The 56,497-nt window shown below is 67.0% G+C and carries 50 protein-coding genes (1 of these 50 running past the window's edge); 32 read left to right on the plus strand and 18 right to left on the minus strand.

Translation table 11 applies throughout. The features are described from left to right. Positions 1–152 precede the first annotated feature (152 nt). The 3 genes from ELEN_RS04730 (at position 153) to ELEN_RS04740 (ending at position 5,502) form a co-directional block, all read left to right on the plus strand. Positions 153–1,916 (plus strand): Na/Pi cotransporter family protein, encoded by a 1,764-nt coding sequence (locus ELEN_RS04730; RefSeq protein ID WP_015760300.1) that lies wholly within the window; start codon positions 153–155, stop codon positions 1,914–1,916. Positions 1,917–2,023: 107 nt separating this feature from the next. Beyond that, on the plus strand, positions 2,024–4,465 hold the full coding sequence (locus ELEN_RS04735) for an ATP-dependent helicase (RefSeq protein WP_015760301.1): 2,442 nt from the start codon (positions 2,024–2,026) through the stop codon (positions 4,463–4,465). Positions 4,466–4,647: 182 nt separating this feature from the next. Continuing rightward, positions 4,648–5,502 (plus strand): DegV family protein, encoded by an 855-nt coding sequence (locus ELEN_RS04740; protein WP_015760302.1) that lies wholly within the window; start codon positions 4,648–4,650, stop codon positions 5,500–5,502. Positions 5,503–5,579: 77 nt separating this feature from the next. Here ELEN_RS04740 and sdaAA read toward each other — a convergent pair whose 3' ends face one another. Beyond that, entirely contained in the window at positions 5,580–7,190 is a 1,611-nt protein-coding gene (gene sdaAA / locus ELEN_RS04745; RefSeq protein WP_015760303.1) for an L-serine ammonia-lyase, iron-sulfur-dependent, subunit alpha, read from the minus strand. A 278-nt stretch (positions 7,191–7,468) separates the two neighbouring features. Here sdaAA and ELEN_RS04750 point away from each other — a divergent pair, with 278 nt between their 5' ends. Next, positions 7,469–8,836, plus strand: a complete 1,368-nt coding sequence (locus ELEN_RS04750; protein WP_015760304.1) for a putative manganese-dependent inorganic diphosphatase — start codon at positions 7,469–7,471, stop codon at positions 8,834–8,836. Here ELEN_RS04750 and ELEN_RS04755 read toward each other — a convergent pair. Next, a complete protein-coding gene (locus tag ELEN_RS04755) occupies positions 8,825–9,697 on the minus strand; it encodes a LysR family transcriptional regulator (protein ID WP_015760305.1) in 873 nt (290 codons plus the stop codon). The two genes, ELEN_RS04750 and ELEN_RS04755, sit on opposite strands and share 12 nt — an antisense overlap. A gap of 168 nt (positions 9,698–9,865) precedes the next feature. On the opposite strand from ELEN_RS04755, the gene ELEN_RS04760 reads away from it, so the two are divergent. Then, the gene (locus tag ELEN_RS04760; protein WP_009304905.1) at positions 9,866–10,162 is read left to right on the plus strand and encodes a hypothetical protein; all 297 of its coding nucleotides are present in this window, start codon (positions 9,866–9,868) and stop codon (positions 10,160–10,162) included. Between the two features lie 36 nt (positions 10,163–10,198). On the opposite strand, the gene ELEN_RS04765 is transcribed toward ELEN_RS04760, so the two are convergent. After that, entirely contained in the window at positions 10,199–10,774 is a 576-nt protein-coding gene (locus ELEN_RS04765; RefSeq protein WP_009304904.1) for a nitroreductase family protein, read from the minus strand. Between the two features lie 163 nt (positions 10,775–10,937). On the opposite strand from ELEN_RS04765, the gene ELEN_RS04770 reads away from it, so the two are divergent. The 8 genes from ELEN_RS04770 to rplW all read left to right on the plus strand — a co-directional run bounded on the left by ELEN_RS04770 (position 10,938) and on the right by rplW (position 17,694). Next, positions 10,938–12,050: a M20/M25/M40 family metallo-hydrolase gene (locus tag ELEN_RS04770; RefSeq protein ID WP_015760306.1), complete on the plus strand. Its 1,113-nt coding sequence runs from the start codon at positions 10,938–10,940 to the stop codon at positions 12,048–12,050. A 639-nt stretch (positions 12,051–12,689) separates the two neighbouring features. Beyond that, positions 12,690–13,061: a 30S ribosomal protein S12 gene (gene rpsL, locus ELEN_RS04775; protein ID WP_015760307.1), complete on the plus strand. Its 372-nt coding sequence runs from the start codon at positions 12,690–12,692 to the stop codon at positions 13,059–13,061. Positions 13,062–13,177: 116 nt separating this feature from the next. Further along, the gene (rpsG, locus tag ELEN_RS04780; protein WP_009304901.1) at positions 13,178–13,648 is read left to right on the plus strand and encodes a 30S ribosomal protein S7; all 471 of its coding nucleotides are present in this window, start codon (positions 13,178–13,180) and stop codon (positions 13,646–13,648) included. 15 nt (positions 13,649–13,663) lie between these two features. Further along, complete coding sequence (gene fusA / locus ELEN_RS04785) at positions 13,664–15,781, plus strand: elongation factor G (protein ID WP_009304900.1); 2,118 nt, start codon at positions 13,664–13,666, stop codon at positions 15,779–15,781. A gap of 33 nt (positions 15,782–15,814) precedes the next feature. Next, a complete protein-coding gene (rpsJ, locus tag ELEN_RS04790; protein WP_009304899.1) occupies positions 15,815–16,123 on the plus strand; it encodes a 30S ribosomal protein S10 in 309 nt (102 codons plus the stop codon). A 15-nt stretch (positions 16,124–16,138) separates the two neighbouring features. Continuing rightward, positions 16,139–16,759 (plus strand): 50S ribosomal protein L3, encoded by a 621-nt coding sequence (rplC, locus tag ELEN_RS04795; protein WP_009304898.1) that lies wholly within the window; start codon positions 16,139–16,141, stop codon positions 16,757–16,759. A 30-nt stretch (positions 16,760–16,789) separates the two neighbouring features. Beyond that, complete coding sequence (gene rplD, locus ELEN_RS04800; protein ID WP_009304897.1) at positions 16,790–17,413, plus strand: 50S ribosomal protein L4; 624 nt, start codon at positions 16,790–16,792, stop codon at positions 17,411–17,413. Beyond that, positions 17,413–17,694, plus strand: coding sequence for a 50S ribosomal protein L23 (gene rplW / locus ELEN_RS04805; RefSeq protein WP_009304896.1), 282 nt, complete (start codon positions 17,413–17,415; stop codon positions 17,692–17,694). Before rplD ends, rplW begins: the two co-directional genes overlap by 1 nt. Before the next feature lie 121 nt (positions 17,695–17,815). Here rplW and ELEN_RS04810 read toward each other — a convergent pair whose 3' ends face one another. Continuing rightward, positions 17,816–18,991: a phosphoglycerate dehydrogenase gene (locus tag ELEN_RS04810; protein WP_015760308.1), complete on the minus strand. Its 1,176-nt coding sequence runs from the start codon at positions 18,989–18,991 to the stop codon at positions 17,816–17,818. Positions 18,992–19,188: 197 nt separating this feature from the next. Next, positions 19,189–19,653 (minus strand): bacterioferritin, encoded by a 465-nt coding sequence (bfr, locus tag ELEN_RS04815; RefSeq protein WP_015760309.1) that lies wholly within the window; start codon positions 19,651–19,653, stop codon positions 19,189–19,191. Positions 19,654–19,892: 239 nt separating this feature from the next. Here bfr and ELEN_RS04820 point away from each other — a divergent pair, with 239 nt between their 5' ends. Continuing rightward, complete coding sequence (locus ELEN_RS04820; protein WP_015760310.1) at positions 19,893–20,693, plus strand: YebC/PmpR family DNA-binding transcriptional regulator; 801 nt, start codon at positions 19,893–19,895, stop codon at positions 20,691–20,693. A gap of 94 nt (positions 20,694–20,787) precedes the next feature. Here the strand turns inward: ELEN_RS04820 and ELEN_RS04825 are convergent, their stop codons facing one another. The 3 genes from ELEN_RS04825 to ELEN_RS04835 form a co-directional block, all read right to left on the minus strand. Further along, a complete protein-coding gene (locus tag ELEN_RS04825; protein WP_015760311.1) occupies positions 20,788–22,620 on the minus strand; it encodes an FAD-binding protein in 1,833 nt (610 codons plus the stop codon). A gap of 158 nt (positions 22,621–22,778) precedes the next feature. Beyond that, positions 22,779–23,423 (minus strand): TetR/AcrR family transcriptional regulator, encoded by a 645-nt coding sequence (locus ELEN_RS04830; RefSeq protein ID WP_015760312.1) that lies wholly within the window; start codon positions 23,421–23,423, stop codon positions 22,779–22,781. A 111-nt stretch (positions 23,424–23,534) separates the two neighbouring features. Then, a complete protein-coding gene (locus ELEN_RS04835; RefSeq protein WP_015760313.1) occupies positions 23,535–25,385 on the minus strand; it encodes an amidohydrolase family protein in 1,851 nt (616 codons plus the stop codon). Between the two features lie 277 nt (positions 25,386–25,662). On the opposite strand from ELEN_RS04835, the gene ELEN_RS04840 reads away from it, so the two are divergent. The 9 genes from ELEN_RS04840 to ELEN_RS04880 all read left to right on the plus strand — a co-directional run bounded on the left by ELEN_RS04840 (position 25,663) and on the right by ELEN_RS04880 (position 33,910). Then, positions 25,663–26,604, plus strand: coding sequence for a helix-turn-helix transcriptional regulator (locus tag ELEN_RS04840; protein ID WP_015760314.1), 942 nt, complete (start codon positions 25,663–25,665; stop codon positions 26,602–26,604). A 140-nt stretch (positions 26,605–26,744) separates the two neighbouring features. After that, complete coding sequence (gene ruvC / locus ELEN_RS04845; protein WP_015760315.1) at positions 26,745–27,323, plus strand: crossover junction endodeoxyribonuclease RuvC; 579 nt, start codon at positions 26,745–26,747, stop codon at positions 27,321–27,323. Continuing rightward, positions 27,320–27,913 carry a Holliday junction branch migration protein RuvA gene (gene ruvA, locus ELEN_RS04850; protein ID WP_015760316.1) on the plus strand — a complete coding sequence of 198 codons (594 nt, stop codon included), beginning with the start codon at positions 27,320–27,322 and terminating at the stop codon, positions 27,911–27,913. The genes ruvC and ruvA overlap by 4 nt, the downstream gene beginning before the upstream one ends. 47 nt (positions 27,914–27,960) lie before the next feature. Beyond that, positions 27,961–29,049: a Holliday junction branch migration DNA helicase RuvB gene (ruvB, locus tag ELEN_RS04855; protein ID WP_041691623.1), complete on the plus strand. Its 1,089-nt coding sequence runs from the start codon at positions 27,961–27,963 to the stop codon at positions 29,047–29,049. Positions 29,050–29,092: 43 nt separating this feature from the next. Next, entirely contained in the window at positions 29,093–29,593 is a 501-nt protein-coding gene (locus ELEN_RS04860; RefSeq protein WP_015760318.1) for a hypothetical protein, read from the plus strand. Positions 29,594–29,691: 98 nt separating this feature from the next. Continuing rightward, complete coding sequence (locus ELEN_RS04865; protein WP_233946793.1) at positions 29,692–31,188, plus strand: helix-turn-helix transcriptional regulator; 1,497 nt, start codon at positions 29,692–29,694, stop codon at positions 31,186–31,188. 172 nt (positions 31,189–31,360) lie between these two features. Beyond that, on the plus strand, positions 31,361–33,046 hold the full coding sequence (locus tag ELEN_RS04870) for an FAD-dependent oxidoreductase (protein WP_015760320.1): 1,686 nt from the start codon (positions 31,361–31,363) through the stop codon (positions 33,044–33,046). Between the two features lie 20 nt (positions 33,047–33,066). Then, positions 33,067–33,525 (plus strand): hypothetical protein, encoded by a 459-nt coding sequence (locus ELEN_RS04875; RefSeq protein ID WP_015760321.1) that lies wholly within the window; start codon positions 33,067–33,069, stop codon positions 33,523–33,525. A gap of 181 nt (positions 33,526–33,706) precedes the next feature. Next, entirely contained in the window at positions 33,707–33,910 is a 204-nt protein-coding gene (locus tag ELEN_RS04880) for a cold-shock protein (RefSeq protein WP_015760322.1), read from the plus strand. Positions 33,911–34,000: 90 nt separating this feature from the next. Here the strand turns inward: ELEN_RS04880 and queA are convergent, their stop codons facing one another. Continuing rightward, positions 34,001–35,086: a tRNA preQ1(34) S-adenosylmethionine ribosyltransferase-isomerase QueA gene (queA, locus tag ELEN_RS04885; protein ID WP_015760323.1), complete on the minus strand. Its 1,086-nt coding sequence runs from the start codon at positions 35,084–35,086 to the stop codon at positions 34,001–34,003. 128 nt (positions 35,087–35,214) lie between these two features. Continuing rightward, entirely contained in the window at positions 35,215–35,952 is a 738-nt protein-coding gene (locus ELEN_RS04890) for an epoxyqueuosine reductase QueH (protein ID WP_015760324.1), read from the minus strand. A gap of 79 nt (positions 35,953–36,031) precedes the next feature. Here ELEN_RS04890 and ELEN_RS04895 point away from each other — a divergent pair, with 79 nt between their 5' ends. The 3 genes from ELEN_RS04895 (at position 36,032) to ELEN_RS04905 (ending at position 40,881) form a co-directional block, all read left to right on the plus strand. Next, entirely contained in the window at positions 36,032–36,841 is an 810-nt protein-coding gene (locus ELEN_RS04895) for an HAD family hydrolase (RefSeq protein ID WP_015760325.1), read from the plus strand. 1 nt (position 36,842) lies between these two features. Continuing rightward, a complete protein-coding gene (tgt, locus tag ELEN_RS04900; protein ID WP_015760326.1) occupies positions 36,843–37,988 on the plus strand; it encodes a tRNA guanosine(34) transglycosylase Tgt in 1,146 nt (381 codons plus the stop codon). 190 nt (positions 37,989–38,178) lie between these two features. Next, positions 38,179–40,881: a protein translocase subunit SecDF gene (locus ELEN_RS04905; protein WP_015760327.1), complete on the plus strand. Its 2,703-nt coding sequence runs from the start codon at positions 38,179–38,181 to the stop codon at positions 40,879–40,881. Positions 40,882–40,916: 35 nt separating this feature from the next. Here ELEN_RS04905 and ELEN_RS04910 read toward each other — a convergent pair whose 3' ends face one another. Next, entirely contained in the window at positions 40,917–42,347 is a 1,431-nt protein-coding gene (locus tag ELEN_RS04910) for a LuxR family transcriptional regulator (RefSeq protein ID WP_009304877.1), read from the minus strand. A 241-nt stretch (positions 42,348–42,588) separates the two neighbouring features. Between ELEN_RS04910 and ELEN_RS04915 the strand changes: the two genes are divergently transcribed. Both ELEN_RS04915 and ELEN_RS04920 read left to right on the plus strand, forming a co-directional pair. Further along, on the plus strand, positions 42,589–44,358 hold the full coding sequence (locus tag ELEN_RS04915) for an FAD-dependent oxidoreductase (RefSeq protein WP_009304876.1): 1,770 nt from the start codon (positions 42,589–42,591) through the stop codon (positions 44,356–44,358). A gap of 19 nt (positions 44,359–44,377) precedes the next feature. Then, a complete protein-coding gene (locus ELEN_RS04920; protein WP_227100913.1) occupies positions 44,378–44,815 on the plus strand; it encodes a cytochrome c3 family protein in 438 nt (145 codons plus the stop codon). Between the two features lie 139 nt (positions 44,816–44,954). Here the strand turns inward: ELEN_RS04920 and ELEN_RS04925 are convergent, their stop codons facing one another. Continuing rightward, entirely contained in the window at positions 44,955–46,577 is a 1,623-nt protein-coding gene (locus tag ELEN_RS04925) for an FAD-binding protein (protein WP_009304874.1), read from the minus strand. 243 nt (positions 46,578–46,820) lie between these two features. Here ELEN_RS04925 and ELEN_RS04930 point away from each other — a divergent pair, with 243 nt between their 5' ends. Next, on the plus strand, positions 46,821–48,320 hold the full coding sequence (locus tag ELEN_RS04930) for a helix-turn-helix transcriptional regulator (protein WP_009304873.1): 1,500 nt from the start codon (positions 46,821–46,823) through the stop codon (positions 48,318–48,320). A 607-nt stretch (positions 48,321–48,927) separates the two neighbouring features. Here ELEN_RS04930 and ELEN_RS04935 read toward each other — a convergent pair. Beyond that, the gene (locus ELEN_RS04935) at positions 48,928–50,466 is read right to left on the minus strand and encodes a YfcC family protein (protein WP_009304872.1); all 1,539 of its coding nucleotides are present in this window, start codon (positions 50,464–50,466) and stop codon (positions 48,928–48,930) included. Beyond that, positions 50,463–51,680 carry a M20 metallopeptidase family protein gene (locus ELEN_RS04940; RefSeq protein ID WP_009304871.1) on the minus strand — a complete coding sequence of 406 codons (1,218 nt, stop codon included), beginning with the start codon at positions 51,678–51,680 and terminating at the stop codon, positions 50,463–50,465. Before ELEN_RS04940 ends, ELEN_RS04935 begins: the two co-directional genes overlap by 4 nt. Before the next feature lie 199 nt (positions 51,681–51,879). Here ELEN_RS04940 and ELEN_RS04945 point away from each other — a divergent pair, with 199 nt between their 5' ends. Both ELEN_RS04945 and ELEN_RS04950 read left to right on the plus strand, forming a co-directional pair. Beyond that, positions 51,880–53,361 (plus strand): response regulator transcription factor, encoded by a 1,482-nt coding sequence (locus ELEN_RS04945; RefSeq protein ID WP_015760329.1) that lies wholly within the window; start codon positions 51,880–51,882, stop codon positions 53,359–53,361. Between the two features lie 93 nt (positions 53,362–53,454). Next, positions 53,455–53,775: a DUF1292 domain-containing protein gene (locus ELEN_RS04950; RefSeq protein ID WP_009304869.1), complete on the plus strand. Its 321-nt coding sequence runs from the start codon at positions 53,455–53,457 to the stop codon at positions 53,773–53,775. 22 nt (positions 53,776–53,797) lie between these two features. Here ELEN_RS04950 and ELEN_RS04955 read toward each other — a convergent pair whose 3' ends face one another. Continuing rightward, positions 53,798–53,992: a hypothetical protein gene (locus ELEN_RS04955; RefSeq protein ID WP_009304868.1), complete on the minus strand. Its 195-nt coding sequence runs from the start codon at positions 53,990–53,992 to the stop codon at positions 53,798–53,800. 135 nt (positions 53,993–54,127) lie between these two features. Here ELEN_RS04955 and ELEN_RS04960 point away from each other — a divergent pair, with 135 nt between their 5' ends. Next, positions 54,128–54,346 (plus strand): helix-turn-helix domain-containing protein, encoded by a 219-nt coding sequence (locus tag ELEN_RS04960; RefSeq protein WP_009304867.1) that lies wholly within the window; start codon positions 54,128–54,130, stop codon positions 54,344–54,346. Between the two features lie 10 nt (positions 54,347–54,356). On the opposite strand, the gene ELEN_RS04965 is transcribed toward ELEN_RS04960, so the two are convergent. The 3 genes in view from ELEN_RS04965 to ELEN_RS04975 are tightly spaced (at most 42 nt apart) and all read right to left on the minus strand, a layout consistent with a single transcriptional unit that may run on beyond the window. Further along, on the minus strand, positions 54,357–54,770 hold the full coding sequence (locus tag ELEN_RS04965) for a pyridoxamine 5'-phosphate oxidase family protein (protein ID WP_009304866.1): 414 nt from the start codon (positions 54,768–54,770) through the stop codon (positions 54,357–54,359). A 42-nt stretch (positions 54,771–54,812) separates the two neighbouring features. Further along, a complete protein-coding gene (locus ELEN_RS04970; RefSeq protein WP_009304865.1) occupies positions 54,813–55,607 on the minus strand; it encodes an energy-coupling factor transporter transmembrane component T family protein in 795 nt (264 codons plus the stop codon). Next, positions 55,600–56,497, minus strand: the 3' portion of a protein-coding gene (locus ELEN_RS04975) for an energy-coupling factor transporter ATPase (RefSeq protein WP_009304864.1). The gene runs 80 nt beyond the window's last position; only the last 898 of its 978 coding nucleotides appear in the window; its start codon lies off the right edge, out of view; it ends in the stop codon at positions 55,600–55,602. The genes ELEN_RS04970 and ELEN_RS04975 overlap by 8 nt, the downstream gene beginning before the upstream one ends.

Below are 56,497 nucleotides of genomic sequence, written 5' to 3' on the forward strand. Positions count from 1 at the left end.
TCCGACGGCTCGGAAACCGTCGGACGCGCCCCGTTTGTAAAAACTTTACCCGAACTTTACCTTCCCTTGACCGGGGCCTTACCGTCTGCCCGGTATCCTTTCGACTCGCGTGCATGAGCGCTTGCAACCGACGATGCGAAGGGGAGTCCCGCGTGAACGCTCCGATGGAAACCGTGTTCGGCCTGCTCGGCGGACTGGCCGTGTTCCTGTTCGGCATGAACATGATGTCCGAGAGCCTGCAGAAGGCCGCCGGCGCCAAGATGAAGTCGATCCTGTCCATGCTCACCTCGAACCCGGTGCTGGGCGTGCTGGCGGGCGCGGTGGCCACCGCCGTGCTGCAAAGCTCCAGCGCCACCACGGTCATGGCCATCGGCTTCGTCAGCGCGCGCCTCATGACGCTGCGCCAGGCCATCGCCGTCATATTCGGCGCCAACATCGGCACCACCATGACCGCGCAGCTCATGGCGTTCAAGCTCAGCGACTACATCTGGCTCATCGTGTTCGTCGGCTTCATCGTGTGGTTCGCGGCGAAGGACGAGCGCGTCAAGAACATCGGCCAGACCGTGTTCGCGTTCGGCCTGCTGTTCGTGGGCATCGACACCATGGGCGCGGTCATGAAGCCGCTCGCGCAAAGCGAGGTGTTCCTGGCGATGATCGACCAGGTGAAGGATATCCCCGCGCTCGGCGTTGCGGCGGGCACCGTGATGACGCTGGTCGTGCAAAGCTCCAGCGCCACCATCGCGGTGCTGCAGAGCTTCGCCTCGCAGCCCGGCCCCGACGGCGTGACCAGCGTGCTGGGCCTCCAGGGATCCATCCCCATCCTGCTCGGCGACAACATCGGCACCACCATCACGGCGCTCCTGGCCTGTATCGGGCAGTCTCGCGACGCGAAGCGCACCGCCGTGGCGCATAGCGTGTTCAACGTCACGGGCGCGTTCGTGTTCATCTGGTTCGTGCCGCTTATCGCGCAGTTCGTGCAGCTTCTCACGCCCGGCCCCGAGCTGGACGTCATCGCGCGCCAGATCGCGAACGCGCACACCACGTTCAACATCGTCTGCACGCTTCTATGGCTGCCGTTCATCGGGGCTATGGTGAAGATCGTGACGTTTCTCGTGCCGGGCAAGGCCGGCGAGGCGGCGCCGGGCGCGCTCGTCGTCCTTGACGACAAGATCCTCGGTCAGCCGGTGTTCGCCATCAGGATGTTCGGCGAGGAGCTGCAGAAGTACTGCGACAAGGTGCGCGCCATGCTGGCTGCGCTGCCCGAGGCCATCGCGAACCGGGACGCCGCCGCGCTCAAGGCGCTCCAAGCCGATTGCGCGCAGGTGGAAGCCGCGGAAAGCGAGCTTGCGAATTACGCGGTGGAGCTGCTGAGCGCCGGCGCGACGTCCGAGCGGCAGGCTGCGGAGATATCCGACCTCATGTTCATCGTGGACGCGGCGGGCCGCATCGGCTCGCGCTGCGGCGAAGCGGCCGCGCTGTACGGCGAGCGCCTCTCGTCGAAGAAGCCCTTCTCGGACGAGGCGCGCGAGGAGCTGGCCGAAAGCGCCGCGATGGTGGCGGACATGTACGACGCGGTGCTGCGGTTCCTGAGCGACGGAGGCACCGCCTCCGAGCAGGTGCTCGACGAGCGTCGCCGCCAGATCGTCAAGCGGCAGAGCCGGGCGCGCAAGGCCCACTTCCGCCGCGTGGGCAGCCGGCAGTGCGCGCCTGAGAACAAGGCGGTGTACAACCAGCTGCTGCTGTGCCTGGAGCGCGCGGGCAACGAGTGCTCGAACCTCGTGGAGCACGGCGCCGAGCTGTCCATGTGGGGCGACGCGCTGGGCGCCGACCGTCCCGGTTCGCATGACGGGGGAGCGCCGCCGGTCGCGAAGCGTTCCGAAGCGCCTGTCGACGAGCTGGCGGAGGCGCTTGCGTAGCGGCCCCTGCGCTTGCGCAGATTGCGCGCGTTTGCCAGTTGCCGGAGGGGAAAAGCGGTAGAATACGAAAGCTTTGTTTCACCTCCATCCGTCAGGAGACTGCTCATATGTCAATCGATATCGACAGCTTGAACGGGCCGCAGCGCGAGGCGGTCGTCACCGTCGACGGGCCGCTGCTCGTGCTCGCCGGCGCCGGCTCGGGCAAGACGCGCGTGCTCACGTACCGTATCGCGAACCTCATCGAGAACCACGACGTGGCTCCGTGGGAGATCCTCGCCATCACGTTCACGAACAAGGCGGCCGCCGAGATGCGCGAGCGCCTGAACGGCCTGGTGGGCCCTCGCTGCCGCGGCATGTGGGTGTCGACGTTCCACAGCATGTGCGTGCGCATGCTGCGCTCCGACGCCGAGAAGCTGGGATTCACGCGCAACTTCACCATCTACGACACCGACGACCAGAAGCGCCTGTACAAGGAGATCATGGCCGAGCTGGACATCGACCCAAAGCGCTTCCCTGTGAACGCCCTCATGAACCGCATCTCCACGGCGAAGAACGAGCTCGTCGTGCCGAGCGCCTTCGAGAAGGAAGCGGGCGACCCGGTGGGGAAGGTGGCTTCGCGCGTGTACTCCCGCTTGCAGGAGCGCCTCAAAGCCGCGAACGCCTTCGACTTCGACGACCTTCTGCTATACGCCTACCTGCTGCTGAAGAACCACGAAGACGTGCGGTCGGCCTACCAGCAGCGCTTCCGCTACATCATGGTGGACGAGTACCAGGACACGAACCACGCCCAGTACTCCATCACGGGGCTTTTGGCCGAGGGGCACAAGAACATCATGGTGGTGGGCGACGATGACCAGTCCATCTACTCGTGGCGCGGCGCCGACCTGCGCAACATCCTTGAGTTCGAGCAGGACTACCCGACGGCGCACACCGTGAAGCTCGAGCAGAACTACCGCAGCGTGGGCAACGTTCTGGCGGCTGCGAACGCCGTCATCGCGAACAACCAGCACCGCAAGGCGAAGAAGCTGTTCACCAGCGCCGAGGACGGCGACAAGATCCAGGTGTACATGGCCGCCGACGAGCGCGACGAAGGCCGCTGGATCGCCGGCGAGATCGAGAAGCAGCGCGCGGCGGGGCTGTCGTACAATCAGGTGGCCGTGTTCTACCGCACGAACGCGCAGAGCCGCATGCTGGAAGACATGCTGCTGCGCGCTGGCGTGCCGTACCGCATCGTCGGCGGCACGCGCTTCTTCGACCGCGCCGAGATCCGCGACGTCATGGCCTACCTCACGCTCGTCGTGAACCCGGCCGACGACATCGCCGCGAAGCGCGTCATCAACGTGCCGAGGCGCGGCATCGGCAAGACCACCATCGAGCGCATCGAGCAGTTCGCCCGCGAGATGGGCATGACGTTCATGGAGGGCGCCGAGCTGGCCATCGTCGATCCGGAGCTGCGCGCGTCGGCGCGCCAGGCCATCGGGGAGTTCGTGGGCCTCGTCAACGAGGCGCGCACCTACGGCGGCGATTTGCGCAAGGTCATCGAGACGATCATCGACAAGAGCGGCCTCATCGGCGCGCTGCAGGCCGAGAACACCGACGAGGCGCGCGGCCGCATCGAGAACATCCAGGAGTTCCTCGGCGTCGTCGACGAGTTCACCGAAACCCACGAGGACGAGGACGCGCTGTACGAGGCGCCCACGGCCGAGCCGGCCGACGCCCCCGCGCTCGCCCCCGTCCCCTCGTCCGCCGACGCCCTCGCGGGTTCGTTCTACGCCTTCGCGGGCGCGAACGAGCTTGCGGCTCCGGCCGAGGAAAGCCCCGTGCGCGTCCTGCGCGGCGACTCGCTGGCCGATTTCATCGAGTGGGTGCGCCTGCGCACCGACCTCGACACGGTGGCCGAGGACGGCCACGCCGTCACCATGATGACCGTGCACTCGTCGAAAGGCCTCGAGTTCGACTGCGTGTTCGTGGCCGGCATGGAGGAGACGCTGTTCCCCCACATGAACAGCGTGGGCGATGCGGCCGGCATCGAGGAGGAGCGCAGGCTGGCGTACGTGGCCATCACGCGCGCCCGCAAGAAGCTGTTCCTCACCTGCGCCTACGCGCGCCAGATCTTCGGCCAGACATCGTCGAACCCCATCTCGCGCTTCATCCAGGAGATCCCCTCCGAGCTGCGCCAGACCACGGGCCTCGGCTCGGCGGGCTTCAGCGGCACGGGCTGGGAGAAGCGCGGCAGCCGCAAGGGCATCGCCGGCAGCGGCACCGAGGCGGGCGGCGGCCGCGTGTTCGGCCGCTCCAGCGCGTCGGGTTCGTCCGGCCGCAGCGACGAGCGCGCCGCGCGCGTGGGCGGTTCCTACGTGCGCCCGGGCGCCGAGAAGAAGGCCGCCGCGAAGATGACGTTCTCCACGGGCGACACCGTGGACCACAAGACGTTCGGCCGCGGCAAGGTGACGAAGGTGGACGGCGACACGCTGTTCGTGAAGTTCTCCAAAACCGGTCAAACGAAGAAGCTTCTCAAAGATTACGCGCCCATCGTCAAGATCGGCTAGCGCGAGGCCCGCATCGGAAACGGTGCGGCCTCGTCGTTTTTAGGCGTTTCGGCTTCTTCTTTCGCCCAGGCTCTTGCAACGCGGTGCGCTATACCGCATGATAGACGCGTCGATGACGTGCGGTCGCCACCGATCTGCAACCCCGCGCTCTTCGTCCGGCTGGCGAGAGAAAGAGGTTCACCATGAAGATCGTTACCGACTCTTCCGTTATGTTCTCGGTGGAGGAGGGCGCGCGGCGCGGCATGGCCGTGCTTCCGCTCGTCGTGACCATCGACGGCCAAAGCTGGCTCGAATACGAGGACGTGTCGGCCGAGGAGTTCTTGGCGAAGGTACGCGCGGGCGCGCTGCCGCAGAGCGCATCGCCTCCTCCGGCGCTCACCCTGAAGGCTTACGACACCGACGAAGAGGTGATTCACCTCGCCATGGCCGACGGGCTGTCGGGCGCCTACGAGGTGGCGTGCGGCCTCGTCAAGCAGGCGCGCCGTCCCGATCGCGTGCATGTGGTGAACACGCGCACGCTGTGCGTGCCCCATCGGGTGTTGGCCTGCACGGCGGTGCGGCTGGCCGAACAGGGGGCGGACGCAAGGGCCGTCCTCGAGACGCTGCATGCCCAGATCGCTACCGCTCACTCCTACCTCATTCCCGAAGATTTCGACTACCTGCGCCGCGGCGGGCGCCTCACGCCGCTCGCGGCGACGTTCGCTCATCTCGTGAAGGCGTTTCCCGTCATGAAGCAGACCGACGACGGTACGCGCCTCGAGAAGATGAAGGTGGCGCGCTCGTTCGCGAAAGCCGTTAACGCCATCGCCGACGACCTGGAGGCTCGGGGCGTGGGCGATGGCTTCTTCCTGGGCGTGAGCCATGCAGACAACCGCGTGCAGGCCGACGAGGCGTCCGGTATGCTGTCCGAGCGCTTTCCGGGATGCCGCCACGGCGTCTTCGACCTGGGCCCCGCGTTCATCACGCAGGGCGGCCCCGGCTGCCTTGCCATACAAGCTGTCGACCTGGGAGCTTATCCCGATCTCGATTTGGATTAACCGAGGGGCCCGGGATGCGGGCCCCTCGGTGCAGATGCCCGTTCCGGTTGTTCGCCCGCCGAGTCTCGGCCGGCGCGCTAGTTGCACCCCGGGCAGTAGGCGCAGGCCGTCGGCGCGGCGGCTATGCCCCCGAGAGCGCTTTCGCGCAGTTCGAACGGCAAGGTTCGACCCACTTTTCGCATAGCCTCCACCGTCTGGTCGAAGTCGACCAGGTTGCCGATGCCTGCGAGTGCGATCTGCGCGCTGACCAGCGCGACGGCGGCGCCGGCAGCGTTGCGCTTCTGGCAAGGTTCCTCGACAAGACCCGCGATGGGGTCGCATACGAGGCCCATCATGTTGGTCAGCGCGTTGCTGGCCGCGTCGAGGCATTGGGCGGGCGCGCCGCCCATGAGCTCAACCGACGCCGCCGCGGCCATCGCGGCGGCCGAGCCGATCTCGGCCTGGCAGCCGCCTTCCGCGCCCGATACCGTGGCGTTGCGCGTGATGAGGTACCCGATGGCGGCGGCCGCCGCCAGGCCGCGCGCAAGATCGCCATCCGACAGCCCGCGCGTGCGCTGCAGCGCCAGCAGCACGCCGGGCAGCACGCCAGACGATCCAGCCGTGGGCGCGGCCACGATGCGACCCATCGACGCGTTCGTCTCCAGCACCGCCATCGCGTAGGCGATGGCGCACGACAGCTGGTCGTCGCACAGCTCGCCGTCGCGCTCGCGCAGATCGGCCAGCTTGCGCGCTTCGCCGCCTATGAGGCCGCCCATGGAAGGCAGCGCTTCGTCGATGGGGCGCTGCGCGGCGCATTTCATCACGTCCAGCGTCTCGTGCAAATACGCGAGGGAGCGGTCGGCGTACCCCAAGCTCTCGGCCAGCGCCGCCTCGCGGGCGAGAAACGCCTCCGATAGCGTCGTGCCGTGCTTTTCGCACCATGCCAGAAGCGCGGCTCCGGTGCCGAAGTCCGCCTCGGCGAACCGCTGCAGCGCCTCCTCCGCGTCGGGCGCGTCAACGGACCCGCAGCCGGGGCGCGCGTCGCCGGGAATGACGCGCACGTCCAGGATGGCGGGGTGGTCCTCGATGGCGGCCTTCGCGGCGCCGTCCACCTCTTGGTCGGTTTCCAGCACGGTGTAGGCGATGTCGCCTTTGCGCTCGCGGTACATGCGCGTGGTGGCGATGTTCACGCCTTCGTCGCTGATGCTCTGCGCGATGTGCGCCAGCACGCCGGTCTCGTCGCGCTGGCGCACGACGATGCTCGTGCTCTCGCCGGTGATGCGCACGTCGATGTCGTCGATCTTGCGGATGACGGCCGCTCCGCCTCCGATGCTCTCGCCGCGCACGCTCATCGCGTTGCCCGCGGCGTCCACGATGTGCATGTCGATGGTGTTGGGATGGTCGTATTCCGCGTCGGGAAGCGTGACGAACGAGAACGCGAGTCCCGCATCCCCCGCAAGCTGAAACGAGTCGCGGATGCGCAGGTCGTCGGCGGCCAGCCCCAGCATGCCCGCCACGAGGGCCTTGTCGGTTCCGTGCCCGGTCAGCGTGTGCGCGAACGACCCCAGCAGCCTGAACTCCACCGTCTTCGGCTCGGCCAGGCACAGCCGTCGAGCCATGTAGGCGATACGCAGCGCGCCCGCCGTGTGCGAGCTCGAAGGACCCACCATGATGGGGCCGATGACGTCGGAGAGGCCGAGAGTTTTCATAGATGCTCCTCGATTGACGGGTAGGGAAGGGGGCGGGCGCGGGGATGGTGCGCGCCTATGGTATCACGGACTGTCGCAGCCGTCTCGTGCGCTCTTTCTGGCTCTTTCGTGACGTTTGCGCTCGAAAAGGCTGATCGGCCGCCGTTCGCTTCGCTGGTGCCGCTATACTGTGGCTCTCGGCGCCGCGCGGCTCGGTATGCGGCGGCGAACACCCTCATGACAAGCTAAGCGAGCGGGATGCGGCGTGCGTGCGGCATCCCCGGGTAAGGAGTACAGCAATGTCGGCACCGATCATCGTCGTGGGCCACAAGAACCCGGACAACGATTCCATCTCCTCGGCAGTGGGCTACGCCTACCTGAAGAACGAGCTGGCGCGCCGTGCGGCCGGCGAGGGGGAGCCGTTCCAGACGTACGTTCCCGCCCGCTTGGGGCCGTTGCCTCCGGAGAGCGCCTGGGTTCTGGAAGAGAGCGGTATCCCCGCGCCCGAGATCGTGGGTCACGTGCATGCGCGCGTCGGAGACGTGATGACGCCGAGCCCTATATCCATCAGCCATAACGCCACGCTGCTCGAAGCGGGTCGCCTGCTGCGCCAGTACAACGTGCGCGCGCTCGTGGTGACGAACGACGACGGCACCTACCGTGGACTCATCACCACGCGCATGATCGCCGAGCGCTACATCGCCGCCACCGACGCCCTCGAGGACGGAGGGGCGAACGAGATGGCGGTCGCCGGCGACCTCATCGCCTCGCTCGGTCAGAAGGTGGACGAGATCACCGAGACCGATGTGCTCATCCTCGACAAGGAGGGCCTGCTCAAGGAGGCTATCGAAGACCTCATGGCCAGCGCGTTGCGCGAGGCCGTCGTGCTGAACGACGACGGCCTCGCCATCGGCATCGTCACGCGCTCGGACGTGGCCGTGCGCCCGAAGCGCAAGGTGGTGCTCGTGGACCACAACGAGACGCGCCAGGCCGCCAACGGCATCGAGGAGGCCGAGGTCGTCGAGATCGTCGACCATCATCGCATCGCCGACGTGATGACTGCCAACCCCATCCAGTTCCTCAACCTTCCCGTGGGCTCCACGGCGACCATCGTCACGATGGAGTTCCGCCGCCACAACGTGGAGATGCCTCCGGCCATCGCGCGCGTGCTGCTGTCGGCCGTGATGACAGACACCGTCATCCTCAAGTCGCCCACCGCCACGCCGACCGATCACGAGCAGGTAGCCTACCTCGCCGGCATCGCGGGCGTCGATCCCACCGAATTCGGCCTTGCCGTGTTCAAGTGCCGCGGCGGCGAGGACGACATGCCCGTCGACAAGCTCGTCGGCGCCGACGCCAAGGAGTTCCAGATCGGCGACGCCACCGTTCTCATCGCGCAGCACGAGACGGTGGATCTTCCCGCCGTCATGAAACGCGAAGAGGAGATCCGCGAGCATATGCGCCGTCTGCGCGACGACCACGGCTACGAGTTCGTGCTGCTGCTGGTCACCGATATCGTGGCCGAGGGCAGCCAGTTCATGTGCGAGGGCAACCGCCGCATCGTCAACCGCGTGTTCGGCATCCATTGCACGGGCGAAGGCGGCACCTGGATGCCCGGCATCCTCAGCAGGAAGAAGCAGGTGGCGGCGAAGATCCTAGGAGCATAGGGGCGAGGGTTCGCGCCAGCGTTCTTCGAAAAACGAGACGAGGAAGCCGTGGAACGCCGCGGCTTCTTTGCTAAGGGGGCCGCTTGTCGGGGCGATCTCGATGGTGCGGGCGAACGGCGCGTCGGCTATGCTCGCCAGGCGCGCGCTGCTGTCGTCGAGGCCTCCCCAGCTGCGTTCGGGCCAAAAGCCCACGCCCAGCCCCAAGCCGATCATGTTCTTCACCACGGCGGGGCTGTCGCTTTCGAACGCCACGCGCGGCACGAACCCGGCATGCGCGCACGCTTCGTCGCATACCGCGCGAAACGTGCGGCTTCCGGCGAGGCAGATGAACGGCTCGTCGGCGAGGTCGGACAGCGGCAGGGGTTCCTGCGAGGCGCGCTCGGCGGGCACGGCGATGCCGATGCGTTCGAAGAAACGGCGAGCGCGGGGGTCCGCGCTCTCTGCGCGCACGGTGCGGACCCGCAGGTCCCAACGTCGGGAGGAGGCTTCCTGCGTCACCACGAAACGTGCGTCGGGATGCGCCAAGCGGTAGGCCGCGATGGCGTCCACCGCCAGCCCCGAGGCCGATTCGATGGCAAGATGGACGGCGGCCCGCTGTTGCCCGGCTACCACGGCAAGCTCCTCGGGCAGCTCGTCGAGGGCCGCCAGCAGCGGCGCGACGCGCTTCTGAAGCGCGTCGCCGCACGCGGTCAGCCGCACGTTGCGTCCCACGCGTTCGAACAGGGTCACGCCCAGCTCGCGTTCGAGCCTGCGGATCGACTGGGTGAGGGCGGGTTGGGCCACGTTGAGCTTCTTCGCGCTGTTCGTCACATGCTGGGTGCGCGCCACTTCGTCGAAGTACCTGAGCTGCTGCAGTTCCATCGGGAGCCTTCCGATCGTTATCCGCTCATCCTATAACATCTATCATATCATTGGAGATGAAATTTATATTGGACAACGCTGGGGCGAGCGCGTAGGGTGGTGCCTGTTGCAGGAAAGCGAGGCCGACGATCGCAGAACGATCCGGCGCGGTAAGGAGATGGTGGGCTCGTGTCAGAGCTCTTGGAAGCGGCCATGCTCGTGTGCTTCGGCTTGTCGTGGCCGCTCAACGCGTACAAGAATTTCAAAGCGGCAACGGCGGCTGGCTCCAGCTGGCAGTTTATCGCCCTGATCACGACAGGTTACATGGCCGGCATCGCCGCGAAGTTCGCATCCGGTTCGGTGAACTGGGTTTTGGCGGTGTACTTGATCAACCTCGCCTGCATCGGCGTCAACTGGATCGTGTACTTTCGCAACCGCCGCCTCGACGCGCAGCGCGAGATCGCGTACGAGGCGGCTGAAGCGTAGGCGCGCGATGCCCGGACGGCGTGCGTCGGGTGCGGGCTACAGCAGCACGCTCGACAGCGCGCGTTTGGGCACGTAGTGCACGCCCGCCTCGTCGCGCCAATACTCGGTGGCGCCGCCTGCCGGAAGGTCGACGATGCGCACGTCTTCGACGGGTTTGCCTAACGCCAACACGAGGTCGGGCTGGAAGCGGTCCGCGTCGACGCCCAGCGCTTCGGCCATGCTCCTCTTTTTGAACGACGCGATGATGCAGCCCCCGAACCCGGCTTCGACGGCCTGCAGCATGATGGTTTGCGCGGCTATTCCCTCGTCCCACGCGGTGAAGGTGTCGGCCAATGTGCGATCGTTGTCGCGGCATACCACGACGTAGGCGCTCGGGCGTTCGCCCGGCACGGGTCCCGGCCAGTCGGGCAGGGCCTTCGCCCATGCGCAGCACGAGAACACGCGCTCGCAGGCGCGCTCGTCGCTGACGATGGCGTAGCGCAGCGGCTGCGCGTTGCCGCTCGAAGCGACCAGTCGCGCGGCGTCCACCCAGGCGGTGAGCAGCTTGCGGTCGATGCGGTCGCTTTCATCGAATCGTCGATAGCTTCGACAGGCTTTGATGATGTCCTGCACTCGGAACCTCCCTCGATTTCGCGGTACGGAGCGCGCGGCCCCGTTGCCCGGGTTCTCGCGCGCACGGTGCTGTTGCTGATTATAATGGCTTTCGGTAACCGAACCCATCGTCGTTGCCGAGCGTTCAAGCTTGGCGGCTGAAGGAGAGAAAGAAGGAACGTCCATGCAAGAGAGCCGTCTGCTCGATCTGTTCTGCGAGCTCGTCCGCATCGAGAGCCCGTCGTTTCACGAGGCCCCGATGGCGGCCCGATGCGCCGACGAGCTGCGCGGGCTCGGGTTCGAGGTGAGCTTCGACGATTCCGCCGAACGTGTCGGCTCGGATACCGGCAACCTCGTCGCTCGTCTTCCGGGAACGCGGACGGGGCACGTGGTGTTCTCGGCGCATATGGACACCGTGCAGCCGTGCGCGGGCATCGAGCCCGTCGTCGTGGACGGGGTCGTGCGCTCGGCGGGCGACACCATCCTGTCGGCCGACGACAAGGCCGGCGTGGCCGCCATCTTCGAGGGCGTGCGCTCGGCCGTCGAGTCCGGCTCGCCTCGACCCGACGTCACCGTGCTGCTCACCACCTGCGAGGAGCAGCATCTGCTGGGTTCGAGCGCGCTGGCCGACGGCCTGCTGCCCGCGGGCGCGCCTTGCTACGTGTTGGACGCCGACGGCGCTCCGGGCACCATCATCACGGGCGCCCCGTGCCATTGGTCGCTCAACGCGACGTTCTCGGGACGCGCCGCGCATGCGGGCGTGTGCCCCGAAGAGGGCGTGTCGGCCATCGCCATGGCCGCCGCGGCCGTCTCGTCCATGCCGCTCGGCCGGCTCGACGAGGCCACCACGGCGAACGTCGGGTTCATCGAGGGCGGCGGCGCGACGAACGTCGTGCCGGACACGTGCGCGCTGGCGGGGGAGTGCCGCTCGCTGTACGCCGAGCGCGCCGAGGCTCAGAAAGCGGCCATGACCGAGGCGCTGGAGGCCGCCGCCGCGCGCTTCGGAGGCGCGGTGAGCATCGAGTGGACGAAGAGCTACGACGCCGTGCTGTTCGACGAGGAGGACGAACTCGTGCAGGCCATCGTCCGCGCCTCCCGAGCGGCCGGCCTCGAGCCGCGGTTCCATCGCTCCGGCGGCGGCTCCGATGCCAACGTGCTCGCCGCCCGCGGGGTGCGTCCCGTCACGTTGGGCGTGGGCATGGCCGCCTTCCATTCCGTCGACGAGCACATCGCCGTGGACGACCTGGAGGGCGCTGCCCGCCTCGTGGAGGCTCTCATCGCCGAAGGCGCGCAGTAGGCCGCGCGCGACGGGCGCGTCTCATGCGGGCTTCCGAAGGCGATGCCGCGTAAGCCGAGCGCCGCCGCAAGATGAAGGCGGCCGAAGAGGGTTCGCGCATCTGGGAGCGCTTTTTCGCCGATCGACGCCGGTCGCGCGGCGACGCGGTTCGGATCGTGCAGGAAGCCGCCGCGCTCGATGCGGCGCTGTACTGCACGGCCCTGTGCTCGCCGCCGCCCAGCGCATCCAGGCCGACTACCTGGTCACCTCCGACAAACGGCTTGCCCGGAGCGCACCGGTGGCGTGCCTGGACGTTCCGGACATGCTCGCGCTGCTCCAAGCCGCGAAAGTCGACGGGGATGGCGGCGATACGCTGCCGACGGGTTCGAAGTATTTTTGAGAAACGGTGGACTTTTCGCCACGGATTCGTCACCAGTGTGGGTTTCACCTGCGATAACGGTTGTCAAGAGGTATAGATACTCCCGGATGCGTGGCGTTTGACAACCCTGAGGGGCGATGGTAGAGTTCACCTTCGCGTCTCCGAGGAGGCGAGCGTTTTCGTGTGCGCATCAGCTGAACGCACTTGGAAACGGTGTTCAAGCGAGCGTCTATAGAGTATGTAGACGTCTCGGACAAGCAAGAGGTAAAAGGAGAGAAGCTTTGCCTACCATCAACCAGCTGGTCCGCAAGGGCCGCAAGAAGGCAGTCGACAAGAGCAAGACGCCTGCCCTGAAGGGCAACCCGCAGAAGCGCGGCGTGTGCACCCGCGTGTTCACGACCACGCCGAAGAAGCCGAACTCGGCTCTGCGCAAGGTTTGCCGCGTGCGCCTCGTCAACGGCATGGAAGTGACCGCCTACATCCCGGGCGTCGGCCATAACCTCCAGGAGCACTCCATGGTGCTGCTGCGCGGCGGCCGCGTGAGGGACCTCCCCGGTGTGCGCTACAAGGTCATCCGCGCCGCGCTCGACTGCGCCGCCGTGGACAACCGCAAGCAGGCTCGCAGCCGCTACGGTGCCAAGCGCCCGAAGTAACACCCGCTAAGACGCGCGGGCCGCAGCAACCGACCGAGCCCAAAGGGGGCAGGCGGGCGGCCTAATGAACGGAGAGAAAGCCGTTCCGAAGCGCGCAGGACCTAGAAGGAGAACACATGCCGCGTCGTGCAGCAGCAGTCCGCCGCGAAGTACAGCCGGACGCCCAGTACAACAACCGTCTCGTCACGCAGCTGATCAACAAGATCCTGCTTGACGGCAAGAAGGCCACCGCCGAGAACATCGTCTACGGTGCGTTCGCCATCGTCGAGGAGAAGACCGGCGGCGATCCGCTGGCCGTCTTCAAGAAGGCAATGGACAACGTCCGCCCCACGCTCGAAGTCAAGCCGAAGCGTGTCGGCGGCGCCACCTACCAGGTGCCGATGGAGGTCAACTCCCGTCGTGCTACCACGCTCGCCATTCGCTGGATCGTCGACTTCTCGCGCAAGCGCAAGGAGCACACGATGAAGGAGCGCCTCGCCGCCGAGATCATGGATGCCGCCGAGAACACCGGCGCGTCAGTGAAGAAGCGTGAAGACCTGTACAAGATGGCCGAGTCGAACCGTGCGTTCTCGCACTACCGCTTCTAAGGGAGGATTCGACTCATGGCGAAAATCGAACTGAAGGATACGCGCAACATCGGCATCATGGCCCACATCGACGCGGGCAAGACGACGACCACCGAGCGCATCCTCTACTACACGGGCAAGACCCACAAGATCGGCGAGGTGCACGACGGCGCCGCGACGATGGACTGGATGGTGCAGGAGCAGGAACGCGGCGTGACCATCACCGCCGCTGCCACCACGTGCTTCTGGAAGTACCCCGGCGGAGCTGACAACGGCAAAGAGTACCGTTTCCAGATTATCGACACTCCCGGCCACGTGGACTTCACGGCCGAGGTCGAGCGTTCGCTTCGCGTGCTCGACGGCGCTGTCGCGGTGTTCGACGCCGTCGCCGGCGTGCAGCCGCAGTCCGAGACGGTGTGGCGCCAGGCAAGCCGCTACGGCGTGCCCCGCATCGCCTACATCAACAAGTACGACCGCGTGGGCGCCGACTTCTTCCATGCGATCGAGACCATGAAGGATCGCCTGGGCGCGCCGGCTGTCGCCGCGCAGATGCCCATGGGCGCCGAGGACAACTTCTGGGGCGTCATCGACCTGGTCACCATGACCGCGTGGGACTTCAAGGCCGACGACAAGGGCATGACCTACCCCGAGGCCATGGACGCCATCCCGGCCGAGTTCGCCGAAGAGGCCGAGCTGCGCCACCAGGAGCTGGTGGAAGCCGCCGCCGACTGCGACGACGCTCTCATGGAGAAGGTCCTCATGGAGGAAGAGGTGACGGTTGACGAGCTGAAGGCCGCCATCCGCAAGGGCACCATCGCCTGCCAGATCCACCCCGTGTTCGTGGGCTCGTCCTACAAGAACAAGGGCGTGCAGGAGCTCCTCGACGCCGTGGTCGACTACATGCCGTCCCCGATCGACGTGCCGGCCATCAAGGGCACGAACCCGGACACGGGCGAGGAAGACGAGCGTCCCTCCGACGTGAAGGCGCCGTTCTCCGCTCTGGCCTTCAAGATCATGACGGATCCGTTCGTGGGCAAGCTCACCTACCTCCGCGTGTACTCGGGCCAGCTCGATTCCGGCTCCTACGTGTCCAACGCCTCGAAGGGCAAGAAGGAGCGCATCGGCCGTTTGCTGCAGATGCACTCGAACCAGCGCGTCGATATCGACGGCTGCGCCGCGGGCGACATCGTCGCCGTCGTGGGCTTGAAGGACACGTCGACCGGCGACACGCTGTGCGACGCTGATCATCCGATCATCCTCGAGTCCATGGAGTTCGCCGAGCCGGTCATCGACATCGCCGTCGAGCCGAAGACGAAGGCCGAGCAGGACAAGATGGGCATCGCGCTGCAGAAGCTGGCCGAGGAGGACCCGACGTTCCGCGTGTCCACCAACCAGGAGACCGGCCAGACCATCATCGCCGGCATGGGCGAGCTGCACCTCGAGATCATCGTCGACCGCCTGCTGCGCGAGTTCAAGGTCGAGGCGAACGTGGGCAAGCCTCAGGTCGCCTACCGCGAGACGGCCACGCAGGAAGCTCGCAACGTCGAGGGCAAGTTCGTGCGCCAGTCCGGCGGTCGCGGCCAGTACGGCCATGCGGTCATCAACCTGATCCCGCAGGAAGCCGGCAAGGGCTACGAGTTCGAGAACAAGATCGTGGGCGGCGTGATCCCCAAGGAGTACATCACCCCGATCGACAAGGGCATCCAGGAAGCCATCAACTCGGGCGTGCTTGCGGGCTACCCGGTCGTGGACATCAAGATCGAGCTTATCGACGGTTCGTACCACGACGTCGACTCCTCCGAGGCGGCGTTCAAGGTCGCCGGTTCGATGGCGGTCAAGGCTGCGCTCAAGAAGGCCGCTCCGGTCATTCTCGAGCCGATGATGGCCGTCGAGGTCGAGACGCCCGAGGAGTACATGGGCGACGTCATGGGCAACCTGTCCAGCCGTCGCGGCCAGATCCAGGGCATGGGCGATCGCGGCAACGCCAAGACCATCAAGGCGAAGGTTCCGCTGTCCGAGATGTTCGGTTACGCCACCGACCTGCGTTCGACGACGCAGGGCCGCGCTTCGTACACGATGCAGTTCGATTCGTACGAGGCAGTGCCGAAGAACGTGGCGGAGGAAATTATCAGCAAGGCCGGCGGCAACGCCTAGGGCGTGCGCGCGAGCATAACGGAGGTAAAGTAAGTGGCTAATCAAAAGATTCGCATCCGCTTGAAGGGGTACGATCATGAGATCGTGGACCAGTCCACGAAGCTCATCGTCGATACCGCGCAGAAGACGGGTGCCAAGGTGTCCGGTCCTATCCCGCTGCCGACGGAGCGCAACCTGTACTGCGTCGTCAAGGGCCCGCACGTCGACAAGGATTCGCGCGAGCAGTTCGAGATGCGCACGCACAAGCGCCTCATCGACATCCTGGAACCGACCCCGAACACGGTCGATTCCCTGATGCGCCTCGATCTCCCTGCCGGCGTCGACATCGAGATCAAGCTGTAAAGGGGGATGTGCGATATGATCAACGCCATCTATGGTAAGAAAATCGGCATGACCCAGATCTTCAACGAGGACGACCGTGTCGTGCCCGTGACGGTGATCCAGGCCGAGCCGAACACGATCTGCCAGGTCAAGACGAAGGACAGCGACGGCTACGAGGCCGTGCAGCTGGGCTTCGGCGCCATCAAGGAGAAGAAGGTCAACAAGCCCATGGCGGGTCACTTCGCCAAGCAGGGCACGGCTCCTACGCGCTACCTGCGCGAGGTGCGCGTCGAGAACGCCGGCGAGTACAAGGTGGGCGACCAGCAGACGGTGGCCGCCTTCGCTGAGACGAAGAAGGTCGACGTGACCGGCACGTCCAAGGGCAAGGGCTTCGCCGGCGTCATGAAGCGCTACGGCTTCCGCGGCGGCCCGGGCGGCCACGGCGCGCACTTCCATCGCGCTCCCGGTTCGGTGGGCCAGTGCGCCACGCCGTCCCGCGTGTTCAAGGGGCTCAAGCTCCCGGGCCACATGGGCGTCGACACCGTGACCGTGAAGAACCTGGAAGTCGTCCGCATCGACGAGGAGCAGAACCTCATCCTCGTCAAGGGCGCCATCCCCGGCGGCAAGAACGGCGTCGTTCGCGTCCGCATGGCGTAGTTGAAGTAACCTATAAGGAGCTTGTATATCATGACGACTATCGAGATCAAAGACGCGAGCGGGAAGAAGGCCGGCACCGCCGACCTCGCCGCTTCCGTGTTCGGCATCGAGCCGAACGTGCCCGTCATGCACCAGGTCGTGCGCGCGCAGCGCGCGTCTTGGCGCCAGGGCACGCATGACACGAAGACGCGCGGCCAGGTGCGCGGCGGCGGCAAGAAGCCGTGGCGCCAGAAGGGCACCGGCCGTGCCCGTCAGGGCACCATCCGCGCCCCTCAGTGGGCCGGCGGCGGTACCGTGTTCGGCCCGCATCCGCGTTCCTACGCGTTCCGCGTGAACAACAAGGAGGTCAAGCTGGCCATGCGCTCCGCGCTGTCCGCCAAGCTGGCCGACGGCGAGCTGTTCGTGGTCGACGCGTTCAACTTCGAGAAGCCCTCGACGAAGGCGGCTGTGGCCGCGCTCAAGGCCCTCGGCTTGGAGCGTCGCACCACCCTCGTCATCGACGACGAGGACGTGAACACCTATCTGTCGTTCCGCAACATCCCCACGGTGAACATCCTGCCCGTGTCCGCGGCGAACACCTACGAGCTGATCGACAACAAGGCTCTCGTGTTCACGGCCGACGCCCTGAAGCGCATCGAGGAGGTGCTTGCATAATGAAGGATCCCCGCGAGGTCATCATCCGCCCCGTCATCACGGAGCACAGCTACGACCAGATGGAGGGCAACACCTTTACCTTCGAGGTGGCCAAGGACGCCAACAAGGTTGAGATCCGCCAGGCCATCGAAGCCATCTTCGATGTGACGGTGGTCAAGGTGAACACGCTCAACGTGAAGCCGAAGCCGAAGCGCGTTCGCTACCAGCTGGGCAAGACCCGCACCTGGAAGAAGGCCATGGTCACGCTCAAGGAAGGCGACACCATCGAGCTGTTCGCGTAAGCGACGTTTCCACGTGCTGCCTCGGCGCCCCTGCAATCGCGGGGGCGCCTTTTTTGTTGGAGGAGGGTGCGAAAAGCGAACCGCGACGCCTTCTTTGACGTGCCGTATCGCCTTGGAGTCGTTACTTCACCACGCGGACGCGGCGGACGCCCTCGATGGCGCTCAGGCGCTCGATGGCGTCATCGGGATGCCCCGGAGTGCCGGCGTCCAGGTCGAGCATCGTGTAGGCGTTCTCGCCGCGGGCCTTGTTCATCATGTTCTCGATGTTCACGCCGGCATCGCCGAACACGTTCGTGATGCGAGCGATGGCGTTCGGGACGTTCGCGTGCAGCACGGCCACGCGGCGCAGGCCGTCGGGCACGGGACCCATGTCGCAGGCGGGGTAGTTCACGGAGTTCGCGATATTGCCGTTCTCCAGGTAGTCCATGAGCTCCCGCACGGCCATCATCGCGCAGTTGTCCTCGGCCTCGGCGGTAGAGGCGCCCAGGTGGGGCAGCACGATGGCGCGCTCCATCTTCATGACCTCGGGCGTGGCGAAGTCGGTGATGTAGGCATGCACCTTGCCGGAGTCCAGCGCGGCGGCCATGGCAGCGTTGTCCACGAGCGTGTCGCGCGAGAAGTTCAGGAACACGGCCCCGTCCTTCATGAGCGAGCAGGCGCGCTCGTCGATCATGCCGATGGTGCCGTCCATGGCCGGCACGTGGATGGTCATGTAGCCGCAGGTGCGGAAGATGTCGTCGAGGTTCGTCACGTGATGGACAGCGCTCGAGATGCGCCACGCGGCGCCCACCGACACGTACGGATCGTAACCGTACACGTCCATGCCCAGGTCGATAGCGATGTTGGCCACTTCGGCCCCGATGGCGCCCAGGCCGATGACGCCCAGCTTCTTGCCCTTCACCTCGCGTCCGGCGAACGCCTTCTTCGCCTTCTCGGCCGCCTTCGCGATGTTCTCGTCGTCGGCGTTGTGCCGGCACCAGGCGATGCCGCCGGCGATGTCGCGGCTGCCCAGCATGAGGCCGCACACCACGATCTCCTTCACGGCGTTCGCGTTCGCGCCGGGGGTGTTGAACACTACGATGCCCTCCTCGGCGCAGCGGTCGAGCGGGATGTTGTTCACGCCGGCGCCGGCGCGGGCGATGGCCAGCAGGCTATCGGGGAACGCGGTGTCGTGCAGCGCGGCGCTGCGCACCAGAACGCCCTCGGCCTGGTCGAGGGCGTCGATGAGCTCGTAGTCGTCGGTGAAGAGATCGGTGCCGTACGCCGAGATGTTGTTGAGGCAGTGGATGTTGCGCATGAGGTCTCCTTCGAGGATGGCGGGCGGCTCCGTTGAAGCGCGGCTCGTCGCCGTTGCTTGCTGCATCCTCCTATAGTGCTCAGGCCGCAACCCGTTGTCAACCACCGTTCAGCCGGTGCGCGCTTTATCTCGGTAAAGCGCGCACCGGCTGCGCCCTCGCGCCGCGCATGGTCGCTCGCGGCGCGAGGGCGGAAACGCTAGTTCTGCGTGGACAGGAAGATCTGCAGCGACATCTGCTCGATCTGGTCCTGCAGGTCCTCCAGCTCGTCGACGTGGCGATCCTCGTCCTTGAGGATGGCTTGCAGCACCTCGCGCGTGGCGTAGTCCAGCACGTTGCCGGCCAGCACGATGGCGTCGTTGTAGTCCTTCACCGTCTGCACTTCCATCGCGTGGTCGTTGTCCACCTGCTCGGGCACGGCGGACCCGATGCTGAACTGGTCGAGCTTGGACACGATGGGCGTACCCTCGAGGAACAGGATGCGCTCGATGAGGCGCTCGGCGTGATGCATCTCGGTGATGGAGCGCTTCTTGAAGCTCTCGCTCAAGCGATCGTAGCCCCAATCCTCGCACATCTCCGCATGCACCATGTACTGGCTGATGGCGGTCAATTCGCCAGCAAGCAGATAGTTCAGCTTATCGATAAGTTCCGGGTTTCCCTTCATGGCAGTGCTCCTTCCGTATGGCACGTTGTTTCGGAGGATCAGCCCTTGAGAGATCCTCGACGTCGGTCATTGTACGGTCGATGAGCTGGCCTGTTCGCTTCCTTACCAATCCGCAGCCGTCCTGTGGCCCTCCCGAAACCTGCGTCCTGCGTTTTTGAAGACCGTGCGAAGGGCGACCGGGGGATTTGACTGATGTGCTAGAATACTCGGCTGGTATTGCTATGGTGGAAGGGACGCATATGTCTGGGCATTCAAAGTGGGCTACAACGAAACATCGCAAGGCGGCGCAGGACGCGAAGCGCTCGGCCTTGTTCTCCAAGCTGTCGCGCAACATCACGGTGGCGGCGAAAGAGGGCGGCGACCCGAATCCCGACAACAACGCATCGCTTGCGGCCGCCATCGAGAAGGCCAAGGGCTACTCCCTGCCGAAAGATAAGATCAAGGTCGCCATCGACAAGGCCTTCGGTTCCGGCAAGGACGCCGCGAACTACGAGACCGTCGTGTACGAGGGCTACGGCCCGGCCGGCATCGCCGTGCTGTGCGAGGCGCTGACCGACAACCGCAACCGCACCGCCGCCGACGTGCGCGCGGCCTTCAGCCATGCGGGCGGCAACCTGGGCACGTCCGGCTCCGTCGCGTTCCAGTTCGAGCGCAAGGGCCAGATCATGGTTCCCAAAGAGGTCGAGACCGGCGACAAGAAGAACCCCGTGAAGCCGAACGGCGCCGCGGCCGACGAGGAGGAGTTCATGCTCGCCGTCGCCGAGGCGGGCGGCGACGACTACGAGGACGCCGATGACGAGTGGATCGTCTACACGTCCCCGAGCGACCTCATGGCCGTGAAGAAGGCGCTCGAGGCAGCCGACGTCGTCACGAAGGGCGCCGAGATGACCATGATGCCCACCACGCCCGCGACGGTGAGCGTCTCCGACGCGAAGAAGGTCATGCGCCTCATCGACCGCCTCGAGGAGCTCGAAGACCTCCAGAACGTTTACCACGTGATGGACATCACCGACGAAATCGCCGAAGCCCTGGACGAGTAGCGGGCGACTTCCTCATAAGATATGCGGCGGGCGCGCTTTCGAGCGCGCCCGCCGCTGCGTTCGGGCCGGGGGCGGGTGCTTCCGGCCCTTTCGCTTATCTCTCGTGCTCGATCAGCTTCTTGGCGGCGATGTAGCCGGTGATCAGCGAGCTGCCAACGCCGCCGAAGTACGTGCCGCCGTTGCCGGCGAGGCAGCCGTAGTTGCCCTCGCCGTCCATGCCGCCCATGGTGGAGAAGCCCGCGTACAGGCCGGGGATCGTCCTGCCGTTCTCGTCGGCAACCTGCAACAGATCGTTCACGCGCAGGCCGCACAGCGTCTTGCCGATCTGGCCACCCACGATGGCCGCGTAGTAGGGCGGCGTGTCGATGGGGCTCAGCCAGCTCGGGTCGTAGGGGAAGGCCAGCTCGTCGTCGAAGCCCTGCGCGCACAGGGCGTTGTAGTCCTCGACGGCCCGCTTGACCACGGCGGGATCGAGCAGCAGCATCTCGGCCAGCTCCTCGATGGTGTCGGCCTTCTTGACGGCGCCGCGCTCGACGGCCGCCTCCACCTCGCCGATCCAGTCGGCGGACACGAGCCCCTTGTTCTCGGGCAGCCGGTCGGGGTCGGCGAGCGGGATGCGGCACTTGTCCTTGACGCTGTCGGGGGTGACGCTCTTCTTGAATATCTCCTCGGGGAACTTCGCGTCGCAGATGTTGTACACGTGGTGCCCTACGGCCGACATCCAGGCGCTCGTGGTGGACAGGTCGCCCATGCCGCCTATCAGGCAGGTGTTGTACGTGTCGATCTGCACGTTCTGGGCGTGGTAGGGCTGGCGATGGCCGTACTTGTCGATGACGAGCCACGGGTTGTGGAACAGCTGGCGCTCGCCGTGCCAGAAGTAGTGCCAGAACTGGCCGTCCCCGCCGGCGATGCTCTCGTCGATGCCGCCTTCCCAGCAGCACCACGAGTCGAAGCCGGAGAAGTCGGCGCCTACGCCCAGCCCCATGCGGAACACCTCTCCGGTGTGGAAGGGCATCGGGCCGCCCTGCACGGCGCCCTCGTACGCGCTGGGGATGTACGCCCTGATGAGATCCTTGTTCATGCCGATGCCGCCCGCGGTGAGGATCAACCCCTTCCTCGCCTTGAGATAGTGCTCGGCGCCGTCTTCGTCGGTGGCGACGATGCCGGTCACGCGCTGCCCGTCGAACACGAACCGGGCCGCCGCCGTCTGCACACGGATGTCGGCCCCGCCCGCCTTCGCGCGCTTCTCGAGCGCGTTCATGAGGTTGTCCTGAGCCAGCACGTTGTAGAACGCGCCCCCGCCGCCCTCGCGGCTGGCGTCGTTCCATGCGGCGCCGGTGCACACGAGGTTGCAGCCCTCCGTCGACGTGATCCACTCGTCGGCCTCCACGTGGTTGTCGATGAGCGTGCGCAGCAGCTTCTCGTCGATGGAGTAGTTCGCGCTCGATTCCGCGTCGCGGATGGCCGCATCGTCGTCGCCGCGGTACACGCCTGGGAACCCGAGCGCGTTCTGGGCCTCGGTGCCGCCGAGGATGTCGACGTAGCCGGCCGCGTGGCGGCTCGCGCCTCCCACGGTGGCCTCCTTGTCGATGGCGATGACCTCGAGCCCCTGTTCGGCCAGATAGCCCGCTGCGGCCAGCCCTCCGCCGCCCAGGCCCACGACGATCACGTCGGCTTCGTCGTCGTAGCGCTCGGGCGCCTCGAAGGGGAGGATGGGCGCCGCGTCCGGCAGGTCGGCGCCGATGATGCCGCGATCGAGCAGGCGCTGCGTGACCGCGGGAACGTCGCCCGTCGCGGCCGCCTCCTGCGCGCCGCCGCCGGACGGCGCGCATCCGGCGAGCGCCGCCCCGGTCGCCGCTGCGGCCCCGACGATGCCGACGCCTTTGAGGAAGCTCCTCCGTGAGAACGTGCGATCGGTTGTTTCCATGATGCCCCTCCGTTTCCCTGGATTGGAATCCCCTCGGATTCTCGTTCCATGATCGGGCGGAGCGCGCGCATCCTCAAGAAACGAACGGGGCGCTCGTTTTCAACGTGGGACGGCGAAGGGGCGTCCGTCCCAGTAGGGGACGCGCGCGGCGGGGCGTTTCAGGCCTGCGTCTCCTCGGGCGCGTGCCTCAACATCGACACGACGAACCTGCTGAGGTCGAAATCGCCGTCGTCGGCGTGGTCGACGGGGTCGTCCAGCAGCTTGCGCAGCCGCGGAGGGTAGCAGCTGGCAAACAGCTCGGCCAGCTCGGCGGGCGATTTGTCGATGGTGCCGCGAATCCAGTCCTCGGAAACGTCGAGGCCCGCCGCGGTCACCCATTCGATCTGGAACGCCAGCGCCTCGTCGACGCTCGTGCCGTGGCGCGTCTCCAGCGTCTCGCGGATGAGGGCGACCACGTGGCGGCGCTCCTCCTCGTCGCATACCAGCATCTCGGACGTTTTCTTCGCGGCGTTGAACAAATCCTTGAACAGCGCGAATATCTCAAGCGTGATGGCGATGCCCTCCTGGCAGGTCAGCGAGCGCCCCATCTTGCCGACGCCCTCCTCGAGGGGGAACCGCAGGCACCAGGGGGCGATGTCGTACTTGCTGTGGAACGCGCGGTAGAAGCCGGAGCGCGACACGCCGGCCGTCTCGCAGATCTCGTCGACGGCGATCTCGTCCAAGCTCGTCTTCTTGCAGAGCTCGTTGGCGGTCGTCGCGATGAAGAACCGCTTCGCTATGATGGAGAACGTATCGTTGGGCATCGTCGCCTCCCCTTCGGCCGGGCGTCTGCCCGTAGTGTACCAGCTCGGGGCGTTGGATGCCCGGGGCGGGCCGGCGCGCGCGGCGCGGCTCCGCCCCGGGGGAGGGGTCTACTAGCCTTCGAAGACGATGTTGCCGTTCGAGACGGTGCACACCACCTTCGTCTCGGAGATCTGCTTGGGGTCGATGTCGAGGATGTTCTGGTCGAGCACGACGAAGTCGGCCTTCTTGCCCACTTCCACGGTGCCCACGACGTCCTCCATGAAGTTCTCGTACGCCACGTTCTTCGTGTACATCTCGAGCATCTGGTAGGCGGTCAGCCCCTGCTCGGGCCAGCGGTAGAAGTCCTCGTCCTCCTCGCCGGGGAAGGGGCTGTTGCGCGTGATGCCCACCTCGATCTCGAGCAGCGGGTCGTAGGCGGTCACGGCGCCGTCGCTGCCGCCGCTGAGGATGCAGCCGGCCTCGAGCATGTCCTTGGCCGGGTACATGGCGAAGGCGCGCTCCTTACCGACGAACGCGGTTTCAAGTTGACACAGCGGATCGTTGTACATCCAGAGGAACTGCAGGTCGCTGACCACTTCGAGATCGGCGCAGCGCTTGATGTCCTCGGGCGTGATGGCGCACACGTGCACCATCGTGTGGCGCGCGTCGTGCTTGCCGTTGGCCGCCTCGGCGCGCTCGTAGGCGTCGAGCGAGGTGCGCACCGCGCCGTCGCCGATGGCGTGGATGTGCGCCTGGTAGCCGTGTTTGTCGAGGTCGGCCACCACCTGGTCGAGCTCTTCGACCGACCAGTCGCTCGTGGCGGTCCAGCCCTCGCCCTTGCCGGCGGCCGGCAGGTACGGCTCCAGCATGACGGCCGTCGCGCCCTCGGTCACACCGTCGTAGACGATCTTCACCGTGCCGGTCTGGAACATCTCGGAGTCGTAGGCGGCCACGACGTCGAGCTTCTCCTTGATGCCCTCGTAGCCCATGCCCGGCTGCCCCCACACGAGGAAGCGCTGGCGCAGGTGCAGGTCGCCCCGCGCGTCCATGTCGTGAAGCGCCTCGGCGTGGATGAGCTCGACGCCCGACAGGTTGATGTTCGTGAGGCCCGTGATGCCCAGCGAATGGCAGTACTCCTGGAACGCCTCGTAGGCTTTCGCCATGTTCTCGGTGGAGTAGGGCACCTCGATCTTCGACGCCACGAGGTTCTTCGCCGCGTCGGTAAGCAGGCCGCTCGGCTCGCCTGCGGCGTTGCGCACGATGGAGCCGCCGTCGGGGTCGGGCGTGTCGGCCGTGATGCCGGCGATCTCGAGCGCCTTGCTGTTCACCCAGTAGGAGTGGTGCGACACGTCGCGGATCATGACGGGCTTGTCGGCGCAGATGGCGTCGAGATCCTCCTTCTGCGGGCCCGGGTTCGAGCCGTCGGGCTGCAGGTAGGCGTTCTGCATGAAGGGGCCGCCGTAGTACGCCTCGTCGTCGGGGTGCGCCTCGACGAACTCCCGGATGATGCGGAGGTACTCGTCGTTGTCGACGGTGCCGTCGGGGATGGAGATCTGGAACATCTGCTCGTAGTACGGCTGGGGCCCGTGCAGGTGGCCGTCCATGAAGCCGGGGCAGAGGAACCGGCCCTCGAGGTCGACCACCTTCGTGGAGTCGCCCACGTACGCCTCGACGCCGGCGGTGTCGCCCACGTACACGATGGATCCTTCGCGCACGGCCACCGCCTCGGCCGCATCGCCTTCGCGCACGAGCGTCTGCACGTGCCCGTTCTTGAACACGAGGTCGGCAGCATCCCCGGCCGCCTGCGCCGTCGCGCCGTCCTGCCCCGGCGCGCTGCAGCCCAGCGGGCCGCCCAGCAGCGCCCCGGCTGCCAGCACGGTCGCGCCCGCCACGAACGTGCGGCGCGTGAGAGGCGCTCCTGCGACCCGGGCGCCTCCGCGTCCTCGTCCGCGCCCCGTCTTCTGGTTCTCGCTGTGATTCATCGCGATCCCTTCCTTCCCTGGTTTCCCGGTTCGATGGTTCCCTGGTGCGGCGCGCCGGCTCCCTCGCGCGGCGTCGCCTCGCCCGACCTTACGGCCCCGCGGCGCGGCGGGCAATCAACGCCAAGATCGATACGGGGCGAAACCGGGGTGGATATTTCTCTATCCCCGTGCGTAGGCGCAGGTGAGCGCCGCGTCTTACCGATGCCGCTGAGGGGAGCGCACACCGGCGGCCCAACGGCGCATGGTATAATCGGCGGCGGAGGGGAAAGGCGGTGTAGTGGTCTACCTACTGTTTTTCTACGATATGGCGATGACGATGGCGAACACGGCTCTCTGCGTCGCGTTCGCCGTTCTGTTCGTGCGGCGCAAGAACGCCCTTCATCTGTGGCTCGCCGTCCTGTTCGGCTTGAGCACGGCCGACATCATGCTCATGTACCTGTTCGACTTCGTGCCCGAGTTCCAGTCGGTGTTCAGCGCCGCTCCCGGGGCGTCTCCGTTCGTCTACGGGTACCTCCATCTCGGCATCCTGCTGACGTTCCGGTTCATCGCGGGGTTCATCTTCGACCGGCCGCCGGCGCTGCGCGAAGGGGCGCTGTGGATCCTGTGCTGCACGTACCTGGCGGTGGCGGGCTCGCTAGCGGAGGCGACGGTGGAGGAGTTCGCCGAGAACCTGTGCATCGGCGTGCTGCAGCTCTACATCATGGGCATCGGCGTGAAGGGGCTGCGCGACGGCCGCGGCGCGAACGGGGTGCTCGGCGCGCGGGCGGTCGCGGCGCTGGTCGCGTCGTTCGCGTTCTGCTCGGTGGGCTATCTTGCCTGGTCGATCGGGTCGTTCGCGGCGGGGTGGGGAAGCCCGCGCAACGTGTTCGTGGAGCTGTCGGGCGGCGTCAACCTCGTGTTCGCCTGCCTCTACCTGCAGGCGTACGTCCGCAAGCGCCGCGAGGCGTCGGCCCCGACGGCGGTGCCCTTCGTCGCGAAGCGCTACGACCTCACCAAGCGCGAGGAGGAGATGCTGGAAATGCTCGCCGACGGTATGAGCAACCAGCAGATCAGCTCGCAGGCGTTCATCTCGGTGGGCACGGTGAAGACGCACGCGCACAACATCTACGCGAAGCTCGGCATCAAGGGCCGCGCCGATCTGGCCGAGTTCCTCGAGCGCGAGCTGACCGACTCCCTCGACCATCGCGTCGACGCGCGTTCCGCGCGAACGGGCGGGTAACGGCCTCTGACGAGGCTGTGAAAAAGCGCGCCTTCCAAGGGTTGACTCCCGGGCTTTGTGCTAGGATGTCAACGAACAAACGTTTGCAACCGAAACGCGCCCGCCGCGGACGCGGCGAGCGCGACGACGAGAAGGAATCGATGGCACGCACCGAACGAACCATCCTAGGGATCGACCCCGGTCTGGCCAACACGGGCTGGGGCATCGTGGAGCAGCGCGGGCCGCGCCTCGCGTGCACGGCGTACGGCTGCGTGTCCACGGCGAAGGATCTGCCGCTGGCCCAGCGCCTGCGGAAGATACACGAGCAGATGGCCGCGGTGATCGCGCGGTTCGAGCCGGCGTGCGTGGGCATCGAGACGGTGTGGTTCGGCGTGAACGTGCAGAGCGCGTTCGCCACGGGGCAGGCGCGCGGCGCCGCGCTCGTGGCGTGCGCCGAGCGCGACCTCGAGGTGCTGGAGTTTTCGCCCAGCCAGATCAAGCTGGCGGTGGTGGGCACGGGCTCGGCCGAGAAGGACCAGGTGCAGTACATGGTGCGCCAGCTGCTTGCGCTCGAGGACATCCCGCGCCCCGACCACGCCGCCGACGCGCTGGCGGCCGCCATCTGCTATACCACCCACGAGGGCTTCGCGCGCCGCACGGGCGCGGCGTGCGCGGCCTACGACGTTCCCGATCGCGGCGTTCCCGCGTGCGATGCTTCCGCTGGAAAGGACAGGCTATGATCGCGTTTCTCAAAGGGGTGCTGGCCGCGAAGACCGCCACGACCGCCTACATCGAGGTGAACGGCATCGGCTACGCCGTGGGCATGTCCCAGGCCGGCCTGTCGAAGCTGCCCGAGGCGGGCGCCGCCGTGGAGGTGCACACGTTCCTCCAGGTGCGCGACGACGGCCTCGCGCTGTTCGGCTTCCTCACGCTGGAAGAGAAAGCGCTGTTCGAGCGGCTTATCGGCGTGGGCGGTGTGGGGCCGAAGGTGGCGCTCGCCGCGCTGTCGGCGTTCTCGCCCGCGGGCCTCGTGGCCGCCGTGCAGGCGCAGGACGTGGCCGCGGTGCAGCGCATCCCCGGCGTGGGCAAGAAGACGGCGTCGCGCATCATCCTCGAGCTGAAGGGCTCGTTCGACGAGGGCCTTGCGGGCCTGTTCGATGAGGCGGCGCCCGTGGTCGCGTCGGCGGCGAACCTCGCGGGCACGCGGGAGGCGCTGCTGTCGATGGGCTTCACGTCCGAGGAGGCCGACGTCGCGCTCAAGGGCGCTCCCGAGGGCGCGGCCGAAAGCGTGCTGCTACAATATGCGCTGAAGCGACTGGGAACGAACTAGGCGAAGCCGGGCGGCGCCGCGCGCGCCGTCGGGACGGATAGGCGGCTATGGCTGACAACGGCATTGAAATAGAAGGGCTCGTGTTCGAGGCGGACGCGGGGGCGGGGCGCGGCGACGCGCCGCCGGCCGACGCGCGCTCGCGCGCGGTGACGCCCACGCTCACCGAGGACGACCTCGCGCTCGACCGCAGCCTGCGCCCCAAGCGCCTGGGCGACTACCTGGGCCAGACGAAGATCAAGGAATCGCTCGCCATCCTCATCGAGGCGGCGCAGGCGCGCGGCGACGTGGTGGACCACATCCTGTTCTCGGGCCCCCCGGGCCTCGGCAAGACCACGCTCGCGGCCGTCGTGGCCAACGAGCTGGACGCGAACCTCAAGACGACGAGCGGCCCCGCCATCGAGCGCACGGGCGACCTCGCGGCCATCCTCACGAACCTCGAAGAGGGCGACGTGCTGTTCATCGACGAGATCCACCGCTTGAACCGCATGGTGGAGGAGGTGCTCTACCCCGCGCTCGAGGACTTCGCCCTCGACATCGTGGTGGGGAAGGGGCCGGCGGCGCGTTCCATCCGCCTTGACCTGCCGCGCTTCACGCTCGTCGGCGCCACGACGCGCACCGGCCTGCTGACGGGCCCTTTGCGCGACCGCTTCGGCATCGCGTTCCGCTTGCAGTACTACTCGCCCGAGGAGCTGGCCTCCATCGTGCGCCGCTCGGCGTCCATTCTGGACGTCGCTATCGAGGAGGACGGCGCGCTCGAGATCGCGCGCCGCAGCCGCGGCACGCCGCGCTTGGCGAACCGGCTGCTCAAGCGCGTGCGCGACTGGGCGCAAGTGCGCGGCGACGGCGTCATCGACGAGGACGTGGCCGCGCAGGCGCTCAGCTTCTTTGAGGTGGACGCGCTCGGCTTGGACGCGGTGGACAACCGCATCCTCGAGCTGCTGGCCGTGCAGTTCGGCGGCCGGCCCGTGGGCCTGACCACGCTCGCATCGGCGCTGTCGGAGGACACCGACACGCTCGAGGACGTGTACGAGCCCTACCTCATGCAGCAGGGCCTGCTCGTGCGTACGCCGAAGGGCCGCATCTGCACCGAGCGGGCCTACGACCACCTGGGAATCAAGGTTCCGTCATCCTCGTAACCTCGCGTGCCCGGGTTCGCCCGGGCCTTTGAAAGGAGCTCGCATGCTCGAACAGGATTACCTCATGCGCATCCTGCTGCAGTTCGCGGAAGCCATCCGCCGCAGCTGGTCGCGGGCGGTGGAGGATCGCGACCCGCGCGACGCCGCCAACATGCTGGAGCGCGCCGTGGGCGACGCCACCGACATCGACGGCGCCACGCTGCTGTCGCTGTCGCCGGAGTCCATCGCGAGCGTCATGCAGGTGTCGGGCGTCGACCCGCGCGTGTCCGAGTACATCGCGCGCAGCCTGCTGCTGGCTTCGGGCTACCTGAGCGAGGCCGGCGAGCACGAGCTGTCCGCCCTGCGCGCCGAGCAGGCGCGCGCCTTGGCCGACGCCTACGACCTCGACCTGCCCGACACGCCCGAGGAGCTGGCGTTGCTGCTGGACGAGGCCGACGCCGAGCTGGCGCAGGAGGCCGATTCCACCATGGACGTGCTGGGGTACGGCACCGAGCCCATCATCCCGTCGGCCGTGATAGAAACGCCCCTCGACGCCGACCGGTAGGTTCTCCGCTCGGCGTCGCGCTGCTCGGTGTACGAGCGCGGCATGATGCGGTATCGTTGGACGGAAGTTTACCAGGGGAGGATGCTTCGTTGTCCATAGTGAAAGCTCAAACGCTGCTGCGGTCGCTGCGGTGGTACCACGTCGGCTTCGCCTTCGTGTGGGCCATCATGTTCGGCGGCCTGGCGGCGCCGTACGCCGGGTCGTCGGAAACGTACGACCTGTACAGCACGTGCCAGCAGGCGTGCGTCATCGTCGCGGTGCTCGCGGCGGTGCTCGTCGAGCGGCGGGCACCCGTCTTCTCGCCGCGCTACGCGCTTCCCGCCGGCGCGATTCTGGCGTTGGGCGCCCTCGCGTTTCGCATCGTTTTCTTCGCCGGGCAGCCCACGGTGGGCGGTGCGGCGCTCGCCGGCGTGCTGCTCGGGTTGGCGGCCGGTTTCTTCTACGTGTCGTGGCAGCAGTTCTTCGCGTCCGAAGGCGCGTCGCGCACGGCGATCTACATCCCCCTGTCGGCGGTTCTGTCGGTGGCGCTGAGCGTTGCGCTGCATGCGCTGCCCGAGGTCGCGCAGGCGGTGTGCACGATCGCGGTGCTGCCCGTCGCCGCAGCCGCGTCGCTGAAGTTGAGCCTGCGCGAGATCATCGCCCCCGATCCGTCGCCGCGCATGACGAAGGCGCTTGCAGCGGCCACCGTGCGGGATCTGTGGAAGCCGGTGTTCTGCACCTGCGCCATCGGGTTCGTGTGGCAGCTCGTGGCGGGGCTGTTCATGGTGTCGGCCGACGCGTCGTCGGCGGCGGGCATCGGCGGGCTGGCGCTGGCCGCGGCCGTGGTGCTGCTCATCGAGCTGTTCTCGGAGCGCGGTTTCGAAGTGCTGCGCGTCTACCAGGTGTTGTTTCCCCTTGTTGCCGGCGTGTTCATGCTGCCGTCGTTGCTGGGCGTGCAGTTCGCCCCGCTCGTGGTGGGCATGCTGCTGTTCGGCTTCGAGATACTGAACCTGCTGCTCATCGTCACGTGCGCGGTGTATTCGAGCGAGCGCAACGCGCCGGCGGTGCAGGTGTACGCGCTGTGCGTGGGCCCCACGCTGGCGGCCATGTTCGCCGGCGACCTGCTGGGCCGGCAGCTCAACCCCATCATCGCCTACGATTTCGCCTTGGCCGTGAACGTGCTGTTCCTGTGCGTGTACGCGCTGTCGATGGTGCTGTTTCTCGTGTCGTTCCGCCGACGCGGGCGCGCCTCCGGAGCCGCGAGCGCGCAGGGTGCGGCGCCCATCGACGTGGCCGTGGTGGGCGGCAGCCAGCCGCTCGCCGTCGTGGACGCGGTTTCGGTCGCCCCCGTGCCGAACGCTCCCGCCCCCGCGGCGGCAGCTGGCGAGCCCGACGATGCCGCGCGATGGGATGCGCGCGTCGACGCGCTCGGCTTGGTCGAGCCGTTCAGCAAGCGCGAGCGCGAGGTGGTGGCGCTCGTGTTGCGCGGCAACAACGTGCCGGCCATCGCGCGCAAGCTCTACATTTCCGAGAACACCGTGCGCGACCATATGAAGAGCATCTATCGCAAGGCCGGCATCCACTCGCGCCAGGAACTCATCGACCTGTTCGAATAGCGGGTCCTGGCGACTCCCCCTAAAGTTGGGGATTTCCCCCGAACCACCTGCGACGGGGCCGAACAACCCGAACTATGGGATGCGGGCGCGCGCACCTGACGGCTATGCTTCGCCTCGAGCTGCGGATAGAAGGTCCGCAGGAGGGTAGTCATACGAATCAGGAGGGATCGGCATGAGCATGTCAACGGGAATCTCGAGGCGAAGCCTGCTCAAGGGAGCGGCGTTGAGCGCGGCGGGCGTGGCGGCGCTGGGCGTCATGGGGTGCAGCCCGCAGGCGCCGGGCGCATCCGACGACGCGGCCGCCTCGGGCGCGGCGACCGAAGGAGCCAAGCATACCTGGGAGGTCAAGCCCGACCCCATCGCGGCCGACAAGATCAAGGAGACGGTGGATACCGACGTGCTCGTCATCGGCGGCGGCTATTCCGGCACGTGCTGCGCGCTCAGCGCGGCGGAGAACGGCGCGAAGGTGATCCTCGTCGAGAAGGACGCCATGCTGAACGGCCATGGGGTGGGCGGCACGGGCGCCATCGGCTCGCGCGAGCTCGACAAGCTCGACATCAGCTTCGACAAGTCCATCGAGATGGAACGCTGGGTTTCCACGTGCGGCAACCGGTGCCGCGAATCGCTCGTGGCGAAGTGGTTCCGCGAGTCCGAGCGCTGCATGAACTGGTTCCTCGACTTGGCCGAGAGCAACGGCGCCACGTGCATGGTCACGGTGGGATCGCGCAGCACGGTGCATCCCGAGATCGACTGCTACCATATGATCATGGGCGGCGATATCTTCGAGCAGCACACGATGGCCGATTTCGTCGAGTACCTGTTCGAATCCGAGGCGCTGAAGAACGGCGCCCAGTTCGTCTACGAGATGCCCGCCGTGCAGCTCGTGCAGAACGATTCCGGCAAGGTGACGGGCGCCGTCTGCGAGAACAAGGACGGCGAGTACGTGCAGTACAACGCCAGCAAGGGCGTGGTGCTGGCCACGGGCGATGTGAGCTACAACGACGAGTATCTGGAGGAGTTCGCCCCCATAGCGTTCAAGGTGATGACGCGCCTTTGCTCCGACCAGGGCAACGTGGGCGACGGGCACAACATGGCCGCCTGGGCTGGCGGTGCCTTCCAGGCCGCTCCGTGGCCGACCATGATGCACCCGCAGGCGGCGGCCGCGTTCCACGGCCCCTTCCTGTTCGTGAACCCCGCCGGCAAGCGCTTCATGAACGAGGCGACGTGGGTGCAGGGCAAATGCGTGGGCGTCATGGTGAACGGCGGCTCCGATCACGCGTGGTCCGTCTTCGATGCCAACTGGCAGACCGACCTGCTGGACAGCTTGCAGTACGGCGGCGGTATGTTCTGGGACAGCTTCCGCGCCTACGGCACCGACTACCAGACCGCGGTGGACTCCCATGCGCAGACGGTGGAGACCGGCCTGGAAAAGACGCCGGCCTACTACAAGCGCGCCGACACCCTCGAGGAGCTTGCGGAGCAGCTCGATGTGGACAAGGACGAGTTCCTCGCGACCGTCGAGCAGTACAACAAGCGCTGCGAGGCCGGTGAAGACACCGATTTCTACAAGGAGAGCCACTTCCTGTACCCCATCAAGGAGGGCCCCTTCACGGCGTGCATGGTGGCGCCGGGCCTCTTGGGCGTGTGCGGCGGCGTGCACATCTCGGACGAGTTCGAGGTGCTCAACGACGCCGACGAGCCGATCGAGGGCCTGTACGCCATCGGCAACTGCGCGGGCGACATCTACGCTTACGACTACCCCATCAACGTGCAGGGCAACAGCCACGGTCGGTGCCTCGTCGAAGGCAAGTGCTTGGGCGAGCAGCTGGCGGGCGTGTACGACCAGGTGAAGGCCTAGGACCGCAAAGGAGCACTCGGATGAGCGACGAAGCCTACGAGCATTTGGCGGATCTGCTCGACGCGCTGCCAGCCCTGCAGGAGAAGGGTGCGATGCTTGCGCGGGCGCGTTGGGCGGACCGCGTTGCGCAGCTGGCGGACGAGCGCGAGACGTGCGCGTCGCTGCTGGAAAGCGCCGACGATCGCCTTCGCCAGGCCGAGGAGCGCCTTGCCCGCGCGGAAGGCGTCGACGAGGCGGCGCGCGACGACGCCCGGAGGGCCGTGCTGCATGCGGCGGCTCTCCGGGGGTTCCGCATCGCGCCGCGGCAGAACGCCGACCGCGCGCTGCAAGACGCCCTCGCCGCCAGCCCGTTCGACACGGTCGCCGATGCGCGGTCCGCCCGCATGGAGCCCGAGAGGCGCCAAGCGCTCGAAGCCGAGATCGCCGCGTACCAACGCGACTACGCCTGCACGCTCGCGAAGTGCGAGCAGGGGGAGTGAGTCCTCCGGCAAACCCTCATGCAACGGATTGGTAAAATAAGGACGAAAAAGAGAATCCCGAGCTTTTTTGTTGTCGCATAGCGTATAGTAAGCATGTGCCCTCGAGGTGAGGGCGAGTGTTGCGGCCGTGCAGCACACAGTGTTACCTCCTCGGGGACGAGGAGAGGAAAGAGGATTTAAAATGGCGGAAGGTACTGTTAAGTGGTTTAACCCGGAAAAAGGCTATGGCTTCATCTCCCAGAAGGATGGCGAAGACCTCTTCGTGCATTTCTCTGAGATCAAGATGGACGGCTTCAAGACGCTCGACGAAGGCTCTGCGGTGCAGTTCGACGTCACGACCGGCCAGAACGGCAAGCTTCAGGCAAGCAATGTGACGAAGGCATAAGCAGACTTACTTATAGAATGCTGAAATGGCCCCGCAAAAGCGGGGTCATTTTTTTTTGCGTCGCAGAAGGTTTCTAGAACCGCGCCCGCGTTAGCGGATGAACATGGCGTCGCCGAAGGACAGCATGCGGTAGCGCTCCTCGATGGCGTGGCGGTAGGCGGCCATGATGTGCTCGCGCGTGGAGAACGCGGACACGAGCATCATGAGTGTGGAGCGCGGCACGTGGAAGTTCGTGATGAGGGCATCCACCACGTGGAACTGCGAGCCGGGCAGCAGGTAGAGCGAGGTCGTCTCGCGATCGCGCGGCGTGACGGCGCCTGCCTCGGCGTCCCAGGCGCTCTCGAGGCTGCGCACGCTCGTCGTGCCCACGGCGATCACGCGCCCGCCGCGCTCGCGCGTCTCGGCGATGGCGTCTGCCGTGCGCTCGGGCACCGTGTAGTATTCGGTGTGGATGACGTGCTGCTCGGGGTCGTCCTCGTCCACGATGCGGAACGTGTCGAGGCCCACTTCGAGCTCCACGGTCTCCCAGCGCACGCCCTGCTCGCGCAGGCGCTCGATGAGCGCGGGGGTGAAGTGCAGGCCTGCGGTGGGCGCGGCGGCCGAGCTCTCGCGGCGGGAGTACACCGTCTGGTACAGCTCCTCGTCGCCCGCGTAGTTCTTGATGTAGGGCGGCAGCGGCGTGTGGCCCACGGCGTGCAGCGCCTCGTCGAGGGAGGGCAGCGGCGTGGTCAGGCGCGCGAGGCGCTCGCCCTTCTGCGCGTTCTCGGCCCAGTCGACGATCTCGGTGGACAGGGCAACCTCGCCTCGTGCGTCGACGAAGTCCACCACGGCGCCGGTGCCCGGCTTGAGGCGCTTGCCGGGGCGCACGAGCACCTCCCACAGCGCGCTCTGGTTCGTGCGCGGCTCGCGGTCGCGCACCTCGCGCAGCAAGAACACCTCGGCCGAGCCGCCTGTGCCGCGCTTCGCACCGAGGAGCCGCGCCGGCATGACGCGCGTCTCGTTGGCGATGAGCAGGTCGTTCGGGCGCAGGTAGTCGGCGATGTCGCGGAAGATGCGGTCCTCGATGGCTCCGGTGGCTCGATCCATCACGAGCAGGCGGCAGCCGTCCCGCTCGGCGGCGGGCTCCTGCGCGATGAGCTCGGGGGGCAGATCGTAATCGAAATCAGAGGTCTTCATGCGTGCGTCCTTCGTGCGTCGTGAGGTCGGCGGTGCGAACTGCCTATTATAGGCCTTGTTGCCCGCCGATGGGCGCTTATCCGTCCCACTCCATCTTGCGCCGCATCCCGCCGGCATGCCGGGTGCGCCTACCCCTCGTCGCGTTCCTGGTCGCGCAGGGCTTTCAGCACGGCGCGCTTGCGGGCCTGCTTGGCGTCGTAAGCGGCGCGCTCGGCCTTCTTCGCGGCGCGTGCGGTTTCGGCGGCGGCGCGCTCCTCGGCGTGGGCTGCCGCTTCCGCCTCGCGGGCGGCGGCTCGCTGCGCCTTGCGTTCGGCGCGCTCGGTGGCGGCTTCGACGTCCGAGAAGCGGCAGCCGCAGTAGTTCTGCCGGTACATGCCCATCTCGCGGCTGCGGTGCGTGGCCTCGTCGTAGAAGGGGCGGTAGTCTTCGAACAGCGGCTGCACGCCCGCGGCCGAGGCGGCGCGTTCCAGCTCCTCGCGGATGACGTCGGTATATTGGTAGGGGCTCACCGACAGCGTGGTGCCCAGCGCGTCGAACCCCTGCTCGGCTGCCAGCGCGGAGGCCTCTTCGAAGCGCAGGCGGTAGCACGCCCGGCAGCGCGCCTTGCGGCGGGCGGGATCGCCCTCGGCGGTGCCCACGCGTCCGGCGCAGGCTTCCCAGGCGGCGGGGTCGTAGGCACCTTCCAGCACGTCCAGCTGCTCGCCGGCGGCCCAGGCGCGCAGCGTGGACAGGCGGCGCGCGTACTCGTCGGCGGGCGCGATGTTCGAGTTCATATAGGCTATGGTCAGGTCGTGCCCGGCGGCGCGCAGCAGGCGCACCGGTTCCAACGAGCACGGTCCGCAGCAGGCATGAAGCAGTATTTTCATCGGGTTTCCACGCTCCTTCGCAACGTGACGTATACTACCATGCTTGCAAGCGTATTCATCGAATCAAAGGATCGACGCCATGGCATCTCGCACCTATCGCGCAATCTTCTTCGACCTGGACGGCACGCTGCTGCCCATGGAGCTCGACGAGTTCCTGGGCGCTTACTTCGAGGCCATCGCGAAGTTCGTCGCCACCCGCGGGCTCGACGCGGGGTCGTTCTCCGCCGGGCTCAAGGCGGGCATCGGCGCCATGGCCGCCCACGACGACGAGCGCACGAACTTCGACGCGTTCTGGGAAGCGTTCTTCAGCTACGCCGATCGCGACGCGGCGGCGTGGAACGAGCTGCTCGCCGGCTTCTACGAGCACGATTTCGGCGCGATCGGCGCCGGCGTCGTCTCCAACCCGGCCGCCGCGCGCGCCATCGAGGCGCTGGCGGCGAAGGGCTACCCGCTCGTGCTGGCCACCATGCCCATGTTCCCGCGCCGCGCCGTGGAATGGCGCCTATCGTGGGCGGGCGTCGACGCCGCACGCTTCGCGCGCATCACGTCGTTCGAGAACTCCACGTCGGTGAAGCCGAAGCTGGCCTACTACGCCGAGAACGTGGCGGCCTGCGGTCTCGCCGGCGAAGACGTGCTCATGGTGGGCAACAACACGGTGGAGGACCTGGCTATCCAGGGGCTCGGCGCCGACGCGTTCCTCGTGACCGACCACCTGCTCGATCCGACCGAGGGCTTCGACCTGGGCTCCGTGAAACACGGCACCATGGAGGAGTTCGCGGCCTGGGCCGAGGAGCTGCCTCCGTGCGCCGACCCCGCGCAGGCAATCGACGCGGACGTCGTCGACGCCGCGGCCCGCGCGGCCGCGCTGTCCCGCGCAAAGGAGGCCTAGCATGGCGCTGTTCGACTGCGAGCTCCAAGCGACGAGCGGCCACGCCCGCGCGCTGTCCTACGAAACGGCGCACGGGTCGTTCCAAACGCCCATGTTCATGCCGGTGGGCACGAGCGCCTCGGTGAAGGGCGTCACCGTGGGCCAGCTGAACGATCTCAACGCCCAGGTGGTGCTGGCCAACACGTACCACCTGTCGCTGCGCCCCGGTGCCGACGTAGTGGCCGAGGCCGGCGGCGTGCACCGCTTCATGAACTACGACGGCCCCATGCTCACCGACTCGGGCGGGTTCCAGGTGTTCAGCCTGGCCGACACGCTCAAGCTGGACGACGAGGGCCTCACGTTCCGCTCCATCTACGACGGGACCAAGGTGCGCTGGACGCCCGAGAGCAACATGGAGATCCAGGAGCAGCTGGGCGCCGACATCGCCATGCAGCTGGACCAATGCACGCCCTACCCGGCCGAGAAGGCCTTCGTGGCGAAAGCCGTCGATCTGTCGGCCAACTGGGCGCGCCGCTGCCTGGCGGCGCATCAGCGCCCCGACCAGACGCTGTTCGGCATCGTCCAGGGCGGCATGGAGCTGGACCTGCGGCTGGAATCCATCCGCCGCCTGCGCGAGATCGAGGACGAGAGCCTGGCGCGCGGCGGGCGCCGCTTCGGCGGCTTCGGCATCGGCGGCTACTCGGTGGGCGAGGATCACGAGGTGATGTTCGAGACGCTGGGCCCCGTCGCCCGCGCCTGCCCCGAGGACCGTCCGCGCTACCTCATGGGCGTGGGCAACCCCACGACGCTCGTGCGCGCGGTGCGCGAGGGCGTTGACATGTTCGACTGCGTGCTGCCCACCCGCACGGCGCGCATGGGCACGGCGTTCTCGTCGACGGGTCGCATGAACATGCGCAACGCGAAGTTTACGCGCGACTTCGGCCCGCTCGACCCCGCGTGCACCTGCCCGACGTGCCGGAACCACAGCCGCGCCTACATCCGCCACCTCGTGAAGCAGAACGAGATGCTGGGCGGCATCCTGCTGTCCGTCCACAACCTGCACTACCTCATCGATCTCATGCGCCGTGCCCGCGAAGCGGTGCTGGCGGGGGCGTACGAGGAGTTCTACGAAGCCTGGATGGCCAGTCCCGCGGCGAAGGACTACTAGGGAAGGCGCTCGGGCGGACGCTTTCCCTGACCGGGGCCGTAACCTAACCGTAGGGATTAGCCCTGATCTTTTCGGCACCCTTCCTTCCGCATTCTCCTGGGTTGTGGCACAATGGGACAGTTACTGTGCAGGGAGCCTGCGGGCTCGCGCACGACGCACGCACGAGAAGCTCAACGAGGGAGAACGTCACATGGCGGCAACGCAGAAGACGAAGAAGAAACCCGCTCGGCCCACCGATCGGCGCAACATCTGGCTGCTCATCATCACGACCCTGCTGGTGCTGGGGTCCGTCTTCATGTTCACGCCGCCGCAGGAGAAGATCAACCAGGGCCTCGACATCCAAGGCGGCCTGTCGGTGGTGCTGACGGCGAAGAGCACCGACGGCCAGGCCGTGTCGAACGACGACATGGAGAAGAGCCGCGCCATCATCGAGAGCCGCGTGAACGCGCTGGGCGCCTCGGAGGCCGTGGTGCAGGTGCAGGGCACCGACCAGATCCTCGTGCAGATCCCCGGCCTCACCAACACCGAGGACGCGCTCAACACCATCGGCAAGACCGGCAAGCTCGAATTCGCGCGCCTCGACTCGTTCACCGACGAGGACGTGAAGACGAAGATCGAGAACGGCCAGGCCTCCGGCGAGGGCACCGTCTCCGACGATCTCGGCGTGGCCACGCTGCCGACGGGCGAGACGCAGCACCTCAAGGTGGAGGACGGCACGTACACGCCCATCGTCACCGGCTCGAACATCACGAAGGTCGACATCGGCAAGCGGAGCGACACCTCCACCGACTACGCCGTGAACATCTCGCTCGATTCGGCCGGCGCGGCGGCGTTCGCCGAGGCCTCGAAGGACCTCGCGCCCACGAAGGGCAAGATCGTCATCATCCTGGACAACGAGGTGCAATCGGCGCCCGCAACGCAGTCCGAGATCCCCGACGGCAACATCCAAATCACCGGCAATTACTCGCTCGACGAGGCCAAGGCGCTGCAGACCGTGCTGGAAAGCGGCTCGCTGCCCGTGAGCTTCGAGTACGCCCAGAGCCAGACCGTCGGCCCGACGCTCGGCCAGGACGCGCTGGCTTCCGGCGTGCTGGTGGCCCTCATCGGGCTGGCGGTGGTCATGCTGTACCTGCTGTTCTTCTACCGCGGCCTCGGCGCCATCACCGCCGCCGCCATGATCGTGTTCGCGGTGCTGTACCTGGGCATCCTGGCCACGCTGTCGTCGTTCGGCCTGTTCAGCCTGTCGCTCGCCGGCATCGCCGGCATCGTGCTGACTATCGGCATGGCGGCCGACTCGTCCATCCTCACGATGGAGCGCTTCCGCGAGGAGATCCGCATGGGACGCAGCGTGCGCGCCGCGTCCGTGACGGGCGTGAAGCACGCCATCGTCACGTCGGTGGACGCCGACCTCGTGACGCTCGTGTCGGCGCTGTCGCTGTTCTTCCTGGCCAGCGCCTCGGTCAAGGGCTTCGGCCTGACGCTGGCGCTGGGCATCGTGTGCGACATCGCCATGATGCTGCTGTTCAAGGCGCCGCTCATCCGCGTGCTGGCGCCGAAGGTCATCGCGCGGCACCCGGGCTTCTGGGGCATCAAGGACAGCCTGGCCGCGTCCAAGGACTACGCGGCGCTCGCCGCGGCCGAGGGCACGAGCGTGGCCGCGGCCGAGGCCGGCGAGACCATCAACCCGACCGAGTCCGAGGAGGCCGCCGAGCGCCGCGAGGGCGCTGCCGGCGAGGCGGCCGCGAAGGCGGCGCGCAAGCCGCGCGGCAAGTTCATCAAGCACGACATCAACTTCCTCGGCTACCGCCGCGTGTTCCTCGGCGTGGCCGCCGTGCTCGTGTGCGTGTCGCTGGCCATCGTGGGCGTGAAGGGCCTGAACTTCGGCATCGAGTTCGTGGGCGGCACGTCGGTGTCGTTCCACGGCACGGGCGACGTGACCACCGAGCAGATGCGCACCGCGTTCGACCAGGCCGGCGAGCCCGATGCCGTCGTGCAGACGACGAACGCCGACGGCGATGAGGGCTACCTCGTGCGCACCACCACCACGAGCGCCGAAGAGGCCACGCAGCGTGCGAACCAGGTGGCCGACAGCCTGGGGCTGTCCACCGACAGCTTCGAGGTGACCACCATCGGGCCCGACTGGGGCGCCAGCGTCATCCAGTCGTCGCTCATCGCGTTCCTCGTGTCCATCGTGCTCATCATCATCTACATCGCCATCCGCTTCGAATACAAGATGGGCGTCACCGCCATCGTGGCGCTGCTGCACGACCTCGTGCTGGTCATGGGCGTGTACGCGCTCGTGGGCCGCGAGGTGAACCCGAACACCATCGCCGCGCTGCTCACCATTCTGGGCTACTCGCTGTACGATACGGTGGTCGTGTTCCACCGCATCAACGACAACATGCAGTCCGACGACATCAAGTGCACGTTCATGACGATGGCGAACCACTCCATCAACCAGGTGCTCGTGCGCACCATCAACACGACGCTCACCTCGCTCATCCCCGTGCTGGCCATGCTGCTGTTCGGCGGCGAGACGCTCAAGGACTTCGCGTTCGCCATGGTCATCGGCCTCGTGTGCGGCTCGTACTCGTCCATCGCGGTGGCGTCGCCCTTGTACGCGATGTGGAAGACGCGCGAGCCGCGCTACCAGAAGCTCGTGAAGAAGTTCGGGCCCGAGGTGGGTCGCTTCGAGTTCGGCAACCCGAACGCGATGGCGACGGCGCTCGCGGGCAAGAAGGCCGTCAAGGCCACGGCCGCCCCGACGGCTGCCCCGACGGTCGGGGCCGCGGCGGAGAAGCCGACGGTCGAGGAGCCGCACGGCGCGACCGCCGCGAAGAGCGCGCCGAAGCCCCCGAAGGGCAAGCGCAAGAAGCGCCCCGACAAGAAGTAACGCCAACGGCCCCGGACATCCGGGGCCGTTGCTTTTTATCGCTCGAACAGCTCGAACAGTTCCTCGCGGCTGTGCACCCCGAGCTTCTTGTACACGTGGCGGATGTGGGACTTCGCCGTGCCGTTGGCGATGGTCATCTCGGTCGCGATCTCGCTGGCGGTCTTCTGCCGCAACAGCAGTTCGAGCACCTCGTGCTCGCGATTGCCGAGGTTGCATCGCGCGGACACCTGCGTCAAGCGCGCCGCCTGCTCGTCGCTCAAGCCATCCTTCTCGTTCGTCCGGTCGGGGTCGAACAGGGCGATCAGCTGCTTGGGCATGAATCCGTTGCGGATGCAGAGGAACATGGCCATGAGCACCGCGAGCACCGACGACAGCACGATGACGTCGTGCACGCGTGCCGATTCGGACATCGCCCATGCCGCGACCGCCCTGCCGACGATGCATCCGCCGAAGTAGCTCAACATGAGCGTCGAGAATGCCCGGTATGCGTGCGCGTCGGTCTTCTCGGTGATGGCGCACAGGAGCACCACCGCGTACGCGAGGAACAGCAGGATGCCGATGAGGGCGAGGTCGAACGTGACCACGGGATTGAGATCCAGGAACGATGCCGACAGCGTGGCGGTCACGACGATGGGCACGGCGACGTTGAGCAGCGACAGGGCAGTGAGCCGTTTGAAGGAGAGCATGAGCACGCTGACCAGCAAGAAGGGGATGAGGATGACGATGGCCGAGAACGCGAGGGAGAAGTGCTCGAGCCCGGCGAAGGACAGCGAGACCATGAAGGCGTAGCTGAACAGGAACGTGCCGACGATGATGTGTGCGGGCGTGTGCCCTTCGGTGCTCAGCGAGGACTGATCGAGGCGGGAGCCTTGCAGAAGGCGCATGCGTTTCGTCAGCGTGTAGGCGCCGATGCCCAGCAGTGCGACGAGGCTGCACGCCACCCGCGGCGTGTCCATGCCTACGATGAACCACAGCATGATCGATCCGACCAACGCGGAGAATACGACGTTCCAGATGACGGTGGCCGCGCTGTGGTGCGCGTACACCCACAGCCAGCATACGGCCACGACGGAGAGGTAGATGCCGAACACGCCTCCGCCCACCAAGGCGATCAGCAGGGGGGAGAGGTACGACAGGGCGGGGAAGAGCGCGAGCGCGAGGATGCTGGCCAGCACGCAGGCGCTTGAGATCCAGATGACGGCCGGTTGCGCGAAAGCGGGTCGATCGCGTCTCGAGAAGGTGAGCAGCACGAGCGAGGTGAGCGCGCCGAACAGGCATGTCACGTCGGAGAACGACAACGCTTCGGGCGAGGTGTGGGCGAGTGCGGGGGTATAGTGCGTGTACGACACGAGCGCGATGGTGCACGACGTGCCGACGAACAGCCCGTCCGCTACGATTTTCTCCCGCGTGCTCACCAAGGCGCTTCGCAGCTTCGCGATGACGCTCGAACGTCGCTCGTTCCCCATACGCACTCCCCTCCAGAAGCTTTCTTCACGACGGTATCCCATCACGGATGATTCAGCTAGGGATAAAGCGCTAACCCGTACAGGGGTTAGCGGGGGTTAGCGCCCTCGGTCAGCGAAATGCCCCTCGCCCCGCAAGATTACCGATTCCTTAACCCGGGGTCGGGCGCATAGGATCGTCATCGGGCCGAGCGCTGCGAGCGATTGGCGGCCCCAGGAAGTACCAGCGAGGAAAGGGGACATCATGCACGACCATGAAAACCTGCACGAACAGGGAATATCCCGTCGAGGATTCCTGACCGGAGCGGCGATGGTGGGCGCGGGCGCAGCGCTTGGGCTTGCCGGCTGCAGCGGCTCGCCGGAGGCCGAGACCAAGGCGCCTGCCGAGGAAGCGAAGCCGGCGTCGGAACCGGCTGCGACGACGTCCGCGGCAAGCAACCAGCCCGCGTTCCTCACGCCGCCGGATCCCATTCCGGAGAGCGAGATCATCGAAACCGTCGACTGCGACATCGTCATCTGCGGCGCGGGCATCTGCGGCCTGCCCGCGGCCATGCTGGCGGCCGAGAACGGCGCGAACGTGCACGTGGTTGAGAAGGGTAGCACGTACGGCCTGTTCCGCCTGTGCACCGCCGGCTTCAACTCCGACGTGCAGACCAAGCTGGGGCTGACCACCGACCGTAAAGAGTTCATCACGTCGACCTGGGCCATCACCAACGGCGTGCAGGGCAGGATGTCGTCCTACGGCCTGTGGTTCGACAACTCGGGCCCCTACGTCAACTGGCTCGAGGGCATCTTCAACGAGAAAGGCTATCAGCTCATCCCTGCCGCATCGCTCGATTACAAGATCACGAACGACGGCGTGGACATGCCGGGCGCGAGCCCGCTGTGGCAGGCGTTCGCCCAGATGATCTTCTTCGCGCAGGAGGACGGTGGCTTCTTCGCCACGGGGGACCCCGTCGACTGGACGGGCGTGATGGAGGCCTACGCCACTGAGAAGGGCGCCACGTTCCACTACAACGCTCCCGCCGTGCAACTTCTACGCGACGATAGCGGGCGGTGCACGGGCGTCATCGCCAAGAACGAGTCCGACGAGTACGTGAGGTACAACGCCTCCAAGGGCGTGCTGCTGACCACAGGCGACATGGCCGCCGACCGCGAGATGATGGCGCACTACAACGTGTCGCTGAGCAAGATCGTCCGCTACAACATCAACACCAACGACACGGGCGACGGCCAGAAGATGGGCATGTGGATCGGCGCGGACATGGACGAGTTCGCCTGCGGCGACCTGTGGCCGTTCGCGGCCGTCATGATGGACGGCACGCTGCCCACCACGTTCGAGGGCACGCACTTCTACGCCGGCGTCGCCAACCTGCCGGTGCTCATGGTGGACGGCGCGGGCCGTCGCCTCATGGCCGAGAACCTGCCGTTCCAGTCGCCTTCCATCCCGAAGCTCACCTGCACGCCCGACGGCTGCGCGTGGAGCATCTGGGACAGCGCCTGGAAGGAGAAGTTCCCCGAGGGCGGCTACATGGTGGAGGATTACACGGCGTCCAACACCCAGGAAGAGGTGGACAAGAACGTGGAGAACGGCATCACGTTCAAGTTTGATACCATCGAGGAGCTGTGCGAACACTGCGGTTTCGACAAGGACATCTTCATTGCCACGTTCACGCGCTACAACGAGCTGTGCGAGGCCGGCGAGGATCTCGACTTCTACAAGGATCCGCTGTGGATGAACCCCATCGACACGCCGCCGTTCTACGCATCCAAGCACTGCTCGTCGATGACCTCGACGCGCGGCGGTCTCAAGAACGACGAGCGTTGCCGCGTCCTCGACAAGGAGGGGCGGCCCATCCCCGGCCTGTACGCTGCGGGCAACACGGCCGGCTCGTTCTACGGCAACGTGTACCCGCCCAACGTCATGGGCTCCGGCATCGGCCATGGCCAGTGCTTCGCCTGGTTGGCCGTCAAGGATATCCTCGGTCTTGACTACATCCATGCGAACATCTAGGAAAGCCGAGGTGCCTGACGTGAAGAGGAAGAACCTGTTGATGGCGGTGTGCACGGTGCTGGCGACGGTCGCGTTGGCGGCGACGTTGGGGGGATGCGCGCCCTCGCAGCCTTCGGGCGATGCGGGCAACGGCGGCGCCGATGCGGCATCGTACCCGGTTGGCTCGCTCAAGGCCGTTCATGTCGCCGGACAGCTCGACGATGCGGACGAGTACCCCAACAAGCTGTGTCTGAGCTGCCACGACCGCACCACCATCAATGCGGCGAACGAGGACTTCGGCGGCATCGAGGGATTCAATCCTCACAAGGCGCACCTTGAGGCCGGCGACTGCACCTCCTGCCACTCGGTTGACGGCACGTCGACCCTCTCCTGCAACGAGTGCCACGACGCGCCGCTGCCCGAGGGCTGGCAGAGCGCCGAGCGCGGCTCCGGCCCGCTCCACAGCCTGACGAAGTAACATCTCCTCGCTGAGCGGGCGCCGCTTCCCTCCCCAGGCGCCCGATGCGAAGAACGGCCCCCGACGAACACGCCGGGGGCCGTTGCTTTCGCGCGCCGCCGGGAGGGGGAGGCGGCGCGCGAGGATGGGCGGTGCGGGGCTACTTGCCGGCGACAGCGCGTCCCACCACGTAGCCCTGCGTGTGGCAGCGGCCGAGGGAGAGGCCGGGCACCGTCATGGGGTAGTCGGGGCTGCCGAAGAAGTTGCCGGCGCAGTTGCCGATGGAGTACAGGCCCTCGATGGGCGCCCCGTCCTTGTCGAGCACCTGCATGTCGGCGTTCACGTTCACGCCGTGGATGATGGTGGACAGGCCGATGCGGCGGTGGATGCCGTAGAACGGCGGCGTCACGATGGGCTTGAGCCACTTCGCCGCCTTGCCCATGTCCTCGTCGACGCCCAACGCGCACAGCTCGTTGTAGCGAGCGACGGTCTTCGCGAAGGCGGCGACGTCGGTCAGGCCGAGCTTCTCTCCCAGCTCCTCGATCGTGTCGGCCGCGTAGGTGTTGATGAGCGTGTCGTACACGCCTTCCTTCTCGCCCTCGACCTCGGGCATGTAGTTCACCATGGCCTCGGGCGGGATGAGGGCCCCGGGCCAGTCGGCGCAGTCGGTCATGTAGTTGCTGTCGAACACCTGGGTGTACCAGCCCTGGTCTTCCTCGCTTTTGAGGAAGTTGCCCATCGTGGCCATCTCGGAGCGGTTCTCGTTGCAGAAGCGCGTGCCGTCGTTCTTCACGCACAGGAAGGGCATGTCGGCCATCGACCCTGGGCCGGCGTCGAAGTCGTGGAGCACCTTCGAGCCGCACACGTCCTCCATGCGCCCGCCGGCCCATACCATCATCTTCTGCCCGTCGCCGGTCTTGTTCTGCTCCTTGCGGTAGATGTTCGCCATCTCCGCTTCGTAATAGGCCATCATCTCGTCGTCGTTCTCGTAGTCGCCCGTGGCGATGATCACGCCTTTGGACGCGTTGAACTGGATGTAGCCGTCCTTGCCCTCGGCGACCACGCCCGTCACCGCGCCGCCGTCGTTCTGCACGAGCTGCGCGGCAGGGGTGGAGTAGAAGATATCGACGCCCTGCTGCTCGGCGTAGTCGGCGATGTCGCGCATGCCGTTGCCCGTGTTGTAGGGCTTGGGGCCGAAGTCGAAGGCGAAGTACGTGATGTCGTACCCGTCGATCTGCTTGATGGGCCCCGTCCACTTCGCGGTGGAGTCCACCACCTGCGCGCCCGCCTTCTGGGCGATATCCCACAGCCACTGCAGCGCCTCGCCGGAGTTGTACGCCCAGAGGCGCACCTGCTCGCGATCGGACCGGTGGCAGCAATCCTCCGTGATGAGCGACACGACGGCCTCGACCCCGGCGGGGTCGGTCTGGTCCAGGATGATGGAATCGCAGGTGTTGCCCTGCGAGATGGCCGTGGCCTCCTTCTGCAGCAGCGCCACCTTCGCGCCCGCCTCGAAGGCGGACAGCGCTGCGGGCACGCCTGCGGCGCCGGCTCCCACGACCACGACGTCGTAGTCCTTCGTCTCCAAGATATCGGTGATGGGCTCCGGCTTCGCGAAGAAGCTGGGCAGCCCGTCCTCGGCCGCGGCGCCCGCGTTGGCGGATGCGGCCGTGCCGGCGGCGCTTCCCTGCGGCGCGCACGCGCTCAGCATGGATGCCCCGGCGGCGCCGACGGCGGCGACGCCTCCGAATTTGAACAGGTCGCGACGTGAAATGGTGCTCATGAGTTGATTCCCTCCTCGGTCGGTGCGGTTCGTCCCCTGCGGAACGGGCCCCACCATAGGGCAGCGGGCGGAATGCGCGCATCGACCGCACGAGGATTCGCAGGCTTAAAAATCGTAACCCCCGCGCATAACCCCCTGTTTTGCTCGGACGATGCAAAACCACCCGTCGCGCGGTTTCTCGGTTCGGGGCGTTTCGTCTATAATCGCCCCGAGGCTTGACGGGACGAAGGGGAGCTCCTCGACATGTCGGTGGAACGGGAAGATCATCAAGAAGAATCTCAGGAAGCGCCGGTCCGGAGGCGGTCGCGGCTGTTCTGCGGCGCGATCGCGGTGCCGGTCGCCTTTTTGGGTTTGGGCGTGTATCGCGCGTGGATCGAGATCATGTTCGTGGGGTCGTTCGTCGATTTCCCCGCAGTGGCGTTCTCGGGGCGGGACCTGTTCGACCTGACCATGGTGGTGACCGCGGTCGCCTGCACGCTGCTCGCGCGCAGAATCGGGCCGTTCTTCGACAAGCCGGCCGTCTACGCCCTGTGCGCCGCGACGCTGACGGCGTCCACCGTGCTCATGTTCGCGTCGTGCTGGCTGCCCGGCATCGCGCCGGCGGTGGGGGTGCCGGCCACGCTGCTGGGAGGGTTCGGCATCGCCTTGCTCATCCTGTTCTGGAGCGAGCTGTACGGCTGCCTGAACCCCTTGCGCGTGGCGCTGTACTATTCGGCGTCCATCGTGGTGGGCGCGCTTGTGCTGTACGTGTACCGCGGGTTCATGCTGCCGTGGCTGTTCGTGATGACGTCCCTGCTGCCGGCGGCGTCGCTCGTGCTGCTGCGCCGCGGGTTCGGCAGCCTCCCGACGGCCGAGCTGCCCTCGACGTCGTGGACGCGGTTCTCGGTGCCGTGGAAGGCGGTGCTGTTCATGGCGGCCTACGCGTTCGCGTACGGGCTCATGGAGGGCGGGCTGTACGCCGGCGCGTTCGGACCGCATTCCGCGCCGGGGACGCTGGCGGTGGGCGTGCTCGTGTTTTTGGGCGTGGCGGTGCGCGGCGGGCGCTTCGACTTCGGCATCATCTACCGGGTGGCGCTGCCGCTCATGGTGGTGGCGCTGTTCCTGCTTCCCACGCTCGGGCACGTGCAGGGTATGGCCGCCAGCTTCTGCGTCTCCGCCGGGTACACGGCGCAATCCGTCCTCATCATGCTCATCATGGCGAACATCTGCTACCGCTACGGCGTGTCGGCCCTGTGGCTGTTCGGCATCGAGCGCAGCGTGCGGCAGGTGTCCATGTGGTTGGGGCGGCTCGTGGCCGACGGCGCGCAGTCGTTCGACGTGCTGGGAGGCAACGGCGAGCTGTTCATCTCGCTGTTGACGGTGGTGGCCATCGTGACCGCAACCACCATCCTGTTCTCGGAGCGCGACCTGTCCAGCCGCTGGGGCGCGAACTTCCTGGCGGGAGGCACCGACTCGGCCGCGATGATACGCAAGCAGGAGCTGGCCGACCGCTGCGCCGAGGTCGCGCGCGCCTACAAGCTGTCCACCCGCGAGGAGGAGGTGCTGTTGCTGCTGGCCCAGCGCAAGACGGTGGGCATCATCGAGCGCGAGCTGTTCATCGCGAACGGGACGGCGAAGGCCCACGTGCGCCACATCTACCAGAAGCTCGACATCCACACGCGCCAGGAGCTGTTCGACCTGTTGGGCGTCGAAGCGCGCGAGGGCGGCAAAGGCGCGGGTGCGACGGCCGACGAGGGGCTGTAAGGCGCCGAGCGTCCGCGCATCGTGGTAGCGCCGAGGTCGGTCGCGTCGCTTCGCCGCTGCGCGTCTGCGGCGAAGCGCTCGGAGAGGCGGCCCGTTCGCGTTTCGGATCACTCGGCGATCGAGGAACCGCTGAGCGATACGGGGAGCCTTCGCGAGCGCTAGCTTTCCGCCGCCGTGACAGGGGGAGGGGAGTCTATGCGCTTCCGTCGTCGACCATGATCGGCATGTTTCGTGCGGGCGCGCTTCCCGATGTCGGCGTGAAAGCGAAATTCCCTTTTTTTGCACAATAATCCGCGACGTGCGGTGGTTGGCAGGGTTTTGGGAGGCTCTCGGAGCTTCGGAATGCGCCCCTGGCGAGTGACGGCTGTCGTTTCCCCAGTTCGCGCGATCCCTGGAAGCATTGGGAGGGTTGTAAGGCTGCGCACGTCGCGGTTTTTTGCTCATTTGGGAGAGTTTTTGCGTGCAGAAGCCGCGCAGAGCCTCCCGCCTCCAGCCTCCGAACGCGAGAAAGCGAGCCCAGGCCGGGGCTCGCTTTCTCGCAAAGACGGGTCGATGCCCGAATATGCGCCGCCGCGAAGGAGGACGCGGCGGCGCGCCAAGGGGCCGGCTACATGATGAGCATCGCCGCGGTCAGCACCACCACGAGCACGATGCCGGTGACCACGATCACCTTCATCACCCACTTGAGCATGGTGGCGTACTGCACCTTCGCCAGCGCGAGGCCCGCCAGCACGGCGCCGTTCAGCGGCGTGATGATGGCCACGAGGCCGTGGGCGGCCACGTAGATCATGACCATGACCTCGGCCGAGAAGCCCAGGCCGTTCGTCAGCGGCCCCATGATGGGCATCGCCAGCGTGGCCATGCCGGAGCTCGAGGGGATGGCGAACGACAGCACGAAGTAGAACAGGAACGTGGCGGGCGCGAAGATGAAGGCGGGCACGCCGGACAGCGCGTTCGCGGCGTTCGTGAGGATGAACGTGTCAAGTTGCGTCTCGCCCATGATGACGGCGACGGAGCGCGCAAGCGCGATGACGAGCGCGACGCTGACCATCTCGGCGCAGCCGCCGAGGAACGTCTTCACGATGTCCTTGCCCGCGAAGCGCGCGAAGATGCCGATGACGATGGCCATGAGCAGGAACCACGCCGTGGCCTCGTTGAAGTACCACATGCCCAGCGGCACGCCGGTGAGCACCGCGCTCCAGGCGCCCGCCGGGTCGTCGACCGAGCCGCCGGCCATGAAGACGTCGATGCCGAAGTTCTGCCACGGTACGAAGCCGACGATCATGACGACGAACGTGAGCGCGAACAGCACGAGCACGACCTTCTGCTTGCCGGAGAGGACGGCCGAGAACGCCGGGTTCTCCGCATCCTCCTCCATCTGGCCGTACTCCTTCTCGGACTCCTCCTGCTCCTGCAACGACAGGAACGTGGAGCCTTTGTCGGCCTTGACCTTCTTGGCGTAGCGCATGACGAAGAAGATGGAGATGGCCTCGGCGATGACGAACAGCACGAGCCCGAAGCCGATGATGACGCCCTGGTCGATGGCGATGCCCATGTCGGTGAGGGCGGCGGTGGCCACGCCGACGGAGAACGGGTTCACCGTGGAGCCGATGCAGCCCGCGCCCGCGCCCAGCAGCACCACGAGCGCGCCGGTGAGCGTGTCGAAGCCCGCGGCGTACATGGTGGCGGCCAGCAGGATGTAGAACGGCACCGTCTCCTCCATCATGCCGTAGGTGGAGCCGCAGATGCCGAACAGCAGCATGAGGATGGGGATGAGGACGAGCTCGCGGCCCTTGAGGGCGCGTACGAGCGTGGCGACGCCGGTGTCGAGCGCGCCGGTCTTGTTCACCATGGCCAGAAAGCCGCCCAGCACGAGCACGAACACGCACACCTGCATGGCGCTCGAGAAGCCGAGCACCGGGGAGGTCAGAACGTCGGCGAACGACGCTCCGGTTACCTCGCTCGTGAAGAACGACATCGCCACGGTGACGAGCGCCACGACGATCAGGCACGCCACGAGGATGATGAAGGAGTCCGGTGCGCCTTTCTTCTTGCGCTTCTTCTTGCCGCCGGGCTCGGGGGCCGCGGCGACGGGCGCGCCCTCGGCGGCTTCCGTCGCCAGCTTCTGGTTCTCGCTCTCGCTCATCGCTCGTTCTCCTTGTCGTCGCGCGCTCGGGCTTCCAGCCAGCGCAGGGCCATCGTTGCGGTCATCGCCGCGCCTTCGACGAACACGCTCTCGTCGAACACCACGCGGGAGTTGTGCACGGGGTAGCGCACGCCTTCGTCCTCCGAGCCGGTGCCCATGACGAAGTAGGTGGTGGGCACGGCCTGCGAGATGACGCTCATGTCGTCGGAGCCCGAGATGGGCTTGTCGAGGATGGTGACGGGGCGGCCGGTGAGGTCCTCCACGTAGCCGATCAGCTCGTCGGTGAGATCGGGGTCGTTGTACACGCTCGGCACGCCGCGGAGGAACCGCACGTCGACGCTGCCGCCGAAGCCCTCCGCGATGCCGCGGCACATCGCCTCCATGCGCTCCTTGAGATGCGCGCGGGTGCCCTCGTCGATGGTGCGCAGGGTGCCCAGCAGGTGCACGTCGTCGGGAACGATGTTGGCGGCCGTGCCGCCGTTGATGGCACCGAACGTGATGACCGCCTGGTCGTTCGGGTCGAGCTCGCGCGCGATGAGGTTCTGCGCGCCGAAGAAGATATGGCAGGCGATGTTGAACGGGTCCACCAGCTGGTGCGGGCGCGAGCCGTGGCCGCCCTTGCCGTGCACGACGATGTCGATGTCGTCGATGGACGAGAAGCCGGTGCCCGGGCGCGTGGCGATCTCGCCCAAGCGGTAGTCGAACGGCATGAGGTGGATGGCCGTGGCGGCGTCGACGTGCGGGTTCTCCAGCACGCCCGCGTTGATCATGGCCTCGTTGCCGCAGATCTCGTCGGGCGCGCAGCCCTCCTCGTCGGGCTGGAACATGAGCTTCACGCAGCCGGGCAGCTCGGCCTCGCGGCCTTTCAGGATGCGGGCGGCGCCCAGCAGCATGGCGGTGTGCGTGTCGTGCCCGCAGGCGTGCATGTAGTCGGTCGGGGAGGCGAAGGGCAGCCCCGTCTCCTCCTTGATGGGCAGCGCGTCCATGTCGGCGCGCAGCATGAAACAGCGGCCCGCCGACGGGTCGCCGATGGTGGCCACGAGGCCGCCCGGCACGATCTCTTCCGGTTCGAGACCGATTTCCCGCAGACGCTCGGCCACGTAGGCCGTCGTTTGAGGGAGGTCGAACCCGATTTCGGGATGCTCGTGCAGCCAGCGGCGGTCGGCGATGATGTCGCCTTCCAGCGCTTTGGCTTCTTCCAGGACACTCGTCATACGATGATGCCTCCTTCGCTCGAGGCGGGCGGGGCTCCCTTGCGTTGGGGAATCCCGTCCGTTGCCTGCACCCCGCGTGCGGGGCGCCTTCTGCGGGGTACAATACGGAGGCGAGGCGGGGGTGATCGTCACCCCGCTGGCGTTACGCGAGGACAAACGGTAGGTTTTCGACGGTAAACGGTAGAGAAACGGGGGCGAAATGCGGAATGCGGAACGGACCGCCAGCGGGCGGAACGCCGGCGGCGAGCCTTCTCGCCCCGCCGTCGCGCGCGATCGGCTGATCGACGCGCGCAGCCTCGTGGCCGTGTGTGCCCTGTCGCTGTCCACGTTCGTGCAGAACGGCTACGTGTACCCTCCCTTCAACGCGGTCGTGCCGTGGGGGTTCGCGCTGTGCGGGCTTCTGTACGGCGCGGCGTTCGGGTTGTGGGCGTTCGCGGCGCACCGCAGCGGCTCGCCGCTGCCGGTGCGGGCCGTGACGGTCGGCGCGCTGGCGGCGCTCGCGGCGGGATGCGGGCTGTGGATGCTCGGCGTGCAGAACGGCTACGCGTCGGCGCTCGGCGTTCCGGGTGCGGCGCTGCTGTCGTGCGGGCGCAGCTGGGCGGTCATCGTGGCGGGGCTGTCGCTCACGCGCCTGCGCCCGCGCGGCGTGCTCGTCACCATGGCCGGCGGCGTGTGCCTGTCCTACGCCGTCTACCTTGTGCTCGACCCGCTGCTGGCCGCCTGCGCGCCGGTCGTCTACGCGCTCCTGCCCGCCGTCGCCCTCGCGGCCGTGGCGGGCCCCGTCGCGCGCCTGCGCGACGCGCTGCCGGACGGCGCCCCTCCCAGCGAGCTGGCGCTGACGAACCCGGGTTCGTTCCCCGGGCCGTTCAACCGGCTGTTCGTGTGCATCTTCCTGTTCGAGGTGGCGTTCGGCCTGTCCATCACGTTCGGTGCGGGCCCGACGGCCTGGTGGCAGAGCGCAACGTGCGGCGTCGCGCTGCTGGCGCTGGCCGCATGGTGCGCGCGCACGCAGCGCGCGTCGCGCGAGGACGCGCTGTTCCACGTGTCGGGGCTGCTCGTGGTGTTCGGGTTCTTCGTCTCGGCCGCGCAGACCGCCGTGCTCGGGTCGGTGGCCCTCGGCGCGCTCACCGTGGGCGCGCAGATGTTCAGCGTCCTCACCTGGGCGACGCTCGCCATCATCGCGGCGCGCAACCCCTCGGGCGGCATCGCGGCCCTCGGCCAGGGCTTCTGCGCCTCGAACCTCGGCGCCACGACGGGCGTCGTGCTGGGGCATCTGCCCGTCGCCGCCGACGCCGCGGGCGCCGACGTGCGCCTGCTGCTGTTCGCGCTCGTGGCCGCCGCCTTCGTCGGGTACGTATGGATCGGGCTCAAGGACTTCAGCTTCTCGGCAGCCATCCGCGGCGTGAAGCCGGTGGAGGAGGTGGAGGCGCCCGCCGCTCCCGAGGCCGCCATCGACACGCGCTGCGCGCACCTGGCGTCCGTCCACGGGCTCACCGAGCGCGAGGGGGAGGTGTTCGCGCTGCTGGCGCGCGGGCGCAACGGCGCGTTCATCCAGGAGGAGTGCCGCGTGACGCGCAACACCGCCAAGACGCACATCCGCCACATCTACCAGAAGCTGGGCGTGCACACGCAGCAAGAGCTCATCGACCTGGTGGAAAGCGGACGCGACTTCATCGTCTAACGCTTGTCTGTCGTTGCCGGCGCGCACCTGCGCATCGGGCGGCGCTTGTGGTACCCTAACGCCAACGATCAAGCTGAAGGTAAGGAGCCTACGATGCGCGAAGGAAGCGCTCCCAATTTCTGCCCGCCGACCGAGGAGGGCGTCACCCTTGTGCTCGAGGACGAGACGGGCGAGCAGACGGAACTCGAGTTCCTCGGCCTCATCTTGCACCACGACCGCAGCTACGGCTTCTTCTTCCCCGTAACAGAAGACGAGCCCGTGGGCTCGTCCGGCGAGGTCGTGCTGCTTGAGGTGACCGAGCTCGACGAAGACGGCCAACCTGCGGCCTTCGAGTTCGTCGAGGATGAAGCGGTGGCGGCCGAGGTCTACGAGGACTTCCGCACCGCCACGAAGGACCTGTACGACTTCGCGTAGCCGTACCGGCTTGGCGCGCGCGTCAGCGGCCGAGCGGGTCCCAGCCCGTCGGGGGCTTGACCCGCTCGGATTGCGCGATGGCCGCCACGTACATGATATCGTGGTTGATCGCTTGCTCCAGGCGGCACACCTCTTCCTCGGTCTCGGCGTATTCGAAAATGCGCGCTGCCGCGCGTCTGATCGTGTCCATCAATTCTTCGTACTCGGTTCCGCTCATGTGCGACCTCCGGCGATCTTGCCCTCAAGCAATGACCCTCTCGATAAACTCATAGTACAAACCTCTTGTTTTATTGACGGTCTGTAAACTATAGTTTACGACTTTTCCTCCCGCCGGGACTAGCCTTTAACCGGCATGGAGAACACTTCACTAAAAACTCAGCTCGGAACCAATATCGCGAGGCTCCGCGCGAGCGCGAACGTGTCGCAAACGTCCTTCGCTCTCATGGTGGGCGTCAGCCGCAAATACCTCATCGATATCGAAAGCGGAAAAGCGAATCCGACGGTCGACATGCTCGAGCGCATCGCGGGCGGCTTGGACACCACCGTGGGCCAGCTGTTCGAGGGTCTGTGAGGGGTCGCCGCTACAGCTCGACGGGGTTCCAGCTTCCGTCGATGTCGCACAGCCATGCTTCGGGATCGCGCACGGTGAAGAACGTGAGCGTCTTGTCGTCCGGCCCCTCGTAGCTCTCGCCGAGCCCCGTCATGTGCTCGTACCCCGCACGACGAACCTCATCGTTCGCCCGATCTTCGAGAACAGCTTCCCCCCGCATGATAACCCAGCCGCTGCCCGGTTTCCAGGCGGTCAATTCAAACTTTGGGTTGAGCTCCAGCTCGCGGTACACGTCCTTCGTGGTGGCGGTGCAGAACCAGATCCGGCCGTCCTGCACGGCGGCGAAGCTGAAGGGGCGCACGTGCGGCTGATCGCCCTCGCAGGTGGCCAGGTACCAGGCCGGGACGCTCGTGAGGTAGTCGACGATGGTGTTCGTTCCGTTCATGGGGGTTCCTTTCGGTTGGGATAGGGCGGCTTCGGAGCGGTCCTACCAGGGGATGAAGTTGGTGGCCACGACGCAGGCCAGCATGGCGACGATGACGACGACGCCGTTGCGGTCGAGCGCGGTGAACGCGAGGGGATGCAGGCGCGTGCGGCCGACGCCGCCGTGGTAGCAGCGGGCCTCCATGGCCGACGACAGCGTTTCCGCGTGGCGGAACGCGCTGGTGAACAGCGGCACCATGAGGGAGGCGAGCATGCGCAGCCGCCCTTTGGAGAACGTGGCGCCGCGGCTGATCTGCGCGCGGTACACGGTTTGCAGCTCGAAGGTGAACTGGGGCAGGAAGCGCAGGGCGATGCCCATCATCATGGACAGCTCGTGCGCCGGCACGCCGATGCGGCTGAAGGGGTGCAGCAGGTACTCGAACGCATCGGTGATGTCGAGCGTGGCGGTGGTCAGGGTGAGCAGGCTCATCCCCAGCAGCAACAGCAGCAGGCGGCAGGCGATGAAGGCCGCCTGCCACAGGCCCGCCTCGCTGATGCGGATGATCCACCACTCGAACAGCACCGTGCCGCCCTGCACGAAGAACACGTTGAGCAGGGCGGTGACCACCACGATGAACGCGAGCGGCGCGATGGACTTGAACGCCGAGCGGATGGGGATGCCCGCCAGCCTGAAGAAGCCGAACACGAACGCCGCGCACACCGCGAGCCCGAGAAACGACTGCGCGACGAACACCACCGCCATGAGCGCGAGCGCCAGCAGCAGCTTCGCGCGCGCGTCCATGCGATGCAGCGGGCTCGTGCCCGGCCAGTAGCGTCCGATGACCGCGATGTCAGGCATGAGGGGCCTCCGAGGCTTCGACGGCCGCGCGGTAGGCGCCCGCCAGCTCGTCCGCCAGCGCTTTCACGTCGTACAGCTTCGACGGCAGCTCCACGCCCGCTACGCGCAGCTCGTCGGCCAGCTTCTGGGGGGCGGGCACGTCCAAGCCGATGGCGCGCAGCCCCTCGCCGTGCGCGAACACCTCGGACGGCGTGCCGAACGCGAACTGCCGGCCCTCGTTCAGCACGAGCACGCGGTCGGACAGGCGGGCGAGGTCGTCCATGCTGTGCGACACCATGACCACGGTGAGCCCGCTGCCGTGCAGCTGGGCGATGAGGTCGAGGAACTCCTCGCGCGCCACGGGATCGAGGCCGGCCACCGGCTCGTCCAGCACGAGGACGCGCGGCTCCATGGCCAGCACGCCCGCGAACGCCACGCGGCGCTGCTGGCCGCCCGACAGCTCGAAGGGGCTCTTGTCGCCCAGCTCGGCGATGTCGAGGCGCACGCTTTCCAGCGCGGCGGCCACGCGGCGCTCCACCTCGTCGGCGGACAGCCCCAGGTTGCGGGGGCCGAACGCCACGTCCTCGCGCACGGTGGCGGCGAACAGCTGGTACTCGGGATACTGGAACACGAGCCCCACCTTGCCGCGACAGGCCTGCGCCGCGCGCTTGTCGGCCAGGTCCTGGCCGTCCAGCAGCACGCGCCCGCGCGTGGGGCTCACCAGCCCGTTCATGTGCTGGATGAGGGTGCTCTTGCCGCTGCCGGTGTGACCGGCGATGCCGAGGAACTCGCCGTCCTCCAGCTCGAACGTGATATCGCGCAGCGCCCACACGGCGTCGGGGTCGCCTCCCCAGGCCGGCTTGCCGCGCTCGAGCGAGGGGGCGTCCTCGATCACGCCGGCCTCGCGGCGG

It is taken from the genome of Eggerthella lenta DSM 2243 (assembly GCF_000024265.1).
Taxonomy (GTDB): Bacteria; Actinomycetota; Coriobacteriia; order Coriobacteriales; family Eggerthellaceae; genus Eggerthella; species Eggerthella lenta.

Excerpts from the sequence above, each read along its gene's own strand:
- fusA (WP_009304900.1), top strand. The coding sequence starts at position 13,664 with ATGGCGAAAATCGAACTGAAGGATACGCGCAACATCGGCATCATGGCC.
- ELEN_RS04910 (WP_009304877.1), bottom strand. The coding sequence starts at position 42,347 with ATGGGGAACGAGCGACGTTCGAGCGTCATCGCGAAGCTGCGAAGCGCC.
- ELEN_RS04945 (WP_015760329.1), top strand. The coding sequence starts at position 51,880 with ATGCGGAATGCGGAACGGACCGCCAGCGGGCGGAACGCCGGCGGCGAG.
- ELEN_RS04950 (WP_009304869.1), top strand. The coding sequence starts at position 53,455 with ATGCGCGAAGGAAGCGCTCCCAATTTCTGCCCGCCGACCGAGGAGGGC.
- tgt (WP_015760326.1), top strand. The coding sequence starts at position 36,843 with ATGGCGCTGTTCGACTGCGAGCTCCAAGCGACGAGCGGCCACGCCCGC.
- ELEN_RS04880 (WP_015760322.1), top strand. The coding sequence starts at position 33,707 with ATGGCGGAAGGTACTGTTAAGTGGTTTAACCCGGAAAAAGGCTATGGC.
- ELEN_RS04820 (WP_015760310.1), top strand. The coding sequence starts at position 19,893 with ATGTCTGGGCATTCAAAGTGGGCTACAACGAAACATCGCAAGGCGGCG.
- rpsG (WP_009304901.1), top strand. The coding sequence starts at position 13,178 with ATGCCGCGTCGTGCAGCAGCAGTCCGCCGCGAAGTACAGCCGGACGCC.
- ELEN_RS04940 (WP_009304871.1), bottom strand. The coding sequence starts at position 51,680 with ATGACGAGTGTCCTGGAAGAAGCCAAAGCGCTGGAAGGCGACATCATC.
- ELEN_RS04870 (WP_015760320.1), top strand. The coding sequence starts at position 31,361 with ATGAGCATGTCAACGGGAATCTCGAGGCGAAGCCTGCTCAAGGGAGCG.
- ELEN_RS04825 (WP_015760311.1), bottom strand. The coding sequence starts at position 22,620 with ATGGAAACAACCGATCGCACGTTCTCACGGAGGAGCTTCCTCAAAGGC.
- ELEN_RS04735 (WP_015760301.1), top strand. The coding sequence starts at position 2,024 with ATGTCAATCGATATCGACAGCTTGAACGGGCCGCAGCGCGAGGCGGTC.
- ELEN_RS04925 (WP_009304874.1), bottom strand. The coding sequence starts at position 46,577 with ATGAGCACCATTTCACGTCGCGACCTGTTCAAATTCGGAGGCGTCGCC.
- ELEN_RS04810 (WP_015760308.1), bottom strand. The coding sequence starts at position 18,991 with ATGCGCAACATCCACTGCCTCAACAACATCTCGGCGTACGGCACCGAT.
- ELEN_RS04970 (WP_009304865.1), bottom strand. The coding sequence starts at position 55,607 with ATGCCTGACATCGCGGTCATCGGACGCTACTGGCCGGGCACGAGCCCG.
- ELEN_RS04860 (WP_015760318.1), top strand. The coding sequence starts at position 29,093 with ATGCTCGAACAGGATTACCTCATGCGCATCCTGCTGCAGTTCGCGGAA.
- ELEN_RS04965 (WP_009304866.1), bottom strand. The coding sequence starts at position 54,770 with ATGAACGGAACGAACACCATCGTCGACTACCTCACGAGCGTCCCGGCC.
- ELEN_RS04955 (WP_009304868.1), bottom strand. The coding sequence starts at position 53,992 with ATGAGCGGAACCGAGTACGAAGAATTGATGGACACGATCAGACGCGCG.
- sdaAA (WP_015760303.1), bottom strand. The coding sequence starts at position 7,190 with ATGAAAACTCTCGGCCTCTCCGACGTCATCGGCCCCATCATGGTGGGT.
- ELEN_RS04895 (WP_015760325.1), top strand. The coding sequence starts at position 36,032 with ATGGCATCTCGCACCTATCGCGCAATCTTCTTCGACCTGGACGGCACG.
- ELEN_RS04750 (WP_015760304.1), top strand. The coding sequence starts at position 7,469 with ATGTCGGCACCGATCATCGTCGTGGGCCACAAGAACCCGGACAACGAT.
- ELEN_RS04875 (WP_015760321.1), top strand. The coding sequence starts at position 33,067 with ATGAGCGACGAAGCCTACGAGCATTTGGCGGATCTGCTCGACGCGCTG.
- ELEN_RS04740 (WP_015760302.1), top strand. The coding sequence starts at position 4,648 with ATGAAGATCGTTACCGACTCTTCCGTTATGTTCTCGGTGGAGGAGGGC.
- ELEN_RS04960 (WP_009304867.1), top strand. The coding sequence starts at position 54,128 with ATGGAGAACACTTCACTAAAAACTCAGCTCGGAACCAATATCGCGAGG.
- ELEN_RS04935 (WP_009304872.1), bottom strand. The coding sequence starts at position 50,466 with ATGAGCGAGAGCGAGAACCAGAAGCTGGCGACGGAAGCCGCCGAGGGC.
- ELEN_RS04770 (WP_015760306.1), top strand. The coding sequence starts at position 10,938 with ATGCAAGAGAGCCGTCTGCTCGATCTGTTCTGCGAGCTCGTCCGCATC.
- ELEN_RS04835 (WP_015760313.1), bottom strand. The coding sequence starts at position 25,385 with ATGAATCACAGCGAGAACCAGAAGACGGGGCGCGGACGAGGACGCGGA.
- ELEN_RS04830 (WP_015760312.1), bottom strand. The coding sequence starts at position 23,423 with ATGCCCAACGATACGTTCTCCATCATAGCGAAGCGGTTCTTCATCGCG.
- ELEN_RS04890 (WP_015760324.1), bottom strand. The coding sequence starts at position 35,952 with ATGAAAATACTGCTTCATGCCTGCTGCGGACCGTGCTCGTTGGAACCG.
- rplW (WP_009304896.1), top strand. The coding sequence starts at position 17,413 with ATGAAGGATCCCCGCGAGGTCATCATCCGCCCCGTCATCACGGAGCAC.
- ruvA (WP_015760316.1), top strand. The coding sequence starts at position 27,320 with ATGATCGCGTTTCTCAAAGGGGTGCTGGCCGCGAAGACCGCCACGACC.
- queA (WP_015760323.1), bottom strand. The coding sequence starts at position 35,086 with ATGAAGACCTCTGATTTCGATTACGATCTGCCCCCCGAGCTCATCGCG.
- ELEN_RS04930 (WP_009304873.1), top strand. The coding sequence starts at position 46,821 with ATGTCGGTGGAACGGGAAGATCATCAAGAAGAATCTCAGGAAGCGCCG.
- bfr (WP_015760309.1), bottom strand. The coding sequence starts at position 19,653 with ATGAAGGGAAACCCGGAACTTATCGATAAGCTGAACTATCTGCTTGCT.
- ELEN_RS04905 (WP_015760327.1), top strand. The coding sequence starts at position 38,179 with ATGGCGGCAACGCAGAAGACGAAGAAGAAACCCGCTCGGCCCACCGAT.
- rplD (WP_009304897.1), top strand. The coding sequence starts at position 16,790 with ATGACGACTATCGAGATCAAAGACGCGAGCGGGAAGAAGGCCGGCACC.
- ruvB (WP_041691623.1), top strand. The coding sequence starts at position 27,961 with ATGGCTGACAACGGCATTGAAATAGAAGGGCTCGTGTTCGAGGCGGAC.
- ELEN_RS04915 (WP_009304876.1), top strand. The coding sequence starts at position 42,589 with ATGCACGACCATGAAAACCTGCACGAACAGGGAATATCCCGTCGAGGA.
- ruvC (WP_015760315.1), top strand. The coding sequence starts at position 26,745 with ATGGCACGCACCGAACGAACCATCCTAGGGATCGACCCCGGTCTGGCC.
- ELEN_RS04755 (WP_015760305.1), bottom strand. The coding sequence starts at position 9,697 with ATGGAACTGCAGCAGCTCAGGTACTTCGACGAAGTGGCGCGCACCCAG.
- rplC (WP_009304898.1), top strand. The coding sequence starts at position 16,139 with ATGATCAACGCCATCTATGGTAAGAAAATCGGCATGACCCAGATCTTC.